Genomic DNA, 56,645 nt, shown 5'->3' with positions numbered 1-56,645 from the left:
GTCTCGAAGAGCTCCTGGCGGGACAGTTCGAAGTGCTCGCAGAGTGCGCGCGAGACGGCGATGCCGGACTTGGTCAGCTCCGTCTCGAGGATCTTCTTCACGAGCGGGACGCAGGAGCCGCACTGGGTCCCGGCGCGGGAGCAGGTCTTGAGCGCCCCCAACTCGGTGCACGCCTCGCCGTGCACGCCCGCGATGGCGTCGCGGACGGTCCCCGCGGTGACGGCGTTGCATGCGCAGACGAGCGCTGCGTCGGGGAGCTCGTCCCCGGCCGGTGCCTCGATCCCTGAGGCCGACAGGTAGGCGGCCGGCTCACTCGACAACTCAGCGCCGAGAAGCGGACGCAGCAAGGCGTAGGGCGAGGCGTCGCCGACGAAGACCCCGCCCAGAAGGGTCTTGGCGTCGTCCGTCATGACGAGCTTCTGGTACAGCCCACGCGCCGGGTCCGCGTACACGATCTCGAGACTCTGCTCCGTGCGTGCAAGTGCGTCGCCGAAGCTCGCGACGTCGACGCCGGACAGCTTGAGTTTCGTCGCGTCGTCGACGGTCGTGAACTCCGCCTCGCCACCGAGCAGCCGATCCGCGACGACCTCGGCCATCGCGTTCGCCGGCGCGACGAGGCCGGTGCATCGACCGTCGAAGCAGGCGACCTCGCCGATGGCCCAGACACCAGGTGCAGACGTCCTGCAGTCGGTCCCGATCACGACACCGCCGCGGTCACCGAGCTCGATCCCGGCATCGCGGGCCAGCTCGTCCCTGGCGCGGATACCGATCGCGAACACCACGATGTCGACGTCGACCTGCTGGCCGCTCGAGAACTTCACGCCCGAGACACCGCCCTGCTCGTCCACGAGGATCGACCGTGGCCTCGTCCCCAGGTGCAGACCGATGCCCTGGCCGCCGATGATGCGTCCGAGGGCTCGACCGGCTCCCTCGTCCAGCTGGGCGGACATGAGCCACGACCCGGAGTGCACGACGCTCGCCTCGGCACCGAGCCGTGCCGCACCACCGGCAGCCTCGAGCCCGAGCAACCCGCCGCCGGCGACGATCACCCGGGCGGGACGACCTCGCAGGGAGCCGATGCGCTCGATCTCCGACACCAGCAGGTCCACGTCGTCGATCGTCCGGTAGACGAGGGCGTGTTCCGAACCGTCGATCTCGGGCACCGGGGCCGAGGAGCCGGTCGCCAGGACCAGCTCGTCGTATGTGACGACCCTCCCCAGGGAGGTGTGCACCGTCCGGGCCTCGCGGTCGATCCGTTCGGCGCGTTCGCCCAGCAGGAGCGACACGTGCTGCTCGTCCCAGACACCCGTCGGCGCGAGCGTGAGGTCGATCGCCGCATCGTCGAGACGCTTGCCCAGTGCCACACGATCGTAGGGACGGTGGAGCTCCTCGCAGACGACCGTGATGTGCATGGTGCGCCCGGCGTCGCGACTGTGCAGGGCATCGACCAGACGGTGCGCGGCCGGGCCGCCGCCGACCACGACGACGCGACGCGGCAGATCTCCTGCGGTGGGATCGATCATCATGGGCCCCCTCGGCTCGTGTTCCAGCGAGCGTACTGACGCGGCGTTTCCGGTCCGTTGCCCGCATGTGTCCCGAACACGTCCAGGACCGCACACGACGCCCGGCCGGATGTGAGGTCGGTTTCACCTCACCGAAACGTCACGGGTGATCCGACGAAACACCCCGCCCGTAGCGTCGGTGCTCCGACGCACGACCAGGAGGCCGACGATGAGCATCGCGATGCAGGAGCACACCGGGCGGACGGCGCTCGCCGAGTGGCGACGCGTCTGCGCCATCGACGACCTCGAGCTCTCCTGGGGCGAGGTGGCGTTGCTCCGCGCCCGGCAGATCGCGGTGTTCCGCATCGGGGCCGAGGAGGTCTACGCCGTCGACCATCGGGACCCGCACACGGCCGCGCCGGTGATGGCTCGCGGCATCGTCGGTTCCCGAGGGGAGCGACCGACGATCGCGTCACCGCTGCACAAGCAGGTGTACGACCTCGGCACGGGTGAGTGCTTCACCGACCCGAACCTCTTCCTCCAGACCTTCCGCACCCGCATCGTGGGCGGGTTCGTGGAGATCGAGCTGGGGGAGGACGCATGACCCTGCTTGAGCCCGCGGTGCGCCGCCCGCAGACGCGTACGCGGACGAGTCCTGCGCTCCTGGCCGTGTCCCACGGGACGAGTTGCCCGATCGGACAGGCCTCCGTCGCTGCGCTCGTCGACGCCGTCGGACGATCGCGTGCCGACCTCCACGTCGCCGGCGGCTTCGTCGACGTCCAGCAGCCCGACGTCCCGGCCACCCTCGGTTCGATCGAGCCCGAGCGGCCCGCGGTGGTCGTGCCGTTGCTCCTGTCAGCGGGGTTCCACGTCCACGTCGACCTCGTCGAGGACCTCGAGGCGACGGATCGGCCGACGGCACTCGGACGGGCGATGGGACCGGACGACCGCCTCGTAGCGGTCCTCGCCAGGAGACTGGAGGCGCTGCACGTGACGCCGGATGATCGGATCGTGCTCGGAGCGGCCGGGTCCACCGACGCCCGGGCCGTCGCCGACTGCGTCGACATGGGACGTCGGCTGGAATCGCGGCTGCGTGTTCCGGTTGAGACGGCGTTCGTCTCCGCGGCTCAGCCGTCGGTGCCCGATGCGGTGGCAGCGGCCCGAACGAGCCGACCGCGAGGGCGGGTCATCATCGCCACCTACCTGTTGGCGCCCGGCTACTTCGCGAGGCTGCTCGAGGAGGCGGGAGCGGACTTCGTGACGCCGCCGCTCCTCCACCTCGGAGAGGTGCCCGATCCCGGCATCGTCGACCTCGTGGTCGACCGCTACGAGGAGGCCTCGGCCGGACTGTCGGGCTGACCGGCGCGACCGGGACGACGACCGTCGCGCGAATAGACTGCTCCTCATGCGCATCGACATCGTCACGATCTTCCCGACCTTCTTCGATGCCCTGGACCTCTCGCTGCTCGGCAAGGCGAAGCAGAGCGGGCTTATCGAATTGGACGTCCACGACCTGCGGGATTCGACGCACGACCGTCACCGCACCGTCGACGACACCCCGTACGGCGGGGGAGCCGGCATGGTCATGAAGCCGGAGCCTTGGGGTGAGGCGCTCGACGGCATCCTGGGTGACGACACCGAGGAAGAGCCGCTGGTCATCTTCCCGTCTCCTGCGGGTGAGGTGTTCACTCAGGCCATGGCCCGCGAGCTCGCGGCCGAGCCGCACCTCGTCTTCGGCTGCGGCCGGTACGAGGGCATCGACCACCGCGTCTTCGACCACACCGCCAGCCGAGCACGGGTCCGCCTGGTGAGCCTCGGCGACTACGTCCTCAACGGGGGAGAGGTGGCCGTGATGGCGATGATCGAGGCGATCGGTCGGCTCGTCCCGGGCGTTGTCGGCAACCCCGAGAGTCTCGTCGAGGAGTCGCACGAAGACGGGCTCCTCGAGTACCCGAGCTACACGAAGCCCGCCGAGTGGCGAGGACTCCCGGTACCGCCGGTGCTGCTGAGCGGCAACCACGGTGCGATCGCCACCTGGCGTCGTCAGCAGCAGATCGAGCGGACCCGCGAGGTCCGCCCGGATCTGCTGCCCGCCGACGAGCCGGACGCCTGAGCGCGCCGGGGTCCTGTGCGTGACGGCCGTCAGGGCCGACGCCGCACGGCGGCGGCGATGCCGGCGATGACGAGGACGGCCCCGGTCGCGATGATCGCCCCGGTGATCCACCCCAGGGGGTCGATGCGCACCTCGGTGAGGTTGGTGACGAGCATGGCGCCGGCGAAGACGAGCAGGAGCACGCCCCAGAGGATCGTGCCGAAGCGCGGTGGTCGACCGCCTCGATCCTTCGGGCCGACATCGGTCCTCGGCTCATCCGCCGTCTGTGCAGTGGTCGGCTGCGCTCTGGTCGACTCCGTGGTGGCCGTCTGATCGGTCTCCGACGGAGCCGATCCCGTCGCCGCGTCGGCTGGGGACGACATGTCCGCCGCTCCGGTCCGGTCGTCCTGCTCGCTCATCGTCCCGCCTCCGCTTCCTCGGTCACGACAGCGCTGCCGGCGACCGTCCACACCCGTACCCGCGTCGTTTCTCCTGACGCCGTTCGTCCGTACCGTGCCTCATCCTGGAAGAGAGCTCCGCCGCGTCGGTCCGTCCGGTCCCGACCGTCGCGTCCCGTCTCCAGGGTGCCCGCGATCGCTGAGAACTCGACGATCACCGGCACGTCCTCGGGGATGAGCACGTCGACCTCGCCTGCGAGGATCCATACGTCGATCGTGCCACCGCGCAACGCGTCGTCGTCGGCGAGTTCACCGAGGTCGAGCGTGGGTTGGCCGGCGATCATCACGTAGCCGCGTCGGTCGTCCGTATCCGTCGACGTCACGGTCCAGGTCGTGCGTCCGACCGGCAGGAAGGAGGAGCCGAGTGGGAACACCCCGGTGGCGAGCAAGGAGATCACGGCGGCCCAGGTGAACAGTCCGAGCCAGCCGCTCTCCCGTCCGCTGATCCCCGCGATGATCGTCGCGACGGCGAGCGCACCGAGCGCTGCGGCGAGCCCGATGACCACGACGACCGGGACCGAGAACCCGGCGCTCGCCGCGATGACGGCCGCGCCGGCACCGGCGAGCAGCGCCAGTCCGAGGGTGATCGCCACGAAGGCCGCTCCAGGGTGCTGGGCACGACGCTCACGAGCCTTCGTCTCACGCTCGGCCTGCTGCTCGGCTCGCTGGCGGCTCATCTCGTCCCGGAACTCCTGACTCGTCCAGCCGCGCTGCTGGCTCGGAGCCCCCTCCCACGCGGTGGCGGTGGCGGTGGTGGTTCCAGGGAGCGGGACGGTTGTGCCCGCATCATCAGGCCAACCATCGGCCTTCGCGAGCGACACCGGGTTCGCGGCACCGGGGGAGGCCGGGGCCGAGCCGGCAGCGCCCGAGGGGGAGGCTGTGGGCGATGGTGCCGTCGGCTTCGGGATCGAGGCGTCGCTGGTCCACGGGTCGCGCTGCGGCGGTGTCTCAGGCGGAGTCGCCCGCCCGGGGTCGCGGCGGGAGAACATCACGATCAGCCAGACCGCCGCGGCGACCAGGGCGATCACCCAACCGGCGGTCATGGTCGACTCCAGCCACCCCGGCAGGTTCCACGCATGCGGCACGCCGTCCCACCAGAGGCCACGCATGAACGGCACGACGGTGAGCACCGCGAGGATACCGATCGCGACGATCGCCGGGTCGAAGACGCCCCGGATCGCACGCTCGAGGTGGATCCGACCCTGCTGGTCGGGGATGAGCGCCCAGCCCGCGGCGTAGACGAAGAGGACCGGCCCGCCCAGGATCGCGATGACGATGAGGGCTCCGCGCACGATCATCGGATCGAGGCCGAGCCGGACCGCGACACCCCCGGCGACACCGCCGAGCCACGAGTCGCTCGAGCGACGGAGACCGGTGGACCGCCACCAGTCGAAGAAGCGGGTTGTCGGATCCTGCGGGGCGGGTGCCCCCGGTTCTGCTCCGGTGGGCGGCGTGCTGTGGTTCGTCATGGTCCGATTCTGGCGAAGCGTCCGGGTCGGGCCCATCCGGCATGACCCTGAGTGCACCCTGATCCTGCCGTCCCAGGGTGCCGACCGCACCCCGAACTGCTTGGATGGCTCCATGGGAACCGAGGTGATGATCCGTCCGAGGCGCCGCCTGCTCGGCGGTGTCTGCGCCGGCTTCGCCGAGCACACCGGTCTCCCCGTCGCCGCGGTGCGGACGGCGACGGTCATCCTCGCGTGCTGCGGCGGAGCGGGCCTGCTCCTCTATGTGTGGCTGTGGGTCATGACGCCGACCCAGGGCGCGGACGCACCACTCGATCCTCGGGAGCACCTGCTCCGGCCGGCCTCGACCGAAGGCGGAGGCGACCTCGACGGCCCCCGTCGCGCGCCGATCACGGAGGTGTTGCTCGGGATCGCCCTGCTCGCGGCCGGAACCGCGCTGATCGCGACCCGGACCGGGCTGGACATCCCACTCGAGGCCGTCATCCCCGTCATCGTCGTCCTCGCGGGAGCCGCACTCGCCTGGCGGCAGTTCGGCGAGCGTGGTCGCGGTGAGGGCTCACGTGCCCTCTTGATCCGCGTGCTCGGAGCGCTCGTCCTCGTCGTCCTCGGCATCCTCCTGTTCTTCGTCACCGGTGACCGCCCGAACATGTGGACGGTCATCGTCGCAGCGATCGCCGTGCTGCTCGGGGTCGCCGTGGTCATCGCCCCCTGGGCGCTCCAGCTCAATCGCGACCTCGCCGACGAGCGCGCCGCGCGGATGCGCGAGGCCGACCGCGCCGAGATCGCCGCGCACCTGCACGACTCCGTGCTCCAGACGCTCGCGCTCATCCAGCAGCAGGCCGGTCCGGGGAGCGAGGCGTCCCGTCTCGCCAGGGCGCAGGAGCGCGAGCTGCGGAATTGGCTCTTCTCCGGCGGGACCGCTCCGACGGGCGACCTCGCGACCGAGCTGCGGACCATCGCGGCGGCGGTGGAGGCCGACCACGCGGTGCGCGTCGACGTCGTCGCGGTCGGGCGTGCGATCGACGACGCTCCGGAGCCGCTCCTCGCCGCCGTACGTGAGGCCGTGCTCAACGCGGCACGTCACGCCGGCGGCGACGTCTCCGTCTATCTGGAGACGGCACCGCAGCGGATCGAGGTGTCGATCTCGGACCGCGGCCCCGGCTTCGACCTGGAACAGGTCCCGCGGGACCGCCTCGGGGTCAGGGAGTCGATCATCGGCCGGATGCAGCGCATCGGTGGCGAGGCGACCATCCGTCCGGGGCCCGGCGGACGAGGTACCGAGGTCCGTCTCGTCCTGCCCGTCCACGGCGCCGCGCCGACGGCGCCACAGCCCGACACCGTCCCGACCGTTCCGAGGAGCCGACCATGAGCGACCGACCGCTGACCGTCGTGATCGTCGACGACCACTCGATCTTCCGTTCCGGACTGCGCAGCGAACTCGATCCCGGCATCGAGGTGCTGGGGGAGGCCGGCGACGTGGAGGAGGCGATCCGGGTGATCGGAGAGACGCGCCCGCAGGTCGTGCTGCTCGACGTCCACCTGCCGGGTGGTGCCGGCGGCGGTGGCGCGGACGTGATCGCCGGCTCGGTGTCGATCGCGCCCGCCACCCGGTTCCTCGCGCTGAGCGTCTCGGACGCCGCCGAGGACGTGGTCCGGGTGATCAGGGCCGGTGCACGCGGCTACATCACGAAGAGCTCCTCGGGTGCCGAGGTCGCGGAGGCCGCACGGCGGGTCGACGACGGCGACGCGGTCTTCTCACCCCGGCTCGCGGGATTCGTCCTGGACGCCTTCGGTGCCGTGACGGGGGAGACGGCGGAGTCCGTCGACGAGCTCGACCGGCTGTCCGCCCGTGAGCAGGAGGTCATGCGCCTCATCGCCCGCGGCTACGCCTACAAGGAGGTCGCGACAGAGCTGTTCATCTCCGTGAAGACCGTGGAGACCCATGTGTCGAGCGTGCTGCGCAAGCTGCAGCTGTCCTCGCGCCACGAACTCGCCGCCTGGGCGCTGCAGCGCAAGCTCCTCTGACGACGCTGGCCGGAACCGACATCGGCCGACAGCGAACGACCAGTGCGCGCTCAGGAGCCCGGCGGTAGCCTGAAGGCATGATCATCCGTCGGGCGTTCTACTACTGGCGATTCGCCGCGATCTTCGTGCTGCCCGCCTGGCCGTTCGTCGGATGGGGACTCTTCGGTGAGAGCGGCTGGAGCCTGTTCGGGCTCGTCATCGCCATGCCGATCCTCGCCATCGCGCTCGCCGCGATCGCGTTCCTCATCTCCGCCAGGGCCAGCGTCCGGACGACGAAGCTCGTGTCGTGGACGGACGTCGGCCTGCTCGCGCTCTGGCACGTCACGATCATCTGCTTCGGCTCGTTCAGCTCGGGCGTCGCCCTCTGGGCGGTCCTCGGCGTCGTCGCAGGCCTTGCCGCCTTCTGGGGCGTCATCGCGCAACTCATCTCCGAGACGGCACGCCGCGCCCGGGAGACGATGGCCGAATTCGAGCGCATGGCCGCTGCCGCCGGGCCAGGCACGGTCCCCGGCTCGGCGATCCCGCCGCAGCCACGGTTCGATCCCGGTCCGATCGACGGCGGCGAGTTCATCGTGATCGAGGAGTCCAAGCCCGACGAGCGTCGCTGAGCGGCCGTATCCGCCGCTGTCGCCTGCGCCGTACCGGGGCCCGGTTTCCCATCCGAGGCCCTTTCATGACACAATTGCTGTTTGTGCCTCCGCAGTTCTGCCACAGGGGAACACCGGCATCGGGCACACCCTTCCTTCCGAACGTATTCAGCGGTCGACCTGTGGCGGTCGCAGAGATGGAACCATCATGCACATTCTCGACTCAGTCGATGCAGCATCCCTCAAGTCGGACATCCCCGACTTCCGCGCCGGCGACAACGTCAAGGTGCACGTGAACATCATCGAGGGCAACAAGTCCCGTATCCAGGTCTTCCAGGGTGTCGTCATCGGCCGCTCCAACGAGGGTGTCCGCGAGACCTTCACGGTCCGCAAGGTGAGCTACCAGGTCGGCGTCGAGCGTACCTTCCCGGTCCACTCCCCGAACATCGACCACATCGAGGTCGTCACCCGCGGTGACGTCCGTCGCGCGAAGCTGTACTACCTCCGCGAGCTCCGTGGCAAGAAGGCGAAGATCAAGGAGAAGCGCGACAACTAGTCGTCCTCCCGGTCGCCCTCCGCGATCATTCCTGAGCTCCCCACCGGATAAGCTGGTGGGGAGCTCAGGCGGTTAAATGACAGACAATTCCCTGGCGGCAGACGCGTCGCCCGACCACCAGCAGCGCCCCCGCGGCAAACGCGGAGCGCTGCTCTTCCTTCGCGACCTCCTGATCATCTTCGTGGTCGCGCTGCTGGTCTCCTTCCTCATCAAGACCTTCCTCGTGCGGTCGTTCTACATCCCGTCCGGGTCGATGGAGAACACACTGCAGATCCAGGACCGCATCCTGGTGAACGAGCTCGTCCCCGACGTGGTCTCGCTGAACCGCGGCGACGTGGTCGTCTTCCAGGATCCGGGCGGCTGGCTCCCGCAGACGGTCGAGGCTCCGCAGCCTCCCGTCACCGCAGCCGTCGAATGGGTGCTGTCGATCTTCGGCCTCGTCGCTCCCGACAGCGACGACCACCTCATCAAACGCGTCATCGGCTTGCCGGGCGACCACGTGTCGTGCTGCAACCCGCTCGGGCAGATGACGGTCAACGGGGTTCCGCTGAACGAACCGTACGTGAAGCTTCCGGCCGGCACCGAGAAGGTGTCCGGAGACCCGTTCGACATCGTCGTCCCGGAGGGCTCGCTCTGGGTCATGGGCGACAACCGGTACAACTCGAAGGACTCCCGGTACAACGGCGACACACCCGGTGGTGGCTTCGTCCCGATCGACAACGTCGTGGGGCGCGCGTTCGTCATCACCTGGCCGTCCAGCAACTGGGCCTGGCTCGACAACTACCCGACCGTCTTCCAGGGCATCCCCGCCCCAGAAGAGGAGTGATGGCCGTCAGCGAACCGACCCTCGAGGTCGAGCACGAACTGTTCGCTGCGGGTGTCCCGTCGGTCATCGGCATGGACGAGGTGGGTCGCGGAGCCATCGCCGGCCCGGTGGCCGTCGGCGCCGCGGTGGTCGTCCCGGCCTGCGGGCCGTTCCCTGAGGGACTCCGCGACTCGAAGCTGTTGAGCGAGCGAGCGAGGACCCGCCTGGAACCGCTGGCTCGCGAGTGGGTGTTGTACGGGGCCGTCGGACTCGCGAGCCCGGCGGAGGTCGACGAGCTCGGCATCACCGCGTGCCTCGGACTCGCCGGCCGTCGGGCACTGCTCGAACTGCACGCCGTCGGCGCGGACGTCACGGGATCGACCGTCCTGCTCGACGGCAACAGCGACTGGCTGAGCCGGGCGCTCCAGCGACCGCTCACCATCGCCACGAGGGTCAAAGCGGATCGGGACTGCGCGTCGGTCGCCGCGGCGTCCGTACTCGCCAAGGTGCACCGTGACCGACTGATGATCGAGTTGCACGAGGCACTGCCGGAGTACGGGTGGGAGGGCAACAAGGGATACGGCTCGGCGCAGCATCTGTCGGCCCTCTCCGAGCACGGCCTGACCCTCCACCACCGGAGCAGCTGGCTGCCCGCCTACACGTAGACTGGAGAGACCATGGACGAAGACGAGTTCGAAGACTACGACCGCGAGGTCGAACTGGCCCTCTACCGCGAGTATCGCGATGTCGTGGGGCAGTTCAAGTACGTGATCGAGACCGAGCGCCGGTTCTACCTCGCCAACGAGGTCGACCTCGTGCGACGCGACACGGCGAACGACTTCTACTTCGAGCTCTCCATGACCGACGTGTGGGTGTGGGACGTCTACCGGTCCGACCGGTTCGTCAAGAGCGTCCGGGTGCTCACGTTCAAGGACGTCAACGTCGAGCAGCTGTCCTCGCGTGACTTCGAGCTCCCGAAGGAACTCACGCTCGACGAGTAGGCACGGTTCCCGCTACCGACAGCGCTCCACAGGCACGCCTCGCCGCGCGCTCGTCGACGACAGACCCACCTCCGGGTAACGAGCCTCGTCTGCACGCTTGGCTGGATGCCAGGAGGTGCACATGGCACGGAAGGACGAGCTCGGCCGACGCGGCGAGCAGGTGGCGGCGGATCATCTCGAGGCGTGCGGATACCGCATCCTCGACCGCAATTGGCGATGCCCGCAGGGCGAACTCGACCTCATCGCGGACGACGACGGCACGCTGGTGTTCGTCGAGGTGAAGACCCGTTCCGGCGTCGGCTTCGGCGATCCCGCGGAGGCGGTCACGCCGAGCAAGCTGGCCCGGATCGGTCGTCTTGCCGGGGCTTGGTGTGCTGAGCACCGACCGCGCTCGCGGCGGATGCGCGTCGACGTCGTCGGCATCGTGCTGCCGTCCGAAGGGGACATGCGACTTCAGCACCTGCGGGGAGTCTCCTGATGGCCGTCGCACGCACCTGGTCGGTCGCACTCGCCGGCCTCACTGGCGCGATCGTGGAGGTCGAGGCGTCGGCCGCCGCGACCGTACCGGGCATGGCGATCGTCGGGCTTCCCGACAAGTCGCTCGGTGAGGCCGCGCACCGCATCAAGAGTGCGACGGCGAACTCCGGCTGCGAGCTGCCCGGTGGCAAGCTCACGATCAACCTGTCTCCCGCGTCGCTGCCCAAGCAGGGGAGCGCATTCGACCTCTCCATGGCGATCGCCTGTCTCGCCGTCGGCGGCCTCGTCCGCCGGGAGTCCGCCGAGCGGGTCGTCCACCTCGGTGAGCTCGGGCTCGACGGTCGACTCCGTCCGCTCGTCGGCGTGCTGCCGGCCGTCCTCGCCGTCGCCCGTGCCGGATACGACGCGGTGATGGTGCCGACCGCAAACGTCGAGGAGGCGCAGCTCGTGCCCGGCGTCACGGTGATCGGGGCGACCTCGCTGCGTGATGCGGCCATCTGGCACGGTGCAGAACTCTCTGCGATCGACCTCGAACCCGTCCGACAGCGGGTCGATCGGCTGCCAATGCCCGACCCACTCGATCTCGCGGACGTGGTCGGACAGCCGGACGCGGTCGACGCGATGGTCGCTGCGGCGGCCGGCGGGCACCACGTCATGATGGTCGGACCTCCCGGTGCAGGTAAGACCATGCTGGCCGCCCGGCTCCCCGAGATCCTCCCCGACCTCGAGCCCGAGGCCGCGGTCGAGGTCAGCTGCCTCCGCTCGCTCATCGGTCTACCGCCGGACGGAGCGCTCGCCCGACGACCACCGTGGGAGAGCCCGCACCATTCGTCATCGGCGGCGGCGATCATCGGTGGCGGTTCGCGCCAGATCCGGCCCGGAGCAGCCGCGCGCGCGGCGCATGGTGTGCTCTTCCTCGACGAAGCGCCGGAGTTCCGAGCCGACGTCCTCGACTCGCTGCGTCAGCCACTCGAAGCCGGCGTGGTCACCGTGCATCGTGCGCACGGCAGCGCGACGTTCCCGGCCGCCTTCCAACTCGTCCTCGCCGCGAACCCCTGCCCCTGCGGCCAGTACGGCACGGCGGACGGCGTCTGCACCTGTCCACCGCAGGCCCGTCGACGCTATCTCGGGCGGATCTCGGGGCCGCTCCTCGACCGGATCGACATCCGCGTGCGGGTGCACCGGATCACCTCGGCACTGACGAGTCTCTCGCAGGAGGGTGGGGTCTCCACCGCTGAGGCTCGTTCCCGCGTCGAAGCGGTGCGGGCCGCGAGCGCCGAACGGCTGGCCGGCACCGGCTGGACCACGAACGCGCAGGCGAGCGGCACCTGGCTCAGGAGCCCGCGGATGCGGCTGCCCAGATCCGTCACGAGCGCGTTGGACCGCTCCCTCGAGCGGGGAGGCATCACCATGCGTGGCTACGACCGCATCCTCCGACTGAGCTGGACGCTCGCCGACCTCGACGGGGCCGGTAGCCCCACAGCCGAGCACTTGGGGCGCGCCCTCTTCCTGCGGAAGGGCATCTCATGAGCGCATGGTTCGGCTTGGACCGCGAGTTGGTCGAACGCCTCGTCCGCGGACTCGGCGGCCTGGAGCCGGCCGAGGCCGTGGGTAGTCCTCGCGCGGATGGAGGTGCCGAGCACGTCTCGGTGGCCGATGAGAACGTCGGCCCCGCCGGGATCCGGGCGGCGTTCGCTCGGGCGGCCTGGACGATGATCGCCGAACCAGGCGACGGCGTGGCCGGGCTCGTGGTCGGTGCGCTCGGCCCTGCGGGCGCACTGTCAGCGGTTCTGGACCGGGTGGGGCCGACCGAACTGCAGCGCCGCATCCTCGGCAGCGAGTGGTCCAGTGGCTCGGGCTCGACGTCGGCCGATGCCGATGCCGAGTCCGAGGATCCCGCCGCGATTCCCGCCTCCCGCGTGCTCGGAAGTGCGCTGGAACGCTGGCGCCCCCGTCTCGTCTCGGCTGACCTCGTCGCCGCGTGCGAGACCGCGATCGAGGTCGGCGTACGACTACTCCTGCCAGGCGCTCCGGGCTGGCATGCGGGGTTCGACCACCTCGGTGTGCACGCGCCGCACGCCCTCTGGCTGCGCGGTTCTCCCGACGCGCCTGCGGGAGAACGCACCATCGCGTTGGTCGGGGCCCGGGCCGCGTCCGGGTACGGCGAGCACGTCACTCTCGAGGCGGCGGCCGGGCTCGTCGACCGGGGCTTCGCGATCGTGTCGGGTGCCGCGTACGGCATCGACGGCGCGGCGCACCGAGCCGCCCTCGGGAGCGGAGGCGTGACCGTGGCCTACCTTGCAGGTGGGGTCGATCGGCCGTACCCTGCCGGTCACGACGCGCTCATCCGTCGGATCCGCGAGGCCGGTGGGGCCGTCATCAGCGAATCACCGTGCAGGTCCACACCGTCCAAATGGCGATTCCTGCAGCGGAACCGGCTCATCGCCGCAGCCTCGGCTGCGACGGTGGTCATGGAGGCCGGAGACCGCTCCGGGTCGATCAACACGGCGGGTCATGCTGCGTCCCTCGGGCGTCCGCTCGGAGCCGTGCCCGGCCCGGTCACGAGTCCGTCGTCGGCTGGCTGTCACCGGCTGATCCGTGAGTACGCCGCCACCTGCGTGACGAACGCCGCGCAGATGGCGGAGCTCGCCGGGTGGACCGCGGTCGACGCGGACGCGCAGGCGTTCGCCTCACCGGAGGAACGCCGGGTCCGTGATGTGATGAGCGCTCGCTCGCCGCGCACCGTCGAGGCGCTTGCGAAAGCGAGTGGTCTGAGTCCTCGTGAGGTCACCAGCGTGCTCGGTGCACTCGATCTCGCCGGGGCCGTCGAGGAACGCGAACGGGGTTGGGTGCTCGTCGGCGGACGGGCGTGAGGTGATCGGTCGGCGGGGGAAGGCCACGGCGTCGGACGCGTGGGGCATGCTGTCCACGTGGACATCTGGAGTAGCATCGACGGGTTCTCGGAGCACCTCGCTTCAGAGCGTCGGTTGTCGCCGCAGACCGTTCGCGCCTACGCATCCGATCTCCGGCAGCTCGCCGACTTCGCCACCGGACGCGATGTCGAGCGCGTCGACGGCGTGACGCTGGACCTCCTCCGCGACTGGCTCTGGGCAGCTTCCGAGGCCGGCTCGTCCAAGGCGACGCTCGCGCGACGCACCGCCACGGCCAAGGCCTGGAGCGCCTGGCTCCTGCGCACCGGCAGGGTCGATTCGGACGTCGCGGCACGTCTCCGGAGTCCGAAGACGGGTCGGACCCTGCCACGAGTCGTCGGCCGGGGGCCGTTCGACGACCTCCTCGCGGGGCTCGAGGACCGCGCCGCATCGGGGGAGCCGAACGCCCTCCGCGACCTCGCCGTCGTCGAACTGCTCTACGCGTCAGCGCTTCGCGTGTCCGAGCTGTGCGGACTCGACCGGGACGACCTCGACCTCGACCGGCTCACCGTCCGTGTCACGGGCAAAGGTGACAAGGAGCGGGTCGTTCCGTTCGGCGTCCCCGCTCAGTCGGCGATCGTCGACTACCTCACGAGCGCCCGCCCGCAGCTGGTCGCCCGTGCAGCCGCGAACGACCGCGGACCGACGCCCGGCGCAGCCCTCTTCCTCGGCGCGCGCGGAGGGCGGCTCGGCCCGCGCTCCGTCTACACGCTCGTCGCCCGGCTCCTCGACGCCGTGCCCGGTGGTGGTCCGGCAGGGCCTCACGCCCTGCGGCACACCGCCGCGACGCACCTGCTCGACGGGGGAGCGGACCTCCGCGCGGTCCAGGAACTCCTCGGCCACGCGAGTCTCGCGACGACGCAGATCTACACGCACGTCTCCGTCGAACGCATCAAGGAGAGCTACCGCAACGCCCACCCACGGGCCTGAGCCTCCGCCGTCGCGGTCAGTGGGAGCAGGACGGCCGGTGGCACCTCGCCGAGCAGCAGCATCGGATTGACGTAGACGCCGTCGAGCCGCACCCCGAAGTGCACGCAGCCGTCGGCGCAGTGTCCGCCGACGTCGACCGTCCCGATCGGTGCCCCGCGGGTCACGCGGCTACCGACGTCGACCGAACCCACCACCGGCTCGATGCTCGAGACGTGTCCGTCGTCGTGCCGGATCACGACGAGTGGGCGGTCGACCACCGTCCCGCTGAACGTCACGACGCCGGCGGCTGCTGCGGCGACCGGCTGACCGGGTGATGCCGCGATGTCGATACCCCGGTGGCCGGCGCTGTAGGGGTCGGGCGGCGCGACGAACGGCTCGGTGACGACGTGCGGGGGAGCGATCGGCCAGCTCCAGGCCGGCGCCGCCCCAGACGTGCTCACGGGTGCGAGGAGCACCAGGCAGGAGATGAGGAACCAACTGGCGATCGAGGTCATCATGATCCGAGCCTGACGTGCTCGGGAGAGCGAGGGCCGGTGGGCACCTCGGAGCGGGGGGACGGACCTGGTCGGACGGCCTGTGGAGCGCCGTCATCACGGTGGCCTGATGCTATGCTGAACGGAGCACCTCGCTCGTCGGGGTGACTACGCGTGCCATTTCGGCCACCACCTCCAATCGGTCCTCGCTCTCCGGAGCGTGGCGGACGTGCGCCGGGCACCAGGGACGAGGCCATCCGGTCCGTCAGACAACCGAGGCACTCCCACCCGTCCGCGTCAGCGGTGCGGTGGCGAGCGCAGAACAGGAGAACGGCTCATGGCCGTCGTAACCATCCGCCAGCTGCTCGACAGCGGCGTGCACTTCGGGCACCAGACCCGCCGTTGGAACCCGAAGATGAAGCGCTTCATCTTCACCGAGCGTTCCGGCATCTACATCATCGACCTGCAGCAGTCGCTCGGCTACATCGACCAGGCCTTCGACTTCGTCAAGGAGACGGTCGCCCACGGTGGCACCATCCTCTTCGTCGGCACGAAGAAGCAGGCGCAGGAAGTCATCGCCGAGCAGGCGACGCGCGTCGGCCAGCCCTACGTCAACCAGCGTTGGCTCGGTGGCCTCCTCACCAACTTCCAGACGGTGTCGAAGCGACTCGCCCGCATGAAGGAGCTCGAGGAGCTCGACTTCGAAGACGCCTCCAAGAGCGGCTTCACCAAGAAGGAACTCCTCATCAAGAAGCGCGAGCTGGACAAGCTCCACAAGTCGCTCGGTGGTATCCGCAACCTCTCGAAGACGCCGTCGGCGCTCTGGGTCGTCGACACCAAGAAGGAGCACCTCGCGATCGACGAGGCGCGCAAGCTCGGCATCCCGGTCATCGGCATCCTCGACACCAACTGCGACCCCGACGAGGTCACCTACCCGATCCCGGGTAACGACGACGCGATCCGTTCCGTCGGCCTGCTGACGCGCATCATCGCCGACGCCGCCGCCGAGGGTCTCATCCAGCGCCACCAGAAGCCGACCGAGGGCGACGCCCCGGCCGAGCCGCTCGCCGAGTGGGAGCAGGAGCTGCTCCAGGGCGGCGAGCAGGGTTCCGCCGAGACCGAGAAGGTCGCCGATGAGGCGATCGCCGCAACCGACGCCGTCGAGGCAGCCCCGGCTGTCGAAGACGTCGAGGTCGCTGCAACCGAGTCCGCCGCCGACGCCGAGGGCGCAGCTGCCGCCGTCGTCGCCGACGAGAAGTAATCAAGGAGGACACCAGCAATGGCCAACTTTTCTCTCGCTGACCTGAAGGTGCTGCGCGAGCAGCTCGGCACCGGCATGGTCGACACCAAGAACGCACTCGTCGAAGCCGATGGCGACGTCGAGAAGGCGACCGAGATCCTGCGTCTCAAGGGTGCGAAGGGTAACGCGAAGCGTGCCGACCGCTCCACGAGCGAGGGCCTCGTCGCCGCGAAGGAGAACGGCGACACCGCCACGCTCATCGAGCTCGCCTGCGAGACCGACTTCGTCGCGAAGGGCGAGAAGTTCCTCGCTCTGGCCGACCTCGTCCTCGACGCGGTCGTCGCCGCCGGCGCGACCACCGTCGAAGAGGGGAACGCGGCTCCGGCCGACGGCAAGACCGTCGCCGAGGTCATCGCGGACTCCGCTGCGATCATCGGTGAGAAGTTCGAGCTCCGCCGCCTCGCGGTGGTGCACGGTGAGCACTTCGCCGTCTACCTCCACAAGACCAACAAGGACCTGCCCGCGCAGGTCGGCGTGGTCGTCGGCTACACGGGCGACGACGCGGAGACGGCTCGCAGCATCGCGCAGCACATCTCGTTCGCCAACCCGTCCTACCTCAGCCGCGACGACGTCCCGGCCGACGAGGTCGAGAAGGAGCGCGAGATCGTCACCGAGATCTCGAAGAACGAGGGCAAGCCCGAGGCTGCACTGCCGAAGATCGTCGAGGGCCGCGTGACCTCGTACTTCAAGCAGGTCGCGCTCCTCGAGCAGGACTACGCCAAGGACAACAAGCTGTCCGTGCAGAAGGTGCTCGCTGACGCGGGCCTCACCGTGACCGGGTTCGCCCGCTTCAAGNCCGCGCACGTGGGATCGGTGACGATCCAGCCAGCGAGTCGACGGCTGTCGCGGACAGCGGGCGGCTCCTGACGCTAAGTTGTGTGAGGGACGAGGAAGGACAGGCGGATGCCGGAGAAGAAGCGCAGGGTACTGCTCAAGCTGTCAGGTGAGGCGTTCGGAGGCGGCCAGTTGGGCGTCAATCCCGACGTGGTCGGGTCGATCGCCCGCGAGATCGCTGAGGCGACCGCCGAGGTCGAGGTCGCAGTGGTCGTCGGAGGCGGCAACTTCTTCCGCGGAGCCGAGCTCAGCCAGCGCGGCATGGACCGCGGCCGAGCCGACTACATGGGCATGCTCGGAACGGTCATGAACGCCCTGGCGCTCCAGGACTTCCTGGAACAGGCGGGTGCCGCCACGCGCGTGCAGTCGGCCATCGCCATGACGCAGGTCGCCGAGCCGTACATCCCGCTCCGTGCCGAGCGACACCTCGAGAAGGGCCGCGTCGTCATCTTCGGAGCGGGCGCCGGACTCCCGTACTTCTCGACCGACACCGTCTCGGCACAGCGCGCGCTCGAGATCGGAGCCGTCGAGGTCCTCGTTGCCAAGAACGGCGTCGACGGCGTCTACACCGCCGACCCCCGCGTCGACCCGACGGCGACGAAGATCGACACCATCTCCTATCAGGAGGCGCTCCAGCGCGGCCTCAAGGTCGTCGACTCGACGGCCTTCAGCCTCTGCATGGACAACGGCATGCCGATGCGCGTCTTCGGCATGGAGCCGGCCGGCAACGTCACGGCGGCCATCCGCGGTGCCGCGATCGGCACCCTCGTCACCTCCGCCTAGGCGGCAGGGCGGCCAGGCCGAGGCCAGCCGCCCGACTAGACTGAACCCAGTAATGCAATCAAAGGAGTGCTCGTGATCGCGGATGTCCTCTCGGATGTTGGTACCCGGATGTCGAAGGCCGTCGAGGCCGCGAAGGATGACTTCGCCACGGTGCGTACGGGTCGCGCCAACCCCCAGCTGTTCCAGAAGGTCCTGGTGAGCTACTACGGCACGCCGACGCCGCTGGCGCAGCTCGCCTCCCTGCAGAACCAGGAAGCTCGCACGATCGTCGTGACGCCCTACGACAAGTCCGCATTGCGCGACATCGAGCAGGCGATCCGCGACATCCCGAACCTCGGCGCCAACCCGACGAACGACGGCACCGTCATCCGGGTCACCATGCCCGAACTGACCGCTGAGCGTCGCAAGGAATACGTCAAGATCGTCCGCGGCAAGGGTGAAGACGCGAAGGTGTCGATCCGCAACATCCGTCGCAAGGGCAAGGACGACCTCGAGGCGCTCAAGAGCGAGGTCGGCGATGACGACGTCGCACGCGGCGAGAAGGAGCTCGAGGCCGTCACGAAGTCCCACATCGACGCCGTCGACGCCGCGCTGAAGGCCAAGGAGACCGAGCTGCTCTCCATCTGAGCCGCTGTCCCACCGCTGATTCCGTTCGCCGACCGGTCCCTCGACCGACGGCACGCCCGCTGGAGGTACCTGTGGAAGACGATGTCGCTCCCGGGCGATCGAGCGATCCGTCGAAGCCCGAGCCCGGCCGGTCCGGCAAGTCGGGTCCGCAGGAGTTGCGGTCCCAGCTGAAGGACCGCCGCGCGAAGTTCGAGCGGCAGGTCGACGCCAAACGTGCCGACATCGAACGGCAGGTCCAGGCGACGAAGGCGCAGTTCGACGCGACGAACGAACGCATCGAGGCGAGGGTCGGCCGCAACCTCGTGAACGCCATCCTCATCGGGGTGGCCGCAGGCGGCATCATGCTCGTGAGCCTGATCATCTTCAAGGTGATCTTCGTCGTCCTGGCCTCGGCCGTGGTGGCCTTCGCCACGCTGGAGCTGCGGAAGGCCCTCGAGCAGACCGGGCGCCGGGTGCCGGCGATCCCGACCGTCATCTCGGCCGTCGCGATGCAGCCGGCGGCGTTCTTCCTCCACGACGTCTGGCGTTGGTCCGTCGTCCTGCTCGGCATCCTGCTCGTCATCGTCTGGCGCGTGGCCGAGCAGGCCATCGCTTCGAAGCGGACCGACCTTCCCACGCTCGTCCGCGACCTCGCGTCCGGGACGTTCATCCAGGTCTACGTCCCCTTCCTCGCCTCCTTCGCCGTGTTCCTCGTCGCCCAGCCCGAGGGCGAATGGTGGACGCTGGCGTTCCTGATCCTCGTCATCTGCGTCGACGTCGGTGCTTATGTGAGCGGCCTGTCGTTCGGCAAGCACAAGATGGCGCCGGTGATCAGCCCGAACAAGACCTGGGAGGGCTTCGCCGGAGCGGGGGTCGTCTCGGTCGTGGCCGGCGTGCTGCTCGCCATCCTCATGCTCGGTGTCCCGTGGTGGGTCGGTGTCCTGCTCGGTCTGCTGCTCCTCGGCAGTGCCACGGTCGGCGACCTCGCGGAGTCGCTCATCAAGCGCGACATCGGCGTGAAGGACATGAGCTCGTGGCTTCCCGGGCACGGGGGATTCCTCGACCGCCTGGACTCGATCCTGCCGTCGGCGGTCGTCGCCTACGTGGTGTACCTCCTGTTCGGCGGACTCGCGGTCTGAGTCCCGGCTCGGTCCGATTTCGCCCGATCAGCCCCTCATGGGGGAGAATGGTCCGGTGAGCACGATCTTCCCCACCGCAAAACGTTCGAAGCGTGGCTACGATCCGGCCGAGGTCGACGAGTTCCTCGACCGCGCTCGCGCCGCCTACGGGCAGGACACCGACGCCGACGCCGATGCGATCCTGAGCGCGGAGGACATCCGGCACGTGGCGTTCCGGCTCGTCCGGGGTGGCTACAGCACCGAGCACGTCGACGCGGCGCTCGAGCGACTCGAGGACGCCTTCTCGCTCCGCGAGCGGGAGCGGTCGGTCGAGGAGCGCGGTGCCAAGGAGTGGCTGCGCGACGCCCGCGGCACCGCGCAGGTCATCCTCAACCGGCTGACGAGGCCGGAGGGCCAGCGGTTCCAGCGGGTGAGCCTGCTCGCCCGCGGCTACAGCCGGAAGGACGTGGACGCCCTCGCGGATCGCCTCGTCGCCTACTTCCACGACGGCACACCGCTCAACGTCGACCGCGTCCGCACGGCCGTGTTCCGCAACGAATGGGCCGGTTACCGAGAGTCCCAGGTCGACGCACTGCTCGACAGCGTCGTGGACGTCATGCTGGCGGTTCGCTGAGCGTCGGCCGACCAGGTGGCCTGATCAGGCATTCTCGGCTACCATCGATGCATCGTGCCTCAAGACTCAACTGACGTGACCCCGTGGAAACCATCAGCCCAGCCGAACACCGGTAAGGCGGTTCAGCCCTACCGTCGGCCGCGCTCTCGCGGCAAGAAGGTCCTCGGGATCTTCGCGGCGACGGCTGCGTTCGGCTTCGTCGCCGTGACGATGGTCGACCCGACCTCAAGCGTCGTGGCGTCCTCCTATGCGGAGAAGCAGGCGCAGTTCGGTGGCAACGCCGCGCAGTCGGTCGTCGCAAGCTCGAACTACCAGTACACCTTCGCCCGCGACAGCTACGAGGTCGTCGCTCCGCCCCCGCCGCCTCCCGTGGCGACGCCCGCCGCGACCGGCGGCGGTTCCTCGTCTACGGGCAGCGCTCCCGCGGCAGGCACGCCTGACCCGGGTACGGCTCAGGCCATCGCCTACGACATGGTCATGGCCAACGGCTGGGGCGAGGGCGAGTACAGCTGTCTCGTCTCCCTGTGGAACCGCGAGTCGGGTTGGAACGTGTACGCCTACAACGCCAGCTCCGGCGCCACGGGCATCCCGCAGGCGCTTCCCGGCTCCAAGATGGCCTCGGCCGGAGCCGACTGGGCGACCAACCCCGCGACGCAGATTACCTGGGGTCTCGGATACATCACGAGTCGGTACAGCACGCCGTGTGGCGCGTGGGCCCACTCGGAGTCCAACGGCTGGTACTGACCGGAACCGCCTCCCGACACGGTTGTGGAGGCTGAGCCTAGACTTGACCCATGCCCCGACACCACCGCCACCGGCCGCGGCCCGGCGACGACGAGGGTAACGGTCTCGAACGGCTGATGGCGGGGTGGAAACGCACCGAGGACCATCGAGACGGATCCTGGTTCGTCCAGCCCGTCAGCGGTTCCAGTGCGCAGAAGACCTATGTGTGTCCTGGATGCGGACAGTCCATCCCGCCCGGCACCGCCCATGTGGTGACGTGGCGCGCTGACGGGGTCCTGGGCGACCAGGCCGACATCGCTGCCCGGCGGCACTGGCACTCGCACTGCTGGCGGATCCGGTGAACGCACGCACGCCGCGAAACGACCCGACCACACTGCCCCCGGAGGACTGACTCATGACCGACACCATCGAGATCCGTGGTGGCGCCGAGCTCCCCGCCGTCCGCGAGGAGATCGAGCTGCACACGGCCGACGGCCTGACCCTGGTCGGCGAGCTCGCGGTGCCGGCCGACGGCGAGATCGTCGCGACCCTGGTGACGCTCCACCCGCTGCCCACCGCCGGCGGGTTCATGGACTCCCATGTGCTCCGGAAGGCCGCGGCGCGCTTGCCTGCGCTCGCGGGGATCGCCGTGCTCCGCTTCAACACCCGCGGCACCTCGTCTCCTCGAGGGACGAGCGACGGCGCGTTCGACGGCGGCGTCGGCGAGCGGGCCGATGTCGAGGCCGCGCTCGCGTTCGTAGCCGAGCGCGGGCTTCCGCATCCGTGGATCGTCGGATGGTCGTTCGGGACCGAGCTGGCCTTGAAGTACGGGCGCGACCCGGCCGTCGACGGCGTGATCCTCCTCTCTCCGCCGCTGCACCGCACGACGGAGGACGAGCTCCGGGCCTGGGCCGGCGACGACCGGCCGATGGTCGTCCTCGTGCCCGAGTTCGACGACTACCTCCGACCAGCGGAAGCGGCGGAACGGTTCGGCGTCCTCCCCGGGGCCACCCTCGTCCCGGTGGACGGTGCCAAGCACCTGTGGGTGGGGGAGAGTCAGACCCGTCGCGTGCTCACCGAGATCGTCGCTGCAGTGCGTCCCGAGGCGCTGCCGCTCCCGACGCACTGGCCGGCCCCCGGCCTCTCAGCGGCCGTCTAGCCGCCTCCCAGTCATTTCCGATAGCCTGAACCACCTGCGTCTCCTGCCGGCCCGACCCGCCGGATCCCGTCGGACGCAGGATCACCCGCGTCGCTCCGACGCCAGAGGAGAGTAATCCGTGCGTTTCGTTCTCGCCATCGCCGCGTTCGTCGTGGCAGCCGTCATGATCGTGACGGGAATCGCGCAACGGACCGTGTTCCTCTCGCCCGGCACCTTCAGCCTGTCCACGACGGTCGACAGCGGTGATCGGTTCATCGTCATCCCCGGGAGCGTGCTGCAGTCGCAGCCGGGAGCGCAGTCCATCGTGGCGGGCGCGGGCGGCGACACCCAGGTGTTCATGAGCTACGGGCGCTCCGACGACATCACGGCCTGGCTCGGCGACGAGCCCTACAGCCGCGTCGGCGTCAACAGTGCCGGCACCGCCCTGACGACCACCACCGTCACCGCCGAGGCGGACGCGACCGACGACGGGGCGACCCCGAGTCCGGAGCCGTCGGCGACGCCGGCCCCCGAGGCCACCGACGACACCACCACCTCCGAGAAGGGCCCGGACCCGCGCGGATCCGACCTCTGGCTCGGCGAGTACGACGAGGCGGGCGCGGTCATCGCGACGATGAACCTGCCGAAGGACATCGACGTGCTCATCGCGACCGACGGTACGGCCGCCGCTCCGGATTCCCTCCGCCTCTCGTGGCCACTCGACAACGCCACCCCGTGGGCCGGCCCGCTGATCGCCGGTGGCATCCTCGTGCTCCTCGCCGGCATCGTGCTCTACCTCTCGGGGATCCAGCGCATGCGTCGCTCGCGAGGCCCGCGTCGCAAGGGTCCGGGACAAGGACAGAAGGGCATCACCAAGATGTCGAGACAACCGAAGCCGCGCCGCCCCCGTGAACTCGGAGCCGGCAAGACGAAGCGCTCCCCGCTCCGCCGCTCCCTCGTCGTGGGCGTGCCGCTCGTCCTCATCGGCACGCTCGGCCTGAGCGGTTGCTCCCAGGACTACTGGCCGACCATCGGAGCGCCGTCACCGACGCCCACCGTCACCGCGACGGACCTGCCGGCCGACAGCCAGGACCAGGACTTCGCGGCGCCCGTCGTCACCGTGCCACAGGTCGAACGGATCGTGTCGCGGATCTCGACGGCGGCGTCCGAGGCCGATGCTGCGCTCGACGGCACCGCTGCGGCCGTCCGGTTCTCCGGGCCGGCGCTCGAGGAGCGCACCGCGAACTACGCCCTCCGCTCGAAGGTGGCCGACGCCGCCGGAGCGACCCCCATCCCCGCCTCGCCCGTCACGCTCACCCTGCCTCAGGCGACGGACGCCTGGCCACGGACGGTCATGACCGCGATTCAGGACAAGGCCGACGAGACGGTGTCACCGACGGTCCTCGTGATGACCCAGCAGGACCCGCGGTCGAACTACCAGGTCGTCTACGCGGAGAAACTCCTCGAGGGCGCCCGACTCGAGAACGTCGCGCCCGCGACCATCGGTGCCGCGAGCGTCCCGCCGGACTCGAAGCTGCTCGTCATGCCGCCGGAGGAGATCGCCGCGGCCTACGCCGACATCATCACGAACGGCGACGCGAGCACCTTCGCCGGCCTGTTCAACGCCGATGGCGACGTCTTCCGCACGCAGGTCGCCGCGGACCGCGCGACGAAGGCCGCCAACCTGCCGACGACGGCGAGCATCGCCTTCTCGGCGGCCGCCGGTACCGGCCCGAACGTCGCGCTGGCGACCAACGACTCCGGCGCGATCGTCGCCGTCAACGTGCAGGAGGGCGAGGTGGTCTCCGTCGTCACAGCCGGTGCTACCGTGAAACCTTCGGGTGCGGTCGCCGCGCTCTCCGGGATCACCGAGAGCGCGAAGGGGACGCAGGCCACCTACGGCGACCAGCTCCTGTTCTACGTGCCAGCCGTCAACTCCGGAGAGAAGATCACCTTGCTCGGATTCACCCAGACCCTCATCGCCGCATCGGAGCTCCCGTGAGTGCCGCGGAGCCGAGCGCGGCACACCTGCGCGGCGCCGTCGACCTCTCCGGCCTCGCGCGTCGCCACCAGACGCCGCCCGCAGGCGCGCCGACGCAAGCAGGCGCGCCTGCAGAAGCGCCCGGCGCGACGACCGACCAGACCGTCCAGGTCCCGTCCCTCGTCTTCGACGCGACGGACGACGGGTTCGGACAGGTCGTCGAGCTGTCCTCCGTGGTCCCAGTCGTCATCGACCTCTGGGCCGAATGGTGCGGGCCGTGCAAGCAGCTCTCGCCGGTACTCGAGCGCCTCGCCGCGGAGTACGCCGGCCGCTTCGTCCTCGCCAAGGTGGACGTCGACGCGAACCCGCAGCTCTCCCAAGCCTTCCAGGCGCAGTCGATCCCGATGGTCGTCGCCGTCGTGGGTGGACGCCCGGTGCCGATGTTCAACGGCGCGATCCCGGAGTCGCAGGTGCGCGACGTGATCGAGCAGTTGCTGCAGCTGGCCGAGCAGAACGGGGTCTCCGGTCGGGCCGTCGTCGCCGGTGGCGACGCTGCAGCCCCTGCCGAGCCCGTGGAAGAACCGCTGCCGCCCCTCCACGCCGAGGCGTACGAGGCCATCGAGCGCGCCGACTACCCGACGGCCATCGCCGCGTATGAGAAGGCCATCGCGCAGAACCCGAAGGACGACATGGCTGTGGCCGGCCTCGCCCAGGTCCGTCTGCTGCACCGCCTCACGGGGAAGACCCTCGATGAGATCCGCGGACAGGCGGCCGCCGCTCCCGACGACCTCGACGCCCAGCTGACCGTCGCCGACCTCGACCTCTCCGGAGGACACCTCGAGGACGCCTTCGACCGGCTGCTGACGCTGTTCCCCGACCTCGACCAGTCGGGCAAGGACACCGTCCGGACGCGCCTGCTCGAGCTGTTCCAGGTCGCCGGCGTCACCGATCCGCGCGTCATGAAGGCCAGGGCCCGGTTGACCGGCCTCCTCTACTGACCGACCGCTGCACGACGAAGGCCCGCCTCCCTCAGGAAGCGGGCCTTCGTCATGCATCCGGGTGCTGCGGAAGCCTGGTCAGCCGACGTGCTTGAGCCAGATCATGCCGAGCGGAGGGAGCGTGAGCTCGGCGGAAGCCGGGCGTCCCGCCCACGGTGACGCCGACGCCTCGATCGATCCGTAGTTGCCCACGCCGGATCCGCCGTACTCCACGGCGTCGGTGTTGAGCAGTTCCTCCCACCGACCCGCGCGAGGCAGACCGACCCGGTACGGCCCGACGGGGGCACCGGAGAAGTTCACGAGCGCGGCGATCACGTTGCCGTCGTCGTCCCAGCGCAGGAAGGAGAGCACGCTGTTCTGTGCGTCCCCGGCGTCGAGCCATTCGAAGCCGGCGGCGTCGTGGTCGAGGGCCCAGAGGGCCGGGTGCTCCGTGTACACGGCGTTGAGTCGGGACACGAGGCCGAGCAGTGCCCGGTGGCTCGGCTGGTCCAGGATCCACCAGTCCAGACCGCGTTCCTCCGACCACTCGGAGGGCTGACCGAACTCCTGGCCCATGAAGAGCAACTGCTTGCCGGGGTGGGCCCACATGAAGGCGAGGTAGGCCCGCATGTTCGCGAGCTGCTGCCAGTGGTCACCGGGCATCTTCGCGAGGAGGGACCCCTTGCCGTGGACGACCTCGTCGTGGCTGATCGGCAGGAGGAAGCTCTCGCTGAATGCGTAGACCATCGAGAAGGTGATCTCGCCGTGGTGGTGCGACCGGTAGAGCGGGTCGTGCTCGATGTACTGGAGCGAATCGTGCATCCAGCCCATGTTCCACTTCAGGCCGAACCCGAGTCCGCCCTCGCTCGTCGGCGCGGTGACGCCGGGCCAACTCGTCGACTCCTCGGCGATCATCACGATCCCGGGGTTCCGTCGATAGGCCGTCGCGTTCGCCTCCTGGAGGAGACTGATCGCTTCGAGGTTCTCACGCCCGCCGTGGACGTTCGGCAGCCACTCGCCGTCCTTCCGCGAGTAGTCGAGGTACAGCATCGAGGCGACGGCGTCGACGCGTAGGCCGTCGACGTGGAACTCCTCGAGCCAGTAGAGGGCGTTGGCCACCAGGAAGTTCTTGACCTGGGGCTGCCCGAAGTCGAAGACGAGGGTGCCCCAGTCCGGCTGTTCGCCACGTCGCGGGTCGGGGTGCTCGTAGAGGGGCTGACCGTCGAAGTTCGCGAGGGCCCATTCGTCCTTGGGGAAGTGGCCGGGCACCCAGTCCATGAGGACGCCGATCCCCGCGCCGTGGAGACGGTCGATCAGGTACTTGAGGTCGTCGCTCGAACCGAAGCGGCTGGTCGGCGCGTAGTAGCCGGTGACCTGGTAGCCCCAGGAGCCGCCGAAGGGGTGCTCGGCGAGTGGCATGAACTCGACGTGCGTGTAGCCGAGCTCCGCGATGTACTCGATGAGCTGGTCCGCGAGGTCCCGGTAGCCGAGCCCGGGACGCCAGGAGCCGACGTGCAGCTCGTAGACGCTCATGGGTCCGTTGTGCGGATCGCTCGCGGCCCGCCGATCGAGCCACGCCTCGTCCGTCCAGCGGTAGTCGCTGACACCGGTCACGGATGCGGTGGCGGGGGAGCGCTCGGTGAACCGGGCCATCGGGTCGGACCGACGGACCCAGTCGCCGTGCTGGGTCAGGATCTCGAAGCGGTACAGCTCACCGGCGCCGATGGTGGGGATGAACAACTCCCAGACACCTGTCGCACCCATGTTGCGCATGGCGTGCGCCGTGCCGTCCCAGGAGTTGAGGTCGCCGATGACCCGGACCGCGCGCGCGTGGGGTGCCCAGACGGTGAACGCGGTGCCGGCGACCGACTCGGTGACCCCACGCAGCTCGGTGACGTGTGCGCCGAGTGCGTCCCAGAGTCGTTCGTGGCGACCCTCGCCGATGAGGTGCAGGTCGAGTTCACCGATCGACGGCGCGAACCGGTACGGGTCGTCGGCGTTCCAGATCGACCCGTCGCTGTAGCGGGCGTCGAGCGTGTAGTCGATGATGCCGTCGACGTGGAAGCCCTGCCAGATGCCGGCGCGGACGTGCGCGAGCTCCACGCGCGCACCGTTGGCGAGCACCGCCGTCACCTGCTCGGCCAGCGGCCGTCTGGCGCGGACGACCACGAGGGGGTCGCTCACCCCGCCGAGGTCGACGAGGTGCTGGCCGAGGATCTGGTGCGGATCGTGATAGCGGCCCTCCGCGACGGCGTCGAGGATCCAGTCCTCGACGGAGGGGAGCGGGAGCTCCCGGGGCGCCGGTGTGGCGTCGACCGGCATCGGTGCGGCGCGACGGCCGGAGCGCTTCGGTGCAGCGGCACCGTCTGGGGTCACAGGGCTGGTCGTCATGGTCGGATCCTCACGCTCAGGATGTGCACGGGCTCGGTGAAGGCGTCGAGGCGCACGAAGTTGCTGTCGGACCAGATCCACTCGGCCCCCGTGACGAGGTCCGTGACGTCGAAGCTGCCGCCCGGGGCGCCACCGAACACGGTCTGGTCGAGGTGCACCATGGTCTGTCGGACCGAGTGCGGATCGAGGTTGGCGACGACGAGCAGGGTGTCGTGCTCACCGGTGCCGGTGAACCGCTGGTCGAGATGCTTGCTGAAGACGAGGATCTGGTCGTCGTCGCTCCAGTGGAAGCTGATGTTGCGCAACTGCCGGAGGGCGGGATGCGCACGCCGGATCTGGTTGAGCAGGGTGAGGTACGGCGACAGCGAGGTGCCGGCGGCTTCCGCAGCGGCCCAGTCCCGCGGACGGTACTCGAACTTCTCGCTGTCGATGTTCTCCTCGGCACCGGGACGGGCGACGTTCTCGATGAGCTCGTACCCGGCGTAGACCCCCCACGTCGGAGCGGCGGTCGCGGCGATCGCCGCACGCACCTTGTACGCCGCCCGGCCACCGAACTGGAGGTACTCGGTGAGGATGTCCGGCGTGTTGACGAACAGGTTGGGCCGGAGGAAGTCGGCGGTCTCGGTCGCTGCCGCGCCGAGGAACTCCTCGAGCTCCTCCTTCGTGTTGCGCCACGTGAAGTAGGTGTAGCTCTGCTGGAACCCGACCTTCGCCAGACCCTGCAGCAGGGCCGGACGGGTGAAGGCCTCCGCGAGGAACACGACGTCGGGGTCCGTCCGGTTGACGGTCGCAAGCAACCACTCCCAGAAGTCGAGCGGCTTGGTGTGGGGGTTGTCGACGCGGAAGATGCGGACACCGAGCGAGATCCAGTGCCGGACGATGCGCAGCACCTCGGCCCGGATGCCCTCGGGGTCGTTGTCGAAGTTGACCGGGTAGATGTCCTGGTACTTCTTCGGCGGGTTCTCGGCGTACGCGATCGTGCCGTCGGGGAGGGTCGTGAACCACTCGGGGTGCTCGGTCACCCAGGGGTGGTCCGGCGACGCTTGCAGCGCGAGATCGAGGGCGACCTCCAGGCCGACCTTCTTCGCCTGGCGGACGAAGGCGACGAAGTCCTTCTCCGTGCCGAGGTCGGGATGGATCGCGTCATGACCGCCCGCGGAACCACCGATCGCCCAGGGGGAACCCGGGTCGTGCTCGCCGGGCGTGAGGGTGTTGTTCGGCCCCTTGCGGAACGTCACGCCGATGGGGTGGATGGGCGGCAGGTAGAGGACGTCGAACCCCATCGCGGCGACGGCCGGCAACCGACCGGCTGCGCTGCGGAAGGTGCCCGACGTCCAGGAGCCGTCCGGGTTCCGCTCGGCACCCTCCGACCGCGGGAAGAACTCGTACCAGGAACCGACGCCGGCCCGGGTCCGCTCGACGCGGACCACGCGCTCGTCGCTCGTGCTCGCGAGACCGGCGAACGGTCGGCGGTCGGCGATGGCCAGGAGTTCGGGGTCGTCGAGCACCGCGAACCGGGCTGCCGGCTCGGCGTCGGTGTCGCGGAGGAGCTTGGCGGCGGCGGTGAGGAAGCGGCGGTCCTTCGCCGGGCGGAGCTTGTCCGTCGCGGCGCGCTCGAGGAGTTCCGCGCCGATGAGATACATGAGCTCGACGTCGACGCCGGCCTCGATCTTGACCCGGGCGTTGTGCTCCCAGGTCGAGAACTCGTCGGCGAAGGCGCGGACCTGGTACCGCCAGGTGCCCTCGGTCGCGAGTTGGACCTCGACCTCGAAGCGGTCCGTGCCCGGGGCGCCCGGAGCCATCCGATGCGCGACCGTCTTCCCGCGCGGATCGGTGAGCAGAAGCTCGACGCCGATGAGGTCGTGTCCCTCGCGGAACGCGGTCGCGCCGAACGGCACCACCTCGCCCGAGAACGCCTTGGCCGGCCAACGGCCACCTTCGACCGAGGGCGTCGGATCCAGGATCGGGATGCGCCCGATGCTCGGGGACAGCGTGAGCGACACCGGTACGGCGTCGTCGACGGTGGAGGACTGCGGTACTGACTTCGGCATAGTGCGTTCCATCTCCTTCGGTGCCACTGGTCCGACCGTACCGCGAAACGACCACCGATGAAGGGGCGCGCGGGGTGTCGCGCGTCATGCTAGGGCCTTGGGCGCTGCCGTGTCCCGGGTGGCCGCCCGATGAGCGTTCGGGTGCGTTCCGCGGTTGCCATAGAGTGAGCGCGTGAAGGCTATCCGCAGGTTTACCGTCCGCGCGCTCATCCCCGAGTCCCTGACCTCGCTCACCGCCCTCGCTGCGAACCTGCGGTGGTCGTGGCACGAGCCGACGCAGCGCCTGTTCGACGAGATCGCACCGGACGTCTGGCGCGAGTCCGACCACGATCCGATCAGCGGCCTCGGACTCGTGACACCGGAGCGACTGGCGGAACTCGCCGCCGATGCGGACTTCGTCGGCCGGGCCGACGCCTTGCACGCCGACCTCCGCCGATACCTGGAGGAGCCGCGGTGGTACCAGGGCCTCCCGGACCCGAAACCGCAGACGATCGCCTACTTCTCGCCCGAATTCGGTATCGCCGCGGCCCTGCCGCAGTATTCGGGTGGCCTCGGCATCCTCGCCGGCGACCACCTGAAGAGCGCGTCCGACCTGGGTGTGCCGCTCGTCGGCGTGGGTCTCCTCTACCGCTCCGGATACTTCGCGCAGTCGATCACGAACGACGGCTGGCAGCAGGAGTCCTATCCCGTGCAGGACCCCGACGGACTCCCGGTCACGGTGCTCCGGGAACCGGACGGGACACCGGTCACCGTCACCCTGGCGCTCCCCGACGACCGGAGCCTGTCGGCACGGGTCTGGATCGCCGAGGTCGGTCGGGTGCCACTGCTGCTGCTCGACACGGACATCCCCGAGAACGTCGCCGACCTGCGCGGGGTGACGGACCGGTTGTACGGCGGTGGCGGCGAGCATCGACTGCTGCAGGAACTCCTCCTCGGCATCGGCGGCGTCCGAGCGATCAAGCAGTGGAGCGAGCTCACCGACCACCCGTTGCCGCAGGTCTACCACTCCAACGAAGGCCACGCCGGTTTCCTGGGGCTCGAGCGGATCAGCGACCTCGTCGGCAACGGACTCTCCTTCGACGAGGCGCTGCAGCTCGTGCGGGGCGGGACCGTCTTCACGACGCACACCCCCGTTCCGGCCGGGATCGACCGGTTCGACCGCGAGGTGATCACGCGCTACTTCAGCGGTGACCTGCTCCCGGGCGTCGCCGCACCGGACGTCCTCGCACTCGGCGACGAGACGGCGAACGGCGGCTCGGCCGACGTGTTCAACCTGGCGATCATGGGCCTGCGTCTGGCGCAGCGCGCGAACGGCGTCAGTCGGTTGCACGGCGAGGTGAGCCGCGCGATGTTCCGAGGCCTCTGGCCCGGCTTCGACGTTTCGGACGTGCCGATCACGTCGATTACGAACGGAGTCCACGCCCCGAGCTGGACGGATCCGGCGCTCGTCGACCTCGCCGTGGACCGGTGGGGGACGACCGATACGAGTCGAGCGGACTGGTCCGATCCGTCGCTCTCGGACGCCGAGCTCTGGTCGCGGAAGCACGGGATGCGGGAGCGCCTCGTCGCCGACGTGCGGCGTCGGATCGCCGACGGGTATCGGAGCCAGAACCCGCAGGCGGTGCTCCCGTCCTGGATCGACGAACTGCTCGACCCCGAGGTGTTGACGATCGGGTTCGCCCGGCGCGTGCCGAGCTACAAGCGGCTCACCCTCATGCTGCGCGATCCCGATCGACTGCGGGCGATCCTGCTCCACCCCGAACGGCCCGTCCAGATCGTCGTCGCGGGCAAGGCACACCCGGCGGACGACGACGGCAAGCGGCTCATCCAGCGCCTCGTGCAGTTCGCCCAGGACCCCGAGCTCCGATCGCGCATCGTCTTCCTGCCGGACTACGGCATCGGGATGGCCAAGACGCTCTACCCCGGTTGTGATGTGTGGTTGAACAACCCGCTGCGTCCGCTCGAGGCCTGCGGGACGTCCGGCATGAAGGCCGCACTCAACGGGGCCCTGAACCTGTCGATCCTCGACGGATGGTGGAACGAGTACGCGGACGGCGAGAACGGTTGGGTCATCCCGTCGGCGGACGGGGCGGCGGACGACGAGGAACGCGACGCCCTCGAGGCCACGGCGCTGTACGAGATCCTCGAGCACCAGCTGGTGCCGCGGTTCTACGAGCGCGGGGACGACGGTCTGCCGCAGCGCTGGATGCAGATGGTGCGACACACGATCTCGACGCTGTCCGAACCCCTCAGCGCCGACCGCATGGTCCGCGAGTACACCGAGCGCATGTACCTCCCGGCGGCGGCGATGGAGCGCGAGCTGAACGCGTCCGATCAGCAGCGGGCGCGCGAGCTTGCGGCCTACAAGCAGCGGGTGCGCGAGGCCTGGCCACAGCTGGCGGTCGCCCATGTCGAGAGCGGCGGTGTCGACGCGGTCCCGCAGGTCGGTGACGTGCTGCGACTGCGCGCCTACGTCCAGCTGGGATCGCTGGCACCGGAGGACGTGACCGTCGAGGTGGTCTGCGGAGTACCCGGTGCCGGGGGAGAACTGCTCGACATCCGGACGCAGCCGCTCGAGCAACAGCAGTCCCCGTCGACGAGTCGGCCGGAGCACACGCTCGAGTACGCCGGGACGCTTCCCCTCGATCGGGCCGGCGGGTTCGGGTACACGGTGCGCATCGTGCCGAGACACGAGCTGCTCCTCACCCCCGCGGAACTCGGGCTCGTCGCCGTGGCGGACCAGTAGGGCGATCTCCTCCGACGCGCCGGTGCGTCCCTCGGTCCGGTGCGTCGAGGGATCCGACTATCGGGCGATCCGCGCGACGACGGCGGAGACGGCCGTTCCGAGGTCGGACGGGGCGAGTTCGAGGTCGAACCCGCGCCGACCACCTGAGACCAACACCGTCTCGTGCTCGAAGGCGCTCTCGTCGAGTACCGTCGGGAGCGCGGTGCGCTGCCCGATCGGGCTGATGCCGCCGACCACGTAGCCCGTCTTCCGCTCGGCGACGGCAGGGTCCGCCATCGTCGCCCGCTTCCCGCCGAGGGCCGTCGCGAGCGCCTTGAGGTCGAGTTGGTCGGCGACCGGGACGATCGCGACCACGAGCGACCCGTCCACCTCCGCCAGCAGGGTCTTGAACACCCTGGGAGGGTCGACCCCGAGCGCAGCGGCGGCTTCGAGACCGAAAGCCGTCACCGACGGGTCGTGTCGGTAGGAGCGCGGGGTGAACGGGATGCCCAGCGAGGTCAACGTCACCGTCGCCGGGGTGCCGCCACCCTCGGCCCTGCGTTTCGCCATCGTCAGACGGCTCGGAAGAGCTGCATCGACGTGGCCGAGACCGGGACCGTCTGGCCGGGGACGAACTGCTCCTCCTCGGACGTCGGTGCGTCGTCCGCGGAGTTCCAGATGCGCACGAACGCGGTCACGCCCTCGTGCTCGGGGAGGGTGACCTCGACCGGCTGCTCGACGCCGTGCACGATGAGCAGCACGCGGTCGAGCTCCTCGGACTCCGGCGTGCTCGTCGAGAAGAACTGCAGTGTCCGGTTCCGGGGACTCGTCCAGTCCTCGGTGCTCATGGTCGCGCCCGAGGCGTCGAACCAGTCCATGACGCTCGCGCCGGGCACCGTCGTCCCGGCGGCGGCGAAGTGCTCCGGTCGGAGGGCGGGGTGTTCGCGCCGGAGTTCGAGGAGCCGGCGGCTGTGCGCGAGCAACTGGTCCTGCCAGGGCTCCCTCGTCCATCCGACCCAGGTCAGCTCGGAGTCGTGACAGTAGGCGTTGTTGTTGCCGCGCTGACTCCGCCCGAACTCGTCGCCAGCGGTGAGCATCGGGACACCCGCCGACAGCAGGAGCGTGCCGAGCAGGTTCCGCATCGCCTTGCGACGAGCGGCGAGGATCGCGGGGTCGTCCGTCGGGCCCTCGGCACCGTGGTTGAAGGAACGGTTGTTGTCCGTCCCGTCGCGGTTGGACTCGCCGTTCCCGACGTTGTGCTTGACGTCGTACGAGACGAGGTCGGCCAGGGTGAACCCGTCGTGGGCCGTGATGAAGTTGACGGAAGCCAGCGGACCGCGCTCAGCGGAGAAGGTGTTGCTCGATCCGGCCAGACGGGTCGCGAACCCTCCGATCCCGACCGGGGCGTCCGCCCGTCTCGCGTAGTCGATGTCGGAGAGCCAGAAGTTGCGGACGCGATCCCGGTACCGGTCGTTCCACTCGTGCCAACCGGCGGGGAAGTTCCCCGTCTGCCAGCCGCCCATCCCGACATCCCAGGGCTCGGCGATCATCTTCGCGTCGACGAGCGACGGGTCGTGGACGATCGCCTCGAGCAGGGGGTGGTCGGGCGTGAACTCGACCGCCTCGTTCCGACCGAGCGTCGCAGCGAGGTCGAACCGGAAGCCGTCGATCTGCACCTCGTCCGCCCAGTACCGCAACGAGTCGAGCACGAGCTGCTGGGGGACCGGGTGGCCGAAGTCCACGGTGTTGCCGCAGCCCGTCACGTCGATGTAGGCGCCGGTGGCGTCCTGACGGTAGTAGGTCGCGTTGTCGATGCCGCGGAAGCTCGTGCGGGGGCCGCCGGGCCCCTCTTCGGCGGTGTGGTTGTAGACGACGTCGAGGATGACCTCGAGGCCGGCCTCGTGCAGCAGCTTCACCATTCCCTTGAACTCGCGGAGGACCTCGTCCGCGCCACCCGCCTGAGCCGTCTTCGTCGCGTAGGAGGCGTGTGGACTGAAGAAGTTCAGGGTGTTGTAGCCCCAGTAGTTGACGAGGCCCTGCTTGATGAGACGCTGCTCAGACGTGAACGCGTGCACCGGCAGCAGTTCGACGCTCGTCACGCCGAGATCGTGCAGATGCGCGATCATCGCGGGGTGAGCGAGGCCCGCGTACGTGCCTCGCAGCTCCTCCGGGACATCCGGGTGCAGCTTGCTCAGCCCCTTGACGTGCGCCTCGTACACGACGGTCCGGTCGAGCGGGACACGGGGTTTCTGGACGCCGCCCCAGTCGAACGCGTCGTCGACGACGACAGAACGCCACTGCTCGGCCGACACCCGGGCGAGCCCTCGGGCGTAGGGGTCGAGGAGCAGCAGGCTCGGGTCGAAGGCGTTGTTCGGCGAGGACGGCCCGGAGGCGCGGACCGCATAGCGTCGGCCGAGCACCAGCTCCTCGGAACTCCCACTCCAGACCCCGTCGTCGTCGCGGGTCATCTCGACCGAGTGGGTGATCCAGTTCAGATCCTTGTCGTCGAAGATCACGAGTTCGAGGGCATCCGCGTGCTCGGACCACACACGGAGCTCACCACCGGACGGGCCGAGGCGGACGCCGAGATCGTGGAAGGGGTCACCAGCGTTCATGGGTTCTACAGTAGTGAGTGCGGGAGTGCGCGAAGATCCGCGGACACCGCGGCGAGGGGAGGATCGGCATGGTGGTGTACCTGGACCACGCCGCGACGACCCCGGTGCGATCCGAGGTGATCGAGGCCTACGCGTCCGCCATGGCGACCGTCGGCAACCCGGCCTCCATCCACGGCCCCGGGCAACAGGCCCGCCGCCTCCTCGAAGAGGCACGTGAGCGGGTCGCGGCGACCCTCGGGTGCGACCCCATCGAGCTCGTCTTCACCTCCGGCGGCACCGAATCCATCAACCTCGCTCTCAAGGGGCTCTACTGGCACCGCCAGCAGGATCGACGCCGTGCCGCCGTGCTCGCACCCGCGGGGGAGCACCACGCCACGCTCGACACCGTCGAATGGCTCGAGCGCCACGAGGGCGCATCCCCGCTCTGGATCCCGCTCGACGACCTGGGCCGGGTCTCACTCGACACGGCGGCCGAGCGCTTCGCCGACCACGGCCCCGACATCGCCGTGGCGACGGCGCTCTGGGCGAACAACGAGGTCGGCACCATCCAGCCCGTCGTCCGGCTGGCGGCGCTCGCCGCAGCGGCCGCGGTGCCGTTCCACCTGGACGCGGTCTCGGCCTACGGACACCTCCCCATCGACCTCGCCGACCTTCGCGCCGCATCCGGATCGGTCGGTGCCAATGGTCTCGTCGCGCTCAGCGTCTCCGCGCACAAGATCGGTGGTCCCGTGGGGATCGGAGCGCTGGTCGTGAGCCGCGCAGCCGTGGTGGAGCCGTTGCAGCACGGTGGCGGACAGCAGCGCGGACTCCGCTCCGGCACGCAGGACGTCGCGGCAGCCGTCGGATTCGCCGTCGCCGCGGAGCTCATGGCGCTCGAGCGGACCGCGGAGCAGGAGCGTCTCGGCACCTTGCGCGACCGACTCGTGGCCGGCGTGCGGGCGACCGTTCCGGAGGCCGAGCTGACGGGCGATCCCAGCGAGCGACTCGCGTCGAACGCGAACTTCGTGTTCCCCGGCGCACAGGGAGACTCGATGCTCTTCCTCCTCGACCTCGCAGGGGTGGCGGTCTCGACGGGTTCCGCCTGCCAGGCCGGCGTCCCGGAACCGTCGCATGTCCTGCTCGCGATGGGACGCCCGGAGACGGAGGCCCGATCGGTCCTCCGGATCACGCTGGGTCGGACGACGACCGAGACGGACGTGGACGACTTCCTCCAGGCCCTGCCGCGCGCGTACGCACAGGCGAGTCGGGCCGGTTCCGCCGACCGCGACACGGCGCTGGGCACTCGTCCCTGAGCAGCCGTCTCGTCACCGCTTGCGGGTGGCCGTCCAGCGGCTGGCGCGTAGACTTGCCCGGTGAAAGTTCTGGCAGCGATGAGTGGCGGAGTCGACTCCGCCGTGGCAGCGGCACGCGCCGTCGACGCAGGCCATGAGGTGGTCGGCGTCCACCTGGCGCTCAGCCGGATGCCGGGCACGCTTCGGACCGGCAGTCGCGGGTGCTGCACCATCGAGGACTCGATGGACGCCCAGCGTGCGGCGAACCTGATCGGCATCCCGTACTACGTGTGGGACTTCTCGGAGCGCTTCAAGCTCGACGTGGTGGACGACTTCATCGCCGAGTACCGCGCCGGCCGGACCCCGAACCCGTGCATGCGTTGCAACGAGAAGATCAAGTTCGCGGCGTTGCTCGAGAAGGCGCTCGACCTCGGGTTCGACGCGGTCGTGACCGGTCACTACGCCACGATCGTCACGAGCCCCGAGGGTGATCGTGAGCTGCACCGCGCGAGTGCCTGGGCCAAGGACCAGTCGTACGTCCTGGGCGTGCTCACCGCCGAACAGCTCGCGCACTCGATGTTCCCGCTCGGCGCGACACCGTCGAAGGCCGAGGTCCGAGCCGAGGCCGCGGAGCGCGGCTTCACGGTGGCGAACAAGCCCGACAGCCACGACATCTGCTTCATCCCCGACGGCGATACGAAGGGCTGGCTGGGGGAGCGGGTCGGCACCGAGACCGGTCAGGTCCTCGACCGAGACGGAGCCGTCGTCGGTTCGCACGAGGGTGCCCACGCCTTCACCGTCGGCCAGCGCAAGGGCCTGCACCTCGGCGTGCCGGCGCCGGATGGACGTCCGCGCTTCGTCCTCGAGGTACGTCCGAAGGACAACACGGTCGTCGTCGGGCCGAAGGAGGCGCTCGCCATCGGCGAGATCGCCGGTTCGCGCTTCACCTGGGCGGGGAGGACGCCGGAGGTCGGTGTCGCACCGATCCCGTGCGACGTCCAGATCCGTGCGCACGCCGACCCGGTCCCCGCCGCACTGACGCTCGTCGACGGCGAGCTCGTCGTCCACCCGGAGACACCGCTGGACGGCGTCGCTCCCGGACAGACCGCCGTGCTGTACAGCGGGACGCGCGTCCTCGGCCAGTTCACGATCGACCGCACCGTCAGTNGGCAGGCTCGTCGGGCGTTCCGCGTCGGTCGTCAGGATCGGGTCTGTGCGCCCGCCTTGGACTTCTTGGGCTTCTTGACGAAGAGCGTCTCCGCCTCCTCGAGCGTCAGGCCGTTCGTCTCGGGGATCTTCGCGAGGACGAAGACGAACGAGAGGAGCGCGAACAGCGCGTACATGCCGTAGGTCACCGGCAGGGAGAACGCGGCGAGGGCCGGGAAGCTGACCGTGATGAGGAAGTTCGCGATCCACTGCGCCATCGCCGCGACACCGAGTGCCTTCGCGCGCAGGCGGTTCGGGAAGATCTCGCCGAGGAGCACCCAGACGAGCGGTCCCCACGACGCGCCGAACGCGACGACGAACACGTTGGCGGCCACGAGGGCGATCGTGCCCCACGGCTGGGGCAGCGAGACCTCGCCGGCGCTGTCGGTGATCGACTGCGTGAACGCGATCGCCATCGCGCCGAGCGAGACCGTCATACCGATGGAACCCGCGAGGAGGATCGGCCGTCGACCGATCCGGTCCACGAGCAGGATGGCGACGACGGTGACCGCGACGTTCGTCACCGAGGTGATGACCGAGATGAGGAGCGAGTCGGACTCCTGGAACCCGACGGCCTTCCACAGCGTCGTCGAGTAGTAGAAGATCACGTTGATGCCGACGAACTGCTGGAAGATCGACAGGATGATGCCGATCCAGACGATCGGCAGGAGCCCGAAGCGTCCGCCCCAGAGGGTCGCCTTCTTCTGCTGCTCATCGTCCTTGACCGCCTGCTCGGCGAGCTTGACGGCGCGATCCACCTCTTCCTGCGGCCAGACGGTCGCGAAGATCCGACGGGCCTCGTCCGACTTGCCCTTGCGGACGAGGAACCGGGGCGACTCGGGGAGCCGCATCGCGAGCACGCCGTAGACCACGGCCGGGAGCGCGCAGGCGATGAACATCCAGCGCCAGGCCTCGACGCCGAACCACAGCGGGTTCGAGGCGCCGCCGGCGGCGCCCGCCAGGACGGAGTCGGACAGGAGCGCGGCGAAGATGCCGAGCGTGATGGCGAGCTGCTGCAGCGAGGCGAGACGACCTCGGATGGCGCTCGGCGCGATCTCGGCGATATACGCCGGAGCCACGACCGAGGCGATGCCGATACCGAGTCCGCCGACGATGCGCCAGATGACGAGGTCCCAGGGGGAGAAGGCGAAGCCGGCTCCGAAGGAGGAGATGAAGAACAGACCGGCACCGAGCAGCATCGTGAAGATGCGGCCGCGGCTGTCTGCGATCCGGCCCGCGAGGTAGGCGCCGAGCGCGCAACCGAGCAGCGCTGACGCGACCGCGAAGCCGATGAGTGCCTCGCTGAGCGCGAAGTGGTCCTGCATCGCGTCGACCGCGCCGTTCACCACGGAGGAGTCGAACCCGAAGAGGAAGCCACCGACCGCGGCCGAGACGGAGATGCCGATGACGCGCGCGGTCAGCTGCTTGCTGGTAGGAGCCGCCCCCGTTCCCGGACTGCTGGACTGGGACATGGTTCCTCCGATTCCGCGCGCATGGTTCCTGCGGCACTGCGACACCATACTCCTCGATGAGACCCATCCCGACCCCGTTGCGCACATCCGGGAGGACGTGCCGGGTGTCAAGCGCCCGCCGGTGTCGGACGCCGCTCGTAGACTGGACGCCGTGGCGAACAGCACCGGACAGACCCTCCAGCAGGCATCGACCGAGGCCGAGGAACTCACCTCGCGCATCCTCGAGCTCCGCGACGCGTACTACGAGCGCGACGAGTCGCTCGCCTCCGACGAGGAGTACGACGCGATGCTCCGGCGGCTCGAGGAGCTCGAGCGTCTGTTCCCCGAGCTGCAGAGCCAGGACAGCCCCACCCAGACCGTCGGCGGGCGTGCCGAGACCACGCTGTTCGCCCCCGTCACCCACCTCGAGCGCATGCTCAGCCTCGACAACGTCTTCTCGATCGAGGAGTTCCTCGCCTGGGCCGCCAAGGTCGAGCGCGACGCCGGAGGGTCCGTCCAGTACCTCTGCGAACTGAAGATCGACGGCCTCGCCATCAACCTCCGGTACGAGCGCGGCCGCCTCGTGAGCGCGGCCACGCGCGGCGACGGCGTCGTCGGCGAGGACGTCACGGAGAACGTGCGGTACATCCGTTCGATCCCCGATCGCCTGACGTCGTCCGACCCCGAGGTCGAGTTCCCGGAGGTCGTCGAGGTCCGGGGCGAGATCTTCTTCCCGGTCGAGGCCTTCCGCGAACTGAACGCCAACCAGGCGGCGGCCGGTGAACGGGTCTTCGCCAACCCGCGCAACGCGGCGAGCGGTTCCCTGCGCCAGAAGGCGGAGAGCAAGAACCCGGCCCAGCTCGCACTCATGCACGACCGGCTCGGCCGACTGCAGATGCTCGTCCACGGCATCGGCGCGTGGGAACAGCCGCCCGTCGCCCGGCAGTCACAGGTCTACGAGTTGCTGCACAGCTGGGGGCTCCCGACCTCCTCGCACTACCGGGTCCACGACGAGGCGACCGGTGCGGCGGAGTTCATCGAGTACTTCGGCGCCCACCGCGACAGCGTCGAGCACGAGATCGACGGCGTCGTCGTGAAGGTCGACGATCTCGCGCTCCACGGCGAGCTCGGCGCGACGAGTCGTGCTCCGCGATGGGCAATCGCCTACAAGTACCCGCCCGAGCAGGTGAACACGAAGCTCCTCGACATCGTCGTGAGCGTCGGGCGCACCGGTCGCGCCACCCCGTTCGCCGTCATGGAGAAGGTGCTCGTCGCCGGCAGCGAGGTGCGTCAGGCGACCCTGCACAACCAGGACGTCGTGAAGGCGAAGGGGGTGCTCATCGGCGACACCGTCGTCCTCCGGAAGGCCGGCGACGTCATCCCCGAGGTCCTCGGCCCGGTCGTCGAGCTCCGCGACGGTTCAGAGCGCGAGTTCGTCATGCCCGAGCACTGCCCCGAGTGCGGTACCACCCTCGCCCCCGCGAAGGAGGGCGACATCGACCTGCGCTGCCCGAACGCGCGGAGCTGCCCGGCGCAGGTGCGCGGACGCGTCGAGCACATCGGCTCCCGTGGCGCGCTCGACGTCGAGGCGCTCGGCGAGGTGGCGGCAGCGGCGCTCACCCAGCCGGTGGAGCCCGCGGAACCACCGCTGACGACCGAGGCCGGACTCTTCTCGCTCACGATGGCCGACATCTTCCCGGTCACCGTGATCGTCCGCGACAACGAGACCGGGCTGCCCAAGCTCAACGAGGACGGATCCGAGAAGCGCGTCACGCCCTTCCGCCGCCGACGCGCCAAGAAGGACGGCGTGTACGACCCGGCCGCGGACGAGTTCGACGGCGACGAGTCCTCGGTGCCGTCCAAGAACGCGATCGAACTCCTCGCCAACCTCGACGGCGCGAAGACCCGCCCGCTCGCCCGGTTGCTCGTGGCACTGAACATCCGCCACGTCGGCCCGGTGGCCGCCCGGTCACTCGCGGAGTACTTCGGCTCGCTCGACGCCATCCGTGCGGCCACCCGCGATGAGCTCGCGGAGGTCGACGGCGTGGGCGGGATCATCGCCGACGCCCTCATCGCCTGGTTCGAGGTCGACTGGCATCGCGAGATCGTCGAGGAGTGGACTGCGGCGGGCGTGCAGTGGGCGACACCCGGACACCCGGGGCCCGGCGCGGCGGTCGCGGCCGGTGGTGTGCTGTCCGGTGTCACCGTCGTCGCCACCGGTTCGCTCGAGGGCTTCACCCGGGAGGGTGCGCTGGAAGCGATCGTGCAGGCGGGCGGGAAGGCGGCGTCAAGCGTCTCGAAGAAGACCGACTTCGTCGCCGCCGGCCCGGGTGCCGGGTCGAAGCTCGCGAAGGCCGAAGCACTCGGTCTGCGGATCATCGACGCCGAGCAGTTCGCCTTGCTCGTCTCCGAGGGTCCAGCAGCACTCGGCGAGCCGGACGCCCCGGCCGAGGATGAGGCCGAGGGTGCGGCGTCCGCCGACGAGGCGCCGACCGACTGAGCTCAGCCCGCGTCGGCCTGCAGCAGCTCGTCGCGGACCTGGCGCCGCAGCACCTTGCCGATGAGCGACTTGGGGAGTTCGTCGACGACGACGACCCGCTTCGGCACCTTGTACGGGGTGAGGATCTCCCGCGCCCAGGCTCGGAGGGCATCCGGATCCACGGTGGCACCGGGAGCCGCGACGACGGCCGCGACGACCTGCTCGCCCGAGTGGGGATCGGGGAGCCCGACGACGGCGGCGTCGGCGACCGACGCGTGCCCGCGGAGCACCTGCTCGACCTCGCTCGGCGACACGTTGAACCCGCCGGTGATGATGAGCTCTTTGATCCGGTCGACGACGGTCATGAACCCCTCCTCGTCGATGGACACGATGTCACCGGTGCGGAACCAACCGCCCGGGAGCAGGACGGCGGCGGTCTCCTCGGGCTTGTTGTAGTAGCCGTGGAAGACCTGCGGGCCACGGACGAGCAACTCGCCCGCCTCGCCGGCCGGACGATCGGTCTCCGGGTCGTCGGGATCCACGACGCGCACCTCGGTGCTCGGCAGCGGGAGACCGATGGTCCCAGGCTTCCGCGCGGTCGAGACCGGGTTCGCGGAGATGACCGGGGAGCACTCGGAGAGGCCGTAGCCCTCGACGAGGAAGCCGCCGGACGCGGCTTCGAACGGGACGACGAGGTCGTGCGGCAGCGGCATCGCGCCAGAGATGGCGATCTCGGTGCCCTGCAGTGACACGCCCTGCTCGGTCGCCGCGGTCAGGAGTCGGTCGGCGATGGGCGGGACGGCGGGCAGGAAGGTCGGCGGGCGCTTCTTCATGACCTTGAGGACGAGCGCCGGGTCGAACTTCGGGAAGAGGACGAGGCGCGAGCCCATACTCATGGCGAACGTCAGGCAGAGCGTCAGGCCGTATGCGTGGAACATCGGGAGCACCGCGTAGACGACGGCCTCCCCACGCTTGACCGTGGGCACCCAGGCGCGGGACTGCGCCGCGTTCGCGAGCAGGTTGCCGTGGGTGAGTGCGGCCCCCTTGGGCGAGCCCGTCGTCCCGCTCGTGTACTGGATGAGTGCGAGGGCGTCGGTCGCGGGCTTCGGGTGGCTCGCCGGCAGCGGCCCCGAGGTCAGGAGCTGCTCCCACCGCACGGTGCCCGAGACCGGCGCGGTGAGCTGAGCCCGTGAGGCTCTCGCCTTCGGGATGGGCAGACGGAGAGCAGCACGCATGTGGAGCGGCATCGCCCGGGTCACGTCGATCGTCACGAGCGAGTGCACCGCCAGATCGGCCGGGAAGTCCTGCAGGTGCTCGGCGACCTTGTCCCAGACGATCGCGAACGTCGCGCGGTGGTCCTCGAACTGGTGGCGGAGCTCTTGGGGGGTGTAGAGCGGATTGTGCTCGATGACGACGGCGCCCAGCCTGAGGACCGCGTAGAACGCGACGATGTGCTGCGGGCAGTTCGGGAGCATGAGGGCGACGGGGTCTCCCGCCCGGACACCGAGTGCGCGCAGGCCGGCGGCGGCACGGGCGATGAGCGCCTCGAGCTCCGTGTAGGTGGTGGTCGACCCGAAGAACTCCAGCGCGACGGCGTCCGGGTAGCTCGCGGCGGAGGCTTCGACGAGATCGCCGAGGCTGCCGGTCTGCTCGGGGATGTCGTCCGGCACGTCGGCGGCGTAGCTCGCGAGCCAGGGACGCTCGTGCGGGGGACGGGGACGGCTGCTCGAGTCGTTCTGGGTCACCGTCCCACTGTAGGGGCGGAGCCCGACGGACGACCACGTCCCTGGCGAATAGACTGGAGCGACCGCCACCGCTACACGTACGGGAGACGCATGTCGGAAATCACTACCGAGCAGGTCGCGCATCTCGCGAACCTCGCTCGAATCGCCCTGAGCCAGGACGAGATCGCCCACCTCACGACGGAGCTCGACTCCATCGTGGACAACATCCAGAAGGTGCAGCAGGTGGCCACGCCTGACGTCCCGGCGACGAGCCACCCGATCCCGCTCGAGAACGTGTACCGCGACGACGTCGTCGGCAACACGCTCACGCGGGAGCAGGCGCTGCAGAACGCGCCGGAATCGGCCGACGGTCGCTTCAAGGTCTCGGCGATCCTGGGGGAGGAGCAGTGAGCGGGTTGATCGGTCTCACGGCAGCCGAGCTGTCGAGCAAGCTCCGCGCTGGCGAGGTCTCCAGCGTCGAAGCCACCCAGGCGCACCTCGACCGCATCGCGCAGGTCGACGGCGACGTCCACGCCTTCCTCCACGTGTCGGACCACGCACTCGACGTCGCCGCCGACATCGACGCACGCCGGGCCGCGGGCGAGGACCTCGGCGAGCTGGCGGGCGTCCCGCTCGCCATCAAGGACGTGCTGGTCACGACGGACATGCCGTCCACCTCGGGGAGCAAGATCCTCGAGGGGTACCTGTCACCGTTCGACGCGACCGTCGTCGCCCGGTCGCGTGCCGCCGGTCTCGTGCCGCTCGGCAAGACGAACATGGACGAGTTCGCCATGGGCTCGAGCACGGAGCACTCCGCATACGGCCCGACCCACAACCCGTGGGACCTCGACCGCATCCCCGGCGGTTCCGGCGGTGGCTCCGCTGCCGCGGTCGCCGCGTTCGAGGCGCCCATCGCCCTCGGCAGCGACACCGGCGGGTCCATCCGCCAGCCGGCGCACGTGACCGGCACGGTCGGCGTGAAGCCGACCTACGGCGCGGTCAGCCGCTACGGGGCGATCGCACTCGCCTCCTCGCTCGACCAGGTCGGGCCGGTCAGCCGCACGGTCCTCGACTCGGGCCTCCTCCACGACGTCATCGCCGGGCACGACGCCCTCGACTCCACCTCGCTCCGCGACGCCTGGCCGTCGATGGCCGCTGCGGCCCGCGAGGGCGCGCGCGGCGACGTGCTGCGCGGCCTCCGGGTCGGCGTCGTCACCGAGCTCAACGGTGAGGGCTTCCAGGCCGGCGTGAAGAGCCGCTTCCAGGAGGCGCTCGCGGTACTCGAGGCGAACGGTGCCGAGATCGTCGAGGTCTCCGCTCCGAACTTCGAGTACGCCGTCGCCGCCTACTACCTCATCCTCCCCGCCGAAGCGTCGAGCAACCTCGCGAAGTTCGACTCGGTGCGCTTCGGCATGCGGGTCACGCCCGAGGGTGGCGGCACGGTCGAGCAGGTCATGTCCGCGACGCGCGAGGCCGGTTTCGGTCCCGAGGTGAAGCGACGGATCATCCTCGGCACGTACGCGCTCAGCGCGGGCTACTACGACGCCTACTACGGCAGCGCCCAGAAGGTCCGGACGCTCATCCAGCGCGACTTCGCGGCGGCGTTCGACCAGGTCGACGTCCTCGTGAGCCCGAGCGCCCCGACGACGGCGTTCAAGCTGGGCGAGCGTATCGACGACCCACTGGCGATGTACCTGAACGACGTCACCACCATCCCGGCGAACCTCGCCGGCGTGCCCGGCATCAGCGTGCCGATCGGTCTCGCCCCGGAAGACGGTCTGCCCGTCGGCATCCAGTTCATGGCGCCAGCACGGGAGGACGCCAGGCTCTACCGGGTCGGCGCCGCCCTCGAGGCGCTTCTCGAATCGACGTGGGGGCACACCCTCATCTCGCAGGCACCCGCTCTCGGAGGTCGGTAACCCATGGCCAAGGACAAGCTCCTCTCCTACGAAGAAGCCCTCGAACTGTACGAGCCGGTGCTCGGCTTCGAGGTGCACGTCGAGCTGAACACCAAGACGAAGATGTTCTCCTCGGCGCCGAACGGCTTCGGCGACGCTCCGAACACGAACATCTCGCCGGTCTGCCTCGGTCTGCCCGGGTCGCTCCCGGTCGTGAACGAGCAGGCGGTGCGGTACTCGATCAGCCTCGGGCTCGCCCTCGGCTGCTCGATCGCACCCTCGAGCCGGTTCGCGCGGAAGAACTACTTCTACCCCGACCTCGCGAAGAACTATCAGATCTCGCAGTTCGACGAGCCGATCGCCTTCGAGGGCTCGGTCGACGTCGAGCTGGCCGACGGGACCATCGTGACGGTGCCGATCGAGCGCGCGCACATGGAGGAGGACGCCGGCAAGCTCACGCACATCGGCGGTTCCACCGGCCGTATCCAGGGTGCCGAGTACTCGCTCGTCGACTACAACCGCGCGGGTGTGCCGCTCGTCGAGATCGTCACGAAGCCGATCTACGGCACCGAGCACCGGGCGCCCGAGATTGCGAAGGCCTACGTCTCCGCGATCCGCGACATCGTCGTGGCGCTCGGCATCTCCGACGCGAAGATGGAGCGCGGGAACCTCCGCTGCGACGCCAACATCTCGCTGCGCCCGCGCGGCCAGGAGAAGCTCGGCACGCGCACCGAGACGAAGAACGTCAACTCCCTGCGTTCCGTCGAGCGCGCCGTCCGCTACGAGATCCAGCGGCAGGCCGCGATCCTCAAGGACGGCGGATCCATCGTCCAGGAGACGCGGCACTGGCACGAGGACACCGGTGCCACGTCCGCCGGCCGGCCCAAGAGCGACGCTGACGACTACCGGTACTTCCCGGAGCCCGACCTGCTCCCGGTCGTGCCGTCGCCCGAACTCATCGAGGAACTCCGAGCGGCCCTGCCCGAGCAGCCGGCTGTCCGTCGTCGCCGGCTGAAGAGCGAGTGGGGCTTCACCGACCTGGAGTTCCAGGACGTCGTGAACGGTGGTCTGCTGAACGAGATCACGGCCACCGTCGAGGCCGGTGCCGCTCCGGCAGCTGCACGGAAGTGGTGGACGGGCGAGATCTCGCGGATCGCGAACCAGCGCGACGTCGAGGCGACGAGCCTCGTGTCGCCCGAGCACGTCGCGGCACTCGCTGCGCTCGTCGAGGACGGAACACTCAACGACAAGCTCGCGCGCCAGGTGCTCGAGGGCGTCATCGACGGGGAGGGCACTCCTCAGGAGGTCATCGACGCTCGCGGTCTCGCGCTCGTGTCCGACGACGGGCCGCTGATCGCCGCCATCGACGAGGCACTGGCCGCTCAGCCGGACGTCCTCGCCAAGATCCGCGACGGCAAGGTCCAGGCCGCCGGCGCGGTCATCGGCGCCGTGATGAAGGCGATGCGCGGACAGGCCGATGCGGCACGTGTGCGCGAACTCGTCCTGGAGCGCGCCTCGCAGTAGCGGCCTCTGCTGCACCATCGGGCCCGTACCACCGTCGACGACGGCGGCACGGGCCCGATGTCGTCGGCCAGGGGAAGCCCTGGTGCCGACTGCTGGCCCGGCATACACTTCCGCCATGCTGGTCGAAGGCACCATGCGGTGGCAGGTCACGGAAGACGCTCCGATGGCCCTCATGCTGGCGCTCGCGTTCCGCGACATGGCAGGGCTCGGGGAGCGATGCGTCGCGCAGCTTCCCGCGGTCACGCCGGGGCTGGAGCGGGTCGACGTCGCCGGCCTCGACCTCAACGCGCTCGCGGTCCAGTTCGACGGCTGGTGGACCGGGATCGCCCGTCGCGACACGCGCCTCTTCATGGCCGAGGTCCGTCCACCACACTTCGAGGTGTTCGATCGAGCGCTCGATCTGCAGGAGCTCGCCTACCGGGCGTACGACGAGGCGCACCGGTGGGCGGCGGCTCGCATCCGGGAGTACGAGCGCGCGCTCGCAGGCCGGTCGCCGAGCCGCCTCACCGACGTCTACGAACTCATCCGCGAGCGCCAGTTCGAGTTGCGCCGACAATCCAGCTCGTTCCGGTTGGACCTCGAGGTGCTCCCGATCTGCCGACCGGGGGCCTGGGTGGTCGCGCCCGACACGATCGTGGTCAGTGAGTCGCTCCGGGACGACCGGGAGGCCTTCCGCGAATGGCTACGGCCGCTGGTCCACGGCCTGGTCTGATCCGCTCGCGACGCGCTCGACCGGCCGACGGGTCGGGTTCAGGAGCACGACCGCGATGATCGAGCCGGCAGCACCTGCAGCCGCCATGGTGGCGGTGAGCGGGTGGGAGATCTCCGCGAAGGGCATGATGAAGGCGCTCGTGAGTGCGATCCACACGGCGACGTGTGCCGGCTTGCGCTCCGGGTCGAGGCGCAGCTTGCGAGGGTGCTCGACGCGGCCGAGGAGTGTGCCGACGCCCGCGAGCAGGACCGCGACGACGAGCAGCACGACCGGCCGGGTCCACCACCATGCCGCGCTCAGCGGTTCCGCGAAGGGGATGCCGAGGGCGAGCTGGAGACCGGCGACCGCGATGATCAGGGGGAGATGCCAGAGGTAGACCGTCATCAGCCGGGACCCGATGAGGAAGACGACCGCTCGCGCGGCGCGGGTCCGCATGACGGCGGTGAGCAGCGGGTGCACCAGGGCGAGCAGGGCGAGCTGCCCGATGCCGAGGACGACGAGGGGGAGCGTCGGTGGGTTGAGGTTACCGAGCATACTGGTCGAGTACGGCAGCCAGGTCGTGATCGGCACGAGCGCACCGTAGGAGAGGAGCACCACGGCCACGAGGACGAGGCGCGGAACGGAGCGGAGACGTCCGTCGGCCAGGAAGAACCCGAACTGCTGCAGCAGCGGCCAGACGAACACCAGGTTGACGAGACCGATGCCCAGGAGACCGGTCGAGTACCGGACGACGTCGACGAGGATCACGCCGGCCAGCAGTGCCGCACAGGTCAGGACGGGGTGGCGGTCGTGCCAGGTGGCGAGGAAGGGCGCGACCGCCTGGCAGAGCAGGTAGGCGGCTAGGAACCAGAGCGGGGACCCGACGCCTGCGGCGACGGCCTCGATGATGGCGGGGTCGACACCGAGCGCCCCGGCGAGCCACAGCCCCGCGGCGAGGAAGAGCAGGACCGGGATCGTCGGCAGCGCGAGTCGGAAGACCCGGGACCGGAGGAAGTCGCTGGTCCCGCCACCACGTCGGACGGTGCTGCGCCAGCCGGTGATCGTCGCGAAGCCGCCCACGATGAAGAACAGCGGCATGATCTGGCCGAACCAGGTACCCGTGTCGAACCACGGCTGCTGCTCCAACGCTCGGGAGATGCCGATCGTGCCGTCCGGCTCGACCGCCACCGCGACCATCAGGAGGTGGACGATGACGACCGTCACGACGCACGCGACGCGCACGAGGTCGAGGGCGAGGTCCCGCCCGGAGAGGTCTGGGACCGCCGGGGCCGACCCGGTCCGCGTTCGCGTGCTCATCGCCGGACAGCCTAGCGTCGCCGGGCCCTCCCGCCTCGGCCCTTGTGGAGAGCGTGTCGGAGGCGACTGCGACAATGGAGGCATGAGTCGGCAGGATGGAGCGTCTCGTCGCGTCTCGGCGCACGATGCCGACGACAGCGGTACCCCCATCCTCCACGTCGACATGGACGCGTTCTTCGTCTCGGTCGAGCTCTTGGAACGGCCCGAGCTGCGCGGTCTGCCGATCATCGTCGGCAACAAGGAGGGGCGGTCGGTCGTCACCTCCGCCAGTTACGAGGCTCGCCGGTACGGCGTGCGCGCGGCGATGCCGGTGTCCCAGGCGATGCGCCTCTGTCCGAGCGCCGTCGTGCTGCCGCCCCACCACGGCAGGTACCGCGAGTACTCCGACCGGGTGATGAAGGTCTTCGAGTCGGTGACGCCGCTCGTCGAGCCGCTGAGCATCGACGAGGCGTTCCTCGACGTCTCCGGTGCGGTCCGGTTGCTCGGGAGCCCGCGGACGATCGCCGCGCTCGTGAAGCAGCGGGTCCTCGACGCGACCGGCCTGCCGTGCTCGGTCGGCCTGGCGTCGACGAAGTACGTCGCGAAGCTCGCCTCCGGCCTGTCGAAGCCCGATGGTCTGCTGGTCGTACCAGCCGACGAGACCTTGGCGTTCCTCCATCCGTTGCCGGTCGGTGCGCTATGGGGCGTCGGTGGTCGGACGGAGGAGCAGCTGACGAACCGGGGCATCCGGACCATCGGTCAGCTCGCCTCCACCCCGCTGTCGATGCTCCAGCGCGCGGTCGGTGAGGCCTCCGGTCGCCGACTCCTCGAGCTCGCGAACGGGATCGATCCGCGCGGCATCGAGCTGGCACGACGCGAGAAGAGCGTCAGCCACGAGGTGACCTTCCCGACGGACGTGTCCGACCCGACCATCCTCAAGCGCGAGCTGCTGAACCTCGCCGGCCTCGTCGCGATCCGGCTCCGGAAGGGCGGCTACGCCGGACGGACGATCAGCATCCGCGTCCGCTATGCGGACTTCAGCGTCATCACCCGGTCGCGCACCATCGGCGAGGCCACGAACGTCGGGCGTCGGGTCTACGACGAGGCGGCGTCGCTGTTCGACGACCTCGATCGCGGCGGACGCCTCGTGCGCCTCGTCGGGGTGAAGGTCGACCAGCTCGTCCCCGCCGATGAGGCCGGTGCCGGGCTCTGGGACCCGGACGAGGAGTGGCGTGAAGCCGAGCAGACGATCGACCGGGTCGCGAGCCGGTTCGGCGATCTCGCGATCGCTCCCGCCTCCCTCCTCGGCAAGCCGAGACGTCGCGGACTCGGCAGTCGCGGAGACTCGCAGGGTGCTGGGAGCACGGATCAACCCCTTGGACCGGCGGATACCGAGCGGTAGCCTCGCGGTATGACGAATCTCGTGGAGAAGCTGGCAGAACAGGCGAAGGGGCTCGGCGTGTCCGCAGCCTACGGGGAGCAGCAGGACGTCGACGGCACGAAGCTCGTGCCCGTCGCGCTGACGTACTACGGCTTCGGCGGCGGCTCCGAGGGCGACGGCGACGACGCCCCGAGCGGCGGCGGCGGCGGTGGCGTCTCGATCCCGGTCGGTGCCTACATCAAGACCGACGAGGGTCTCCGTTTCGACCCGAACCTCATCTCGCTCATCGCCGTCGCGATCCCGTTCATCTGGGTGAGCGGCAAGGCTCTGGCCGGCCTCATCAAGGCCCTCAAGAAGTAGCCCTCCCCGTCGAACCCCTGTCGTGCGACTGCGCACGGCAGGGGTTAGACTCGTGCCACCACGGGAGTCCGGTGAACCGGGCTGAGAGGAAGGTATTCGCCTTCGACCGTCGAACCTGATCTGGATCATGCCAGCGCAGGGAGACCATTTCTCGCTATCCCGTGCTCTTTTCCGTCTACAGGAAGGGCACGTATCGTGTCAGCATCGACCAAGATCTCACCCTCTGAACGCGCTGCGTCGCGGACCTTGCGCTGGAGGGTCGTCGACATCGTCGTGGTCGCCGTGCTCGGCGTCGCGACGGGCCTCATCTTCTGGGCGTGGAACACGCTCGGATCACTCTGGTACGCGGGTGCCAGCGCCGTCACGCCCGGTTTCGGCGGGATCGCCGTCGGGATCTGGCTCCTCGGCGGGGTGCTCGGCGGACTCATCATCCGGAAGCCCGGCGCAGCACTCCTCGTCGAGACCATCGGTGCGATCGTCTCGGCCCTCATCGGCAACGCATGGGGTGTCACGACGGTGTACTCCGGCCTCGCTCAGGGCCTCGGTGCTGAGCTGGTGTTCGCGGCGCTCGCGTACAAGCGCTTCGGCCTCGTTCCGGCGATCCTCGCCGGTGCCGGAGCCGGGGCCGGCGCGTGGCTCCTCGAGCTCGTGATGTCGGGCAACCTCGAGAAGGGTGTCGAGTTCAACGCGATCTACCTCGGTTCGCTGCTCGTCTCGGGCGCGATCCTCGCCGGTGTCGTCGGATGGGCACTTGTCAGGGCACTCGCGTCGACCGGAGCGCTCAGTCGGTTCGCGTCGGGGCGGGACGCTCGGCGCGAGGTCTGATCGTGCCGGGAGCGGCTGCGACCGGTCCGGCGCGCGTCGTCGCGCGGGACTGGGGGTGGCGTCATGCCGGTCGGAAGGCCTGGGCGGTGCGGGACCTCGACCTCGTGATCGAACCGGGCGAACGGGTCCTCCTCCTGGGGGCGTCCGGTGCCGGCAAGTCGACGCTGATCCACGCCCTGGCCGGCGTCCTCGGCGGTGCGGACGAGGGGGAATCCCACGGCTCGCTCCTCGTGGACGGCGTTCCGCCTGAACGAGCGAGGGGTCGCATCGGGCTCGTGCTGCAGGATCCCGACTCGCAGGTGATCCTGTCCAAGGTCGGCGACGACGTCGCCTTCGGCTGCGAGAACCTCGGCGTCGAACGCGAGGAGATCTGGCGCCGTGTGGACGCCTCGCTGGAGGCCGTCGGACTGGACCTGCCGCTGGACCACTCGACCTCGGCGCTGTCCGGCGGTCAGAAACAGCGGCTGGCCCTTGCCGGCGTACTCGCCATGCACCCCTCGCTCCTCCTGCTCGACGAACCGACCGCGAACCTCGACCCGGCCGGGGTGGCCGAGGTGCGGGATGCCGTCGCTCGGCTGGTCGATGACGGTTCGTCCACCCTGGTCGTCATCGAACACCGCGTCGACGTCTGGCGCGAGCTGATGACCAGGGTCGTCGTGCTCGACGCCGACGGCGGTGTCCTCGCCGACGGACCACCCGACCTCGTCCTCGACGACGTCGGGCAGCGCCTGGCCGATGCGGGCGTCTGGGTGCCGGGCATCCCGCTGGGGTTGGCCCTTCGTCCGGTGTCCGGCCCATCAGCGGCGGTCATCACGACCGACGACCTGGCGATCGGTCGAACGCGGAAGCAGCCGGTGCAGGAGCACCTGGGGCTCGCGGTGCCCGAGGGTGCGGCGACCGTCATCGTCGGCCCCAACGGCGCGGGGAAGTCCACGCTCGCGCTCACGCTGGCGGGACTGCTGCCGGAGATCACGGGGACGGTGACCGCCGCTCCGCAGCTCGCCGGCAGGCTGGGATCCCGGCCGATCCGCTGGAAGTCCACCGAGTTGCTCACGCGCATCGGGACGGTCTTCCAAGATCCCGAGCACCAGTTCGTCTCGTCGACCGTGCGGAACGAGCTTGGCGTCGGCCTGCAGGCGCTCCGCTGGTCCCGGACCGCCATCGACGAGCGGGTCTCCGAGATCCTCGAGGCGCTCGGTCTGGGTCGTCTTGCGGAGGCGAACCCGTTCAGCCTCTCGGGCGGTCAGAAGCGCCGGTTGTCGGTGGCCACCGTCCTCGCCGCCCGACCGGCGGTCATGGTCCTCGACGAACCGACGTTCGGGCAGGATCGACGCACGTGGTTGTCACTCGTCCGCCTGCTGCAGCACGAGCTCGAGCGCGGCGCGACGATCGTCTCCGTCACGCATGACGCGGGGGTCGTCGAACATCTGGGCGACCATCGCATCCTCCTCGAACCGCTGGAACTCGGGAGGCGGGCCGCATGACGAGCCTCACGGCAGCGGAGCGCTCGACGGTGTTGCACCATCGGCCGCCACTCGACCGGGTGAATCCGGTGACGAAGGTGCTGGCCGTCCTCATCCTGTCCGTCCCGTTGCTGCTGACGATCGACTGGGTGAGTGCGAGCACGGCGGTGCTGCTCGAAGTGATGCTGTTCCCGCTCTCCGGCCTGCGGTTCACCGCGTTGCTGAAGCGGGCCCTGCCGGTGCTCGTCTTCGCGCCCATCGGCGGGATCAGCATGCTGTTGTACGCGAAGCCGGGAGGGACGGAGTACCTGTCGCTCGGGTTCGTCCGCGTGACGGACAACTCGATCGAACTGGCGGTCGCCGTGACGATCCGCGTGTTGGCGCTCGGTCTCCCGACGATCCTGCTCTTCGCGCGGGTGGACCCGACCGATCTGGCCGACGGCTTGTCCCAGATCGCGAAGCTGCCGTCGCGGTTCGTGCTCGGGATCCTCGCTGGAGCGCGGATGCTCGGACTCTTCATCGACGACTGGCGCAGTCTCGCGCTCGCCCGTCGTGCCCGTGGGCTGGGGGACCGGGGAGTGGTCCGGCGGTTCGCGTCCATGGCGTTCGTGCTGCTGGTGTTCGCCATCCGCCGCGGGAGCAAACTCGCGACGGCGATGGAGGCGCGGGGGTTCGGGGCACCGAACGAACGCACCTGGGCCAGACCGTCCCGCCTGGGCCGGGCTGACGTCGTCGCCGTCCTGGTGACGATCGTGATCATGGCTTTCGCGCTGTCCACGGCGGTCCTCGCCGGCACGTTCCGGGTCGTGGGCCAGTGAGCGCGGTTCCGCCGGTCCTGCTCATCGACGGACGGTCGGGCACGGGGAAGACGACGCTCGCCTCCTCGGTGGCGTCCGCATTGACGGCCAGCACGGTCGTCCACATGGACGACCTGTATCCGGGGTGGGAGGGGCTCGACGAGGGTGCTCGACTCCTCGTCGAGTGGATCCTCACACCGTTCTCCGAGCGGCGCGCGGGGGAGTGGCGGCGTTGGGACTGGGAACGGTCCGCCCGTGCGGAGGCGCACCTCGTGCCGAGTGACCGTCCACTCATCGTCGAGGGCTGCGGGTCGTCGTCGCGGGCGTCGCGAATACTCGCCGACACGGTGCTGTGGCTCGACGCGCCGGTGGTCCAGCGCACCGACCGCCTCATCGGGCGCGGTGACGGCGTCGACTGGCTCGCCGAGTGGACCCTCCAGGAGGACGCCTTCATCGAGCGGGAACGGCCCGACCTCGATGCGGGTCTCCGCATCGAGGCGACCGGCGCCGCGGACCAGGTCTTCGCGCTCGTCCTCGACGCCCTACGGCGCGACGAAGCGGGCCGCTGGAACTCCTGGCTCCGCGTCTGACGACCGACCGCGATCTCGGTCCCTGAGCTTGTCGAAGGGTCAGCTTCCGGTCATCGGTCCCTGAGCGTGTCGAAGGGTCAGGACTCGGGTTCCGGTCCCTGAGCTTGTCGAAGGGTGGTGTGCCCCCGGCAGGATTCGAACCTGCGACCAAGAGATTAGAAGGCTCCTGCTCTATCCCCTGAGCTACGGAGGCGGGCGTCGTCCAGGATACCGCAGCGGTGTGTCAGGCGCCGACGCCGAGGAGGCCGAGGACTCCGAAGACGAGCGACAGGGCTGCGAGGACGAGGGCGATGCTGATGAGGATGACGTGGACGCGCAGGAACGTCGTCGCACGTCCCTGATCGTCGCGGGCGCGCGGGTCGGCCACGATGCGCTTGAGGAAGCGGGGCCAGACGACGACGTTGTAGACACCGTTGACGAGCAGCAGGACGGAGATGGCGATGATCACCGCTCGAGTCTACGGAACCGGCGGCGTCGGTCGTGCTGAGTAGACTCGACCCATGAGCACAGCTGGGGACCGTCTGGTCTGGATCGACTGCGAGATGACCGGACTCGAGCTGGAGGTCGACGAACTCGTCGAGATCGCCGTCGTGATCACCGACTTCGAACTGAACATCCTCGACCCGGGTTACTCCGTCGTGATCAAGCCCGACCAGTCGGCACTCGACAACATGGGTGAGTTCGTGACGAACATGCACCGCACCTCGGGGCTGCTCGAGGAGATCCCGAACGGCGTGAGCGTCGCGGACGCCGAGTTCCAGGTCATCGAGTACATCCAGCGCTTCGTCCCCGACGAGTCGAAGGCACCGCTGGCCGGGAACACCATCGGGACCGACCGAGGATTCCTCGCGCGGTACATGCCGCGGCTCGACGCCCACCTGCACTACCGCAACGTCGACGTCTCCTCCATCAAGGAACTCGCCCGTCGGTGGTACCCGCGGGTGTACTTCAACGCCCCGTCGAAGCACGGCGGACACCGCGCGCTGGCGGACATCCTCGAGTCCATCCGTGAGCTCGCCTACTACCGCGGAGCGTTGTTCGTCGACCTCCCCGGCCCGTCCTCCGACGACGCGAAGCAGGTTTCGGAAGCGGTCGTGTCACGGTACGCCCCAAACATGTAATAGACTCGTCCAGTCGCTTGTGACGCGGTCTCCGCGGAGCAGGTCGCATGGTGGGTATAGCTCAGTTGGCAGAGCGCCTGGTTGTGGTCCAGGAGGTCGCGGGTTCAAGCCCCGTTACTCACCCCATGTCGTACAGAAGCCGGAGGATCCCTCCGGCTTCTGTCGTATCCGGGGAGCGGGCATGTTGGAGCTGGACACCGAGGCGTTCGAAGCCCTCGTGGTGGACGAACTCGACCGCTTGCCCGACGAGATGGTCGACGGTCTCGACAACGTCGTCTTCGTCGTCGAGGACCGCCCTGAGAACGGCACGCTCGACACGCTCGGGCTGTACGACGGCGTCGCCCTGACGGAGCGCGACCGCTACGGATTCGGTGAGATGCCCGACCGGATCATCGTCTACCGCGAGCCGCATCTGGCGGCGTGCGAGACGCTCGACGAGCTCGCCGACGAGATCCACACCACCCTGGTCCACGAGATCGCGCACTTCTACGGCATCGACGACGAGCGGCTGCACGAGCTCGGCTGGGCCTGAGACCCGCCTCGCCCACCGAGCCGTGTTTCCGGTGTGTTGCAAGTGCCTCGGAGTTCCGGGTGCGCCTCCGGTGAGCGAGTAGCCTGGGGACATGCGCGAGATCCAGGCCCGCATCATTGCGGAACTCCATGTCAGCCCCACGATCGACCCGGCGGCCGAGGTCCGTTCCCGGATCGATTTCCTGAAGTCGTACCTGCGGGCGACGCACACGAAGGGGTTCGTGCTCGGGATCAGCGGGGGACAGGACTCGTCGCTCGCCGGGCGCCTGTGCCAGCTCGCGGCGGAAGAGGTCCGAGCCGAAGGTGACGAGGCCCGGTTCGTCGCCGTCCGTCTGCCGTACGCGGTCCAGCACGACGAGGACGACGCCCAGTTGGCGCTGTCGTTCATCCGCCCGGACGACTCCGTCGTGTTCAACATCCAGCGTGCGGTCGACGGGTTCGAAGCCGAGTACGCGGATGCGACCGGCGAACCCCTCAGCGACTTCGTCAAGGGCAACGCGAAGGCGCGGGCACGGATGGTCGCGCAGTACGCGATCGCCGGTCAGCAGGGGCTCCTGGTGGTCGGGACGGACCACGCGGCCGAGGCGGTCACCGGCTTCTTCACGAAGTTCGGCGACGGCGGGGCCGACGTGCTCCCGCTCAGTGGCCTGACGAAGCGTCAGGGGCGTGCGCTCCTGGAGTCGCTCGACGCTCCGGAACGCCTGTACCTGAAGGCCCCGACCGCCGATCTCCTCGACGGCACCCCCGGCCAGACCGACGAGGAGAACCTCGGGCTCAGCTACCAGCAGATCGACGACTTCCTCGAGGGGAGCGAGATCGATCCGGCGGCCGCCGAAGCGATCGAGTCCCGGTACGCGGC

52 protein-coding genes, 2 tRNA genes, 2 pseudogenes and 1 riboswitch (1 of these 57 running past the window's edge) are annotated in these 56,645 nt (G+C 69.6%); of the genes and pseudogenes, 43 read left to right on the top strand and 13 right to left on the bottom strand.

Features of this window, described 5'->3' with window-relative positions; genetic code table 11:
- Positions 1-1,526, bottom strand: the 5' portion of a protein-coding gene (nirB, locus tag IFU11_RS03085; RefSeq protein ID WP_371742708.1) for a nitrite reductase large subunit NirB. 1,078 nt of this gene lie to the left of the window's left edge; only the first 1,526 of its 2,604 coding nucleotides appear in the window; the start codon lies at positions 1,524-1,526; the stop codon falls past the left edge of the window.
- Positions 1,527-1,731: 205 nt separating this feature from the next.
- On the opposite strand from nirB, the gene nirD reads away from it, so the two are divergent.
- The 3 genes from nirD to trmD are packed head-to-tail and all read left to right on the top strand — an operon-like array spanning position 1,732 to position 3,615.
- On the top strand, positions 1,732-2,106 hold the full coding sequence (nirD, locus tag IFU11_RS03080) for a nitrite reductase small subunit NirD (protein ID WP_137241875.1): 375 nt from the start codon (positions 1,732-1,734) through the stop codon (positions 2,104-2,106).
- A complete protein-coding gene (locus IFU11_RS03075; RefSeq protein ID WP_137241874.1) occupies positions 2,103-2,861 on the top strand; it encodes a sirohydrochlorin chelatase in 759 nt (252 codons plus the stop codon). The genes nirD and IFU11_RS03075 overlap by 4 nt, the downstream gene beginning before the upstream one ends.
- 46 nt (positions 2,862-2,907) lie before the next feature.
- Entirely contained in the window at positions 2,908-3,615 is a 708-nt protein-coding gene (gene trmD / locus IFU11_RS03070) for a tRNA (guanosine(37)-N1)-methyltransferase TrmD (RefSeq protein WP_085510627.1), read from the top strand.
- A 29-nt stretch (positions 3,616-3,644) separates the two neighbouring features.
- On the opposite strand, the gene IFU11_RS03065 is transcribed toward trmD, so the two are convergent.
- Together IFU11_RS03065 and IFU11_RS03060 are read right to left on the bottom strand one after the other, a co-directional pair.
- On the bottom strand, positions 3,645-4,013 hold the full coding sequence (locus IFU11_RS03065) for a hypothetical protein (protein ID WP_192018129.1): 369 nt from the start codon (positions 4,011-4,013) through the stop codon (positions 3,645-3,647).
- Positions 4,010-5,521 (bottom strand): PspC domain-containing protein, encoded by a 1,512-nt coding sequence (locus IFU11_RS03060; protein WP_192018128.1) that lies wholly within the window; start codon positions 5,519-5,521, stop codon positions 4,010-4,012. The genes IFU11_RS03065 and IFU11_RS03060 overlap by 4 nt, the downstream gene beginning before the upstream one ends.
- A 112-nt stretch (positions 5,522-5,633) precedes the next feature.
- Here IFU11_RS03060 and IFU11_RS03055 point away from each other — a divergent pair, with 112 nt between their 5' ends.
- The 11 genes from IFU11_RS03055 to IFU11_RS03005 all read left to right on the top strand — a co-directional run bounded on the left by IFU11_RS03055 (position 5,634) and on the right by IFU11_RS03005 (position 14,829).
- On the top strand, positions 5,634-6,887 hold the full coding sequence (locus tag IFU11_RS03055; RefSeq protein WP_192018127.1) for an ATP-binding protein: 1,254 nt from the start codon (positions 5,634-5,636) through the stop codon (positions 6,885-6,887).
- Positions 6,884-7,543 (top strand): LuxR C-terminal-related transcriptional regulator, encoded by a 660-nt coding sequence (locus IFU11_RS03050; protein WP_064296318.1) that lies wholly within the window; start codon positions 6,884-6,886, stop codon positions 7,541-7,543. Before IFU11_RS03055 ends, IFU11_RS03050 begins: the two co-directional genes overlap by 4 nt.
- A gap of 77 nt (positions 7,544-7,620) precedes the next feature.
- Complete coding sequence (locus IFU11_RS03045) at positions 7,621-8,151, top strand: hypothetical protein (RefSeq protein ID WP_192018126.1); 531 nt, start codon at positions 7,621-7,623, stop codon at positions 8,149-8,151.
- A 187-nt stretch (positions 8,152-8,338) separates the two neighbouring features.
- Positions 8,339-8,686: a 50S ribosomal protein L19 gene (gene rplS / locus IFU11_RS03040; protein WP_056006851.1), complete on the top strand. Its 348-nt coding sequence runs from the start codon at positions 8,339-8,341 to the stop codon at positions 8,684-8,686.
- Between the two features lie 76 nt (positions 8,687-8,762).
- The gene (gene lepB, locus IFU11_RS03035; protein ID WP_124769107.1) at positions 8,763-9,512 is read left to right on the top strand and encodes a signal peptidase I; all 750 of its coding nucleotides are present in this window, start codon (positions 8,763-8,765) and stop codon (positions 9,510-9,512) included.
- Complete coding sequence (locus IFU11_RS03030) at positions 9,512-10,156, top strand: ribonuclease HII (RefSeq protein WP_192018125.1); 645 nt, start codon at positions 9,512-9,514, stop codon at positions 10,154-10,156. The genes lepB and IFU11_RS03030 overlap by 1 nt, the downstream gene beginning before the upstream one ends.
- A 12-nt stretch (positions 10,157-10,168) precedes the next feature.
- Positions 10,169-10,492: a DUF2469 domain-containing protein gene (locus IFU11_RS03025; RefSeq protein WP_071260887.1), complete on the top strand. Its 324-nt coding sequence runs from the start codon at positions 10,169-10,171 to the stop codon at positions 10,490-10,492.
- A gap of 121 nt (positions 10,493-10,613) precedes the next feature.
- Entirely contained in the window at positions 10,614-10,970 is a 357-nt protein-coding gene (locus tag IFU11_RS03020) for a YraN family protein (RefSeq protein ID WP_192018124.1), read from the top strand.
- Positions 10,970-12,499, top strand: a complete 1,530-nt coding sequence (locus tag IFU11_RS03015; RefSeq protein ID WP_079705661.1) for a YifB family Mg chelatase-like AAA ATPase — start codon at positions 10,970-10,972, stop codon at positions 12,497-12,499. The genes IFU11_RS03020 and IFU11_RS03015 overlap by 1 nt, the downstream gene beginning before the upstream one ends.
- A complete protein-coding gene (gene dprA, locus IFU11_RS03010) occupies positions 12,496-13,842 on the top strand; it encodes a DNA-processing protein DprA (protein WP_244631621.1) in 1,347 nt (448 codons plus the stop codon). The genes IFU11_RS03015 and dprA overlap by 4 nt, the downstream gene beginning before the upstream one ends.
- Positions 13,843-13,899: 57 nt before the next feature.
- Complete coding sequence (locus IFU11_RS03005; RefSeq protein ID WP_124769136.1) at positions 13,900-14,829, top strand: tyrosine recombinase XerC; 930 nt, start codon at positions 13,900-13,902, stop codon at positions 14,827-14,829.
- On the opposite strand, the gene IFU11_RS03000 is transcribed toward IFU11_RS03005, so the two are convergent.
- The gene (locus IFU11_RS03000) at positions 14,802-15,326 is read right to left on the bottom strand and encodes a murein hydrolase activator EnvC family protein (protein ID WP_124769137.1); all 525 of its coding nucleotides are present in this window, start codon (positions 15,324-15,326) and stop codon (positions 14,802-14,804) included. The genes IFU11_RS03005 and IFU11_RS03000 overlap by 28 nt on opposite strands.
- A 313-nt stretch (positions 15,327-15,639) precedes the next feature.
- Between IFU11_RS03000 and rpsB the strand changes: the two genes are divergently transcribed.
- The 11 genes and pseudogenes from rpsB (at position 15,640) to IFU11_RS02945 (ending at position 25,417) form a co-directional block, all read left to right on the top strand.
- Positions 15,640-16,563: a 30S ribosomal protein S2 gene (gene rpsB, locus IFU11_RS02995; RefSeq protein WP_064295105.1), complete on the top strand. Its 924-nt coding sequence runs from the start codon at positions 15,640-15,642 to the stop codon at positions 16,561-16,563.
- An 18-nt stretch (positions 16,564-16,581) separates the two neighbouring features.
- Positions 16,582-17,397: pseudogene (gene tsf, locus IFU11_RS02990) on the top strand (translation elongation factor Ts); the annotation flags it as partial.
- Positions 17,398-17,505: 108 nt separating this feature from the next.
- On the top strand, positions 17,506-18,219 hold the full coding sequence (gene pyrH / locus IFU11_RS02985; protein ID WP_056006822.1) for a UMP kinase: 714 nt from the start codon (positions 17,506-17,508) through the stop codon (positions 18,217-18,219).
- 72 nt (positions 18,220-18,291) lie between these two features.
- Positions 18,292-18,846: a ribosome recycling factor gene (gene frr, locus IFU11_RS02980; protein WP_064295107.1), complete on the top strand. Its 555-nt coding sequence runs from the start codon at positions 18,292-18,294 to the stop codon at positions 18,844-18,846.
- 71 nt (positions 18,847-18,917) lie between these two features.
- Positions 18,918-19,964: a phosphatidate cytidylyltransferase gene (locus tag IFU11_RS02975; RefSeq protein WP_241160866.1), complete on the top strand. Its 1,047-nt coding sequence runs from the start codon at positions 18,918-18,920 to the stop codon at positions 19,962-19,964.
- Between the two features lie 55 nt (positions 19,965-20,019).
- A complete protein-coding gene (locus IFU11_RS02970) occupies positions 20,020-20,577 on the top strand; it encodes a DivIVA domain-containing protein (RefSeq protein WP_236555416.1) in 558 nt (185 codons plus the stop codon).
- A 75-nt stretch (positions 20,578-20,652) separates the two neighbouring features.
- Positions 20,653-21,321, top strand: coding sequence for a hypothetical protein (locus tag IFU11_RS19980; RefSeq protein ID WP_079705666.1), 669 nt, complete (start codon positions 20,653-20,655; stop codon positions 21,319-21,321).
- Between the two features lie 50 nt (positions 21,322-21,371).
- Positions 21,372-21,662, top strand: coding sequence for a hypothetical protein (locus tag IFU11_RS02960; protein ID WP_071260877.1), 291 nt, complete (start codon positions 21,372-21,374; stop codon positions 21,660-21,662).
- A gap of 53 nt (positions 21,663-21,715) precedes the next feature.
- Entirely contained in the window at positions 21,716-22,459 is a 744-nt protein-coding gene (locus tag IFU11_RS02955; RefSeq protein ID WP_124769142.1) for an alpha/beta hydrolase, read from the top strand.
- 118 nt (positions 22,460-22,577) lie between these two features.
- On the top strand, positions 22,578-24,440 hold the full coding sequence (locus IFU11_RS02950) for a hypothetical protein (protein WP_138946842.1): 1,863 nt from the start codon (positions 22,578-22,580) through the stop codon (positions 24,438-24,440).
- Positions 24,437-25,417: a tetratricopeptide repeat protein gene (locus tag IFU11_RS02945; RefSeq protein WP_192018122.1), complete on the top strand. Its 981-nt coding sequence runs from the start codon at positions 24,437-24,439 to the stop codon at positions 25,415-25,417. The genes IFU11_RS02950 and IFU11_RS02945 overlap by 4 nt, the downstream gene beginning before the upstream one ends.
- Before the next feature lie 78 nt (positions 25,418-25,495).
- On the opposite strand, the gene glgB is transcribed toward IFU11_RS02945, so the two are convergent.
- Positions 25,496-27,718 carry a 1,4-alpha-glucan branching protein GlgB gene (glgB, locus tag IFU11_RS02940; protein WP_192018361.1) on the bottom strand — a complete coding sequence of 741 codons (2,223 nt, stop codon included), beginning with the start codon at positions 27,716-27,718 and terminating at the stop codon, positions 25,496-25,498.
- A gap of 65 nt (positions 27,719-27,783) precedes the next feature.
- Positions 27,784-29,838, bottom strand: coding sequence for an alpha-1,4-glucan--maltose-1-phosphate maltosyltransferase (locus tag IFU11_RS02935; protein ID WP_192018121.1), 2,055 nt, complete (start codon positions 29,836-29,838; stop codon positions 27,784-27,786).
- A gap of 172 nt (positions 29,839-30,010) precedes the next feature.
- Between IFU11_RS02935 and glgP the strand changes: the two genes are divergently transcribed.
- Positions 30,011-32,584, top strand: a complete 2,574-nt coding sequence (glgP, locus tag IFU11_RS02930) for an alpha-glucan family phosphorylase (RefSeq protein ID WP_192018120.1) — start codon at positions 30,011-30,013, stop codon at positions 32,582-32,584.
- Positions 32,585-32,641: 57 nt separating this feature from the next.
- Here glgP and ybaK read toward each other — a convergent pair whose 3' ends face one another.
- Both ybaK and glgX read right to left on the bottom strand, forming a co-directional pair.
- The gene (ybaK, locus tag IFU11_RS02925) at positions 32,642-33,133 is read right to left on the bottom strand and encodes a Cys-tRNA(Pro) deacylase (protein WP_192018119.1); all 492 of its coding nucleotides are present in this window, start codon (positions 33,131-33,133) and stop codon (positions 32,642-32,644) included.
- Between the two features lie 2 nt (positions 33,134-33,135).
- A complete protein-coding gene (gene glgX / locus IFU11_RS02920; protein ID WP_192018118.1) occupies positions 33,136-35,178 on the bottom strand; it encodes a glycogen debranching protein GlgX in 2,043 nt (680 codons plus the stop codon).
- 68 nt (positions 35,179-35,246) lie between these two features.
- Between glgX and IFU11_RS02915 the strand changes: the two genes are divergently transcribed.
- Together IFU11_RS02915 and mnmA are read left to right on the top strand one after the other, a co-directional pair.
- Positions 35,247-36,470, top strand: coding sequence for a cysteine desulfurase family protein (locus IFU11_RS02915; protein ID WP_192018117.1), 1,224 nt, complete (start codon positions 35,247-35,249; stop codon positions 36,468-36,470).
- Positions 36,471-36,530: 60 nt separating this feature from the next.
- A pseudogene (gene mnmA, locus IFU11_RS02910) lies at positions 36,531-37,616 on the top strand (tRNA 2-thiouridine(34) synthase MnmA); the annotation flags it as partial.
- A gap of 32 nt (positions 37,617-37,648) precedes the next feature.
- Here the strand turns inward: mnmA and IFU11_RS02905 are convergent.
- On the bottom strand, positions 37,649-39,127 hold the full coding sequence (locus IFU11_RS02905) for a sugar porter family MFS transporter (RefSeq protein ID WP_191940897.1): 1,479 nt from the start codon (positions 39,125-39,127) through the stop codon (positions 37,649-37,651).
- A 151-nt stretch (positions 39,128-39,278) separates the two neighbouring features.
- Here IFU11_RS02905 and ligA point away from each other — a divergent pair, with 151 nt between their 5' ends.
- The gene (ligA, locus tag IFU11_RS02900; RefSeq protein ID WP_192018116.1) at positions 39,279-41,606 is read left to right on the top strand and encodes an NAD-dependent DNA ligase LigA; all 2,328 of its coding nucleotides are present in this window, start codon (positions 39,279-39,281) and stop codon (positions 41,604-41,606) included.
- A 2-nt stretch (positions 41,607-41,608) separates the two neighbouring features.
- Here the strand turns inward: ligA and IFU11_RS02895 are convergent, their stop codons facing one another.
- Positions 41,609-43,330, bottom strand: a complete 1,722-nt coding sequence (locus IFU11_RS02895) for a long-chain-fatty-acid--CoA ligase (protein WP_240773595.1) — start codon at positions 43,328-43,330, stop codon at positions 41,609-41,611.
- A gap of 90 nt (positions 43,331-43,420) precedes the next feature.
- Here IFU11_RS02895 and gatC point away from each other — a divergent pair, with 90 nt between their 5' ends.
- The 4 genes from gatC (at position 43,421) to IFU11_RS02875 (ending at position 47,443) form a co-directional block, all read left to right on the top strand.
- Complete coding sequence (gene gatC, locus IFU11_RS02890) at positions 43,421-43,720, top strand: Asp-tRNA(Asn)/Glu-tRNA(Gln) amidotransferase subunit GatC (RefSeq protein ID WP_064295120.1); 300 nt, start codon at positions 43,421-43,423, stop codon at positions 43,718-43,720.
- The gene (gatA, locus tag IFU11_RS02885) at positions 43,717-45,228 is read left to right on the top strand and encodes an Asp-tRNA(Asn)/Glu-tRNA(Gln) amidotransferase subunit GatA (protein WP_064295121.1); all 1,512 of its coding nucleotides are present in this window, start codon (positions 43,717-43,719) and stop codon (positions 45,226-45,228) included. The genes gatC and gatA overlap by 4 nt, the downstream gene beginning before the upstream one ends.
- Before the next feature lie 3 nt (positions 45,229-45,231).
- Complete coding sequence (gene gatB, locus IFU11_RS02880; protein ID WP_064295122.1) at positions 45,232-46,731, top strand: Asp-tRNA(Asn)/Glu-tRNA(Gln) amidotransferase subunit GatB; 1,500 nt, start codon at positions 45,232-45,234, stop codon at positions 46,729-46,731.
- Between the two features lie 115 nt (positions 46,732-46,846).
- Positions 46,847-47,443, top strand: a complete 597-nt coding sequence (locus IFU11_RS02875; RefSeq protein WP_192018115.1) for a hypothetical protein — start codon at positions 46,847-46,849, stop codon at positions 47,441-47,443.
- Here IFU11_RS02875 and IFU11_RS02870 read toward each other — a convergent pair.
- Positions 47,414-48,739 (bottom strand): acyltransferase family protein, encoded by a 1,326-nt coding sequence (locus IFU11_RS02870; protein WP_192018114.1) that lies wholly within the window; start codon positions 48,737-48,739, stop codon positions 47,414-47,416. The genes IFU11_RS02875 and IFU11_RS02870 overlap by 30 nt on opposite strands.
- Before the next feature lie 82 nt (positions 48,740-48,821).
- On the opposite strand from IFU11_RS02870, the gene dinB reads away from it, so the two are divergent.
- From dinB to IFU11_RS02840, 6 genes are all read left to right on the top strand, one after another.
- A complete protein-coding gene (gene dinB / locus IFU11_RS02865) occupies positions 48,822-50,120 on the top strand; it encodes a DNA polymerase IV (protein WP_192018113.1) in 1,299 nt (432 codons plus the stop codon).
- Between the two features lie 9 nt (positions 50,121-50,129).
- Positions 50,130-50,459, top strand: a complete 330-nt coding sequence (locus IFU11_RS02860) for a hypothetical protein (protein WP_079705686.1) — start codon at positions 50,130-50,132, stop codon at positions 50,457-50,459.
- 50 nt (positions 50,460-50,509) lie between these two features.
- A riboswitch (TPP riboswitch) is annotated at positions 50,510-50,618 on the top strand.
- A gap of 36 nt (positions 50,619-50,654) precedes the next feature.
- A complete protein-coding gene (locus IFU11_RS02855) occupies positions 50,655-51,284 on the top strand; it encodes an ECF transporter S component (RefSeq protein WP_086473536.1) in 630 nt (209 codons plus the stop codon).
- 2 nt (positions 51,285-51,286) lie between these two features.
- Positions 51,287-52,768: an ABC transporter ATP-binding protein gene (locus IFU11_RS02850; protein ID WP_371742707.1), complete on the top strand. Its 1,482-nt coding sequence runs from the start codon at positions 51,287-51,289 to the stop codon at positions 52,766-52,768.
- A complete protein-coding gene (locus IFU11_RS02845; RefSeq protein WP_192018111.1) occupies positions 52,765-53,565 on the top strand; it encodes an energy-coupling factor transporter transmembrane component T family protein in 801 nt (266 codons plus the stop codon). The genes IFU11_RS02850 and IFU11_RS02845 overlap by 4 nt, the downstream gene beginning before the upstream one ends.
- Positions 53,562-54,134: a hypothetical protein gene (locus IFU11_RS02840; protein ID WP_192018110.1), complete on the top strand. Its 573-nt coding sequence runs from the start codon at positions 53,562-53,564 to the stop codon at positions 54,132-54,134. Before IFU11_RS02845 ends, IFU11_RS02840 begins: the two co-directional genes overlap by 4 nt.
- A gap of 120 nt (positions 54,135-54,254) precedes the next feature.
- Here the strand turns inward: IFU11_RS02840 and IFU11_RS02835 are convergent.
- Positions 54,255-54,327: transfer RNA gene (locus tag IFU11_RS02835), tRNA-Arg, on the bottom strand.
- A gap of 30 nt (positions 54,328-54,357) precedes the next feature.
- The gene (locus tag IFU11_RS02830; protein ID WP_064295131.1) at positions 54,358-54,582 is read right to left on the bottom strand and encodes an SCO4848 family membrane protein; all 225 of its coding nucleotides are present in this window, start codon (positions 54,580-54,582) and stop codon (positions 54,358-54,360) included.
- 52 nt (positions 54,583-54,634) lie between these two features.
- Between IFU11_RS02830 and orn the strand changes: the two genes are divergently transcribed.
- The 4 genes from orn to nadE form a co-directional block, all read left to right on the top strand.
- Positions 54,635-55,255 carry an oligoribonuclease gene (orn, locus tag IFU11_RS02825; RefSeq protein WP_064295132.1) on the top strand — a complete coding sequence of 207 codons (621 nt, stop codon included), beginning with the start codon at positions 54,635-54,637 and terminating at the stop codon, positions 55,253-55,255.
- 50 nt (positions 55,256-55,305) lie between these two features.
- A tRNA-His gene (locus IFU11_RS02820) sits at positions 55,306-55,381 on the top strand.
- 55 nt (positions 55,382-55,436) lie between these two features.
- The gene (locus IFU11_RS02815) at positions 55,437-55,787 is read left to right on the top strand and encodes a metallopeptidase family protein (RefSeq protein WP_064295133.1); all 351 of its coding nucleotides are present in this window, start codon (positions 55,437-55,439) and stop codon (positions 55,785-55,787) included.
- A gap of 91 nt (positions 55,788-55,878) precedes the next feature.
- Positions 55,879-56,645 (top strand): ammonia-dependent NAD(+) synthetase (gene nadE / locus IFU11_RS02810; RefSeq protein WP_192018359.1); only part of this gene is annotated, 767 nt, incomplete at its 3' end.

Origin of the sequence: Plantibacter sp. CFBP 8804 (assembly GCF_014841225.1) — a bacterium.
Classification (GTDB): domain Bacteria; phylum Actinomycetota; class Actinomycetes; order Actinomycetales; family Microbacteriaceae; genus Plantibacter; species Plantibacter auratus.
Note: the sequence above shows the minus strand (reverse complement) of the source record. Positions and strands in the feature narration are given on the sequence as shown.

Coding starts and splice junctions, on each gene's coding strand:
- orn (WP_064295132.1), top strand. CDS start 54,635: ATGAGCACAGCTGGGGACCGTCTGGTCTGGATCGACTGCGAGATGACC.
- IFU11_RS02870 (WP_192018114.1), bottom strand. CDS start 48,739: ATGAGCACGCGAACGCGGACCGGGTCGGCCCCGGCGGTCCCAGACCTC.
- glgB (WP_192018361.1), bottom strand. CDS start 27,718: ATGCCGGTCGACGCCACACCGGCGCCCCGGGAGCTCCCGCTCCCCTCC.
- glgX (WP_192018118.1), bottom strand. CDS start 35,178: ATGAACGCTGGTGACCCCTTCCACGATCTCGGCGTCCGCCTCGGCCCG.
- IFU11_RS02935 (WP_192018121.1), bottom strand. CDS start 29,838: ATGCCGAAGTCAGTACCGCAGTCCTCCACCGTCGACGACGCCGTACCG.
- IFU11_RS03025 (WP_071260887.1), top strand. CDS start 10,169: ATGGACGAAGACGAGTTCGAAGACTACGACCGCGAGGTCGAACTGGCC.
- IFU11_RS02955 (WP_124769142.1), top strand. CDS start 21,716: ATGACCGACACCATCGAGATCCGTGGTGGCGCCGAGCTCCCCGCCGTC.
- IFU11_RS03075 (WP_137241874.1), top strand. CDS start 2,103: ATGACCCTGCTTGAGCCCGCGGTGCGCCGCCCGCAGACGCGTACGCGG.
- dinB (WP_192018113.1), top strand. CDS start 48,822: ATGAGTCGGCAGGATGGAGCGTCTCGTCGCGTCTCGGCGCACGATGCC.
- gatB (WP_064295122.1), top strand. CDS start 45,232: ATGGCCAAGGACAAGCTCCTCTCCTACGAAGAAGCCCTCGAACTGTAC.
- dprA (WP_244631621.1), top strand. CDS start 12,496: ATGAGCGCATGGTTCGGCTTGGACCGCGAGTTGGTCGAACGCCTCGTC.
- IFU11_RS02960 (WP_071260877.1), top strand. CDS start 21,372: ATGCCCCGACACCACCGCCACCGGCCGCGGCCCGGCGACGACGAGGGT.
- IFU11_RS03065 (WP_192018129.1), bottom strand. CDS start 4,013: ATGAGCGAGCAGGACGACCGGACCGGAGCGGCGGACATGTCGTCCCCA.
- IFU11_RS03000 (WP_124769137.1), bottom strand. CDS start 15,326: ATGATGACCTCGATCGCCAGTTGGTTCCTCATCTCCTGCCTGGTGCTC.
- IFU11_RS03055 (WP_192018127.1), top strand. CDS start 5,634: ATGGGAACCGAGGTGATGATCCGTCCGAGGCGCCGCCTGCTCGGCGGT.
- IFU11_RS03060 (WP_192018128.1), bottom strand. CDS start 5,521: ATGACGAACCACAGCACGCCGCCCACCGGAGCAGAACCGGGGGCACCC.
- IFU11_RS02860 (WP_079705686.1), top strand. CDS start 50,130: ATGACGAATCTCGTGGAGAAGCTGGCAGAACAGGCGAAGGGGCTCGGC.
- IFU11_RS02875 (WP_192018115.1), top strand. CDS start 46,847: ATGCTGGTCGAAGGCACCATGCGGTGGCAGGTCACGGAAGACGCTCCG.
- rpsB (WP_064295105.1), top strand. CDS start 15,640: ATGGCCGTCGTAACCATCCGCCAGCTGCTCGACAGCGGCGTGCACTTC.
- trmD (WP_085510627.1), top strand. CDS start 2,908: ATGCGCATCGACATCGTCACGATCTTCCCGACCTTCTTCGATGCCCTG.
- IFU11_RS03015 (WP_079705661.1), top strand. CDS start 10,970: ATGGCCGTCGCACGCACCTGGTCGGTCGCACTCGCCGGCCTCACTGGC.
- lepB (WP_124769107.1), top strand. CDS start 8,763: ATGACAGACAATTCCCTGGCGGCAGACGCGTCGCCCGACCACCAGCAG.
- IFU11_RS02915 (WP_192018117.1), top strand. CDS start 35,247: ATGGTGGTGTACCTGGACCACGCCGCGACGACCCCGGTGCGATCCGAG.
- ybaK (WP_192018119.1), bottom strand. CDS start 33,133: ATGGCGAAACGCAGGGCCGAGGGTGGCGGCACCCCGGCGACGGTGACG.
- IFU11_RS03050 (WP_064296318.1), top strand. CDS start 6,884: ATGAGCGACCGACCGCTGACCGTCGTGATCGTCGACGACCACTCGATC.
- rplS (WP_056006851.1), top strand. CDS start 8,339: ATGCACATTCTCGACTCAGTCGATGCAGCATCCCTCAAGTCGGACATC.
- IFU11_RS03030 (WP_192018125.1), top strand. CDS start 9,512: ATGGCCGTCAGCGAACCGACCCTCGAGGTCGAGCACGAACTGTTCGCT.
- IFU11_RS02815 (WP_064295133.1), top strand. CDS start 55,437: ATGTTGGAGCTGGACACCGAGGCGTTCGAAGCCCTCGTGGTGGACGAA.
- IFU11_RS02905 (WP_191940897.1), bottom strand. CDS start 39,127: ATGTCCCAGTCCAGCAGTCCGGGAACGGGGGCGGCTCCTACCAGCAAG.
- IFU11_RS03020 (WP_192018124.1), top strand. CDS start 10,614: ATGGCACGGAAGGACGAGCTCGGCCGACGCGGCGAGCAGGTGGCGGCG.
- IFU11_RS02845 (WP_192018111.1), top strand. CDS start 52,765: ATGACGAGCCTCACGGCAGCGGAGCGCTCGACGGTGTTGCACCATCGG.
- pyrH (WP_056006822.1), top strand. CDS start 17,506: ATGCCGGAGAAGAAGCGCAGGGTACTGCTCAAGCTGTCAGGTGAGGCG.
- gatC (WP_064295120.1), top strand. CDS start 43,421: ATGTCGGAAATCACTACCGAGCAGGTCGCGCATCTCGCGAACCTCGCT.
- nirD (WP_137241875.1), top strand. CDS start 1,732: ATGAGCATCGCGATGCAGGAGCACACCGGGCGGACGGCGCTCGCCGAG.
- IFU11_RS03045 (WP_192018126.1), top strand. CDS start 7,621: ATGATCATCCGTCGGGCGTTCTACTACTGGCGATTCGCCGCGATCTTC.